49 protein-coding genes (1 of these 49 cut by a window edge) are annotated in these 57,671 nt (G+C 66.2%); 23 read left to right on the forward strand and 26 right to left on the reverse strand.

Going from position 1 to position 57,671, the window contains the following annotated elements:
* Positions 1–619, reverse strand: the 5' portion of a protein-coding gene (gene pyk / locus HWX31_RS29825) for a pyruvate kinase (RefSeq protein ID WP_174963562.1). The gene continues 815 nt to the left of window position 1, outside the view; the window shows 619 of its 1,434 coding nt (coding positions 1–619); it begins with the start codon at positions 617–619; its stop codon lies beyond the left edge, outside the window.
* A gap of 349 nt (positions 620–968) precedes the next feature.
* On the opposite strand from pyk, the gene HWX31_RS29830 reads away from it, so the two are divergent.
* From HWX31_RS29830 to HWX31_RS29845, 4 genes are read left to right on the forward strand one after another with little or no spacing between them, the layout of a single operon-like run.
* Entirely contained in the window at positions 969–1,811 is an 843-nt protein-coding gene (locus tag HWX31_RS29830) for a transporter substrate-binding domain-containing protein (RefSeq protein ID WP_244143884.1), read from the forward strand.
* A complete protein-coding gene (locus HWX31_RS29835) occupies positions 1,808–2,542 on the forward strand; it encodes an amino acid ABC transporter permease (RefSeq protein WP_174963558.1) in 735 nt (244 codons plus the stop codon). The genes HWX31_RS29830 and HWX31_RS29835 overlap by 4 nt, the downstream gene beginning before the upstream one ends.
* Entirely contained in the window at positions 2,532–3,335 is an 804-nt protein-coding gene (locus HWX31_RS29840) for an amino acid ABC transporter permease (protein ID WP_174963556.1), read from the forward strand. Before HWX31_RS29835 ends, HWX31_RS29840 begins: the two co-directional genes overlap by 11 nt.
* Positions 3,322–4,161, forward strand: coding sequence for an amino acid ABC transporter ATP-binding protein (locus tag HWX31_RS29845; RefSeq protein ID WP_059713536.1), 840 nt, complete (start codon positions 3,322–3,324; stop codon positions 4,159–4,161). Before HWX31_RS29840 ends, HWX31_RS29845 begins: the two co-directional genes overlap by 14 nt.
* Positions 4,162–4,174: 13 nt before the next feature.
* Here HWX31_RS29845 and HWX31_RS29850 read toward each other — a convergent pair whose 3' ends face one another.
* Complete coding sequence (locus HWX31_RS29850) at positions 4,175–5,506, reverse strand: LLM class flavin-dependent oxidoreductase (RefSeq protein WP_059656661.1); 1,332 nt, start codon at positions 5,504–5,506, stop codon at positions 4,175–4,177.
* On the reverse strand, positions 5,503–6,870 hold the full coding sequence (locus HWX31_RS29855; protein WP_174963553.1) for an MmgE/PrpD family protein: 1,368 nt from the start codon (positions 6,868–6,870) through the stop codon (positions 5,503–5,505). Before HWX31_RS29855 ends, HWX31_RS29850 begins: the two co-directional genes overlap by 4 nt.
* Before the next feature lie 553 nt (positions 6,871–7,423).
* Here HWX31_RS29855 and HWX31_RS29860 point away from each other — a divergent pair.
* A complete protein-coding gene (locus tag HWX31_RS29860) occupies positions 7,424–8,125 on the forward strand; it encodes a formylglycine-generating enzyme family protein (protein WP_174963551.1) in 702 nt (233 codons plus the stop codon).
* 150 nt (positions 8,126–8,275) lie between these two features.
* Here HWX31_RS29860 and HWX31_RS29865 read toward each other — a convergent pair whose 3' ends face one another.
* Positions 8,276–8,506, reverse strand: coding sequence for a hypothetical protein (locus tag HWX31_RS29865; RefSeq protein WP_010095929.1), 231 nt, complete (start codon positions 8,504–8,506; stop codon positions 8,276–8,278).
* A gap of 543 nt (positions 8,507–9,049) precedes the next feature.
* Here HWX31_RS29865 and HWX31_RS29870 point away from each other — a divergent pair.
* From HWX31_RS29870 to HWX31_RS29890, 5 genes are all read left to right on the forward strand, one after another.
* Positions 9,050–9,388 carry a hypothetical protein gene (locus HWX31_RS29870; RefSeq protein ID WP_174963549.1) on the forward strand — a complete coding sequence of 113 codons (339 nt, stop codon included), beginning with the start codon at positions 9,050–9,052 and terminating at the stop codon, positions 9,386–9,388.
* Positions 9,385–10,662, forward strand: coding sequence for a M48 family metalloprotease (locus tag HWX31_RS29875; protein WP_174963546.1), 1,278 nt, complete (start codon positions 9,385–9,387; stop codon positions 10,660–10,662). The genes HWX31_RS29870 and HWX31_RS29875 overlap by 4 nt, the downstream gene beginning before the upstream one ends.
* A gap of 303 nt (positions 10,663–10,965) precedes the next feature.
* Positions 10,966–11,760 carry a DinB family protein gene (locus HWX31_RS29880; RefSeq protein WP_174963607.1) on the forward strand — a complete coding sequence of 265 codons (795 nt, stop codon included), beginning with the start codon at positions 10,966–10,968 and terminating at the stop codon, positions 11,758–11,760.
* Entirely contained in the window at positions 11,757–12,482 is a 726-nt protein-coding gene (locus HWX31_RS29885) for an alpha/beta fold hydrolase (RefSeq protein WP_174963544.1), read from the forward strand. The genes HWX31_RS29880 and HWX31_RS29885 overlap by 4 nt, the downstream gene beginning before the upstream one ends.
* A 124-nt stretch (positions 12,483–12,606) precedes the next feature.
* On the forward strand, positions 12,607–13,509 hold the full coding sequence (locus HWX31_RS29890; RefSeq protein ID WP_174963542.1) for an alpha/beta hydrolase: 903 nt from the start codon (positions 12,607–12,609) through the stop codon (positions 13,507–13,509).
* Positions 13,510–13,633: 124 nt separating this feature from the next.
* Here the strand turns inward: HWX31_RS29890 and HWX31_RS29895 are convergent, their stop codons facing one another.
* Positions 13,634–13,864, reverse strand: coding sequence for a hypothetical protein (locus HWX31_RS29895; RefSeq protein ID WP_042588508.1), 231 nt, complete (start codon positions 13,862–13,864; stop codon positions 13,634–13,636).
* A gap of 265 nt (positions 13,865–14,129) precedes the next feature.
* Positions 14,130–15,035: a hypothetical protein gene (locus tag HWX31_RS29900; protein WP_174963540.1), complete on the reverse strand. Its 906-nt coding sequence runs from the start codon at positions 15,033–15,035 to the stop codon at positions 14,130–14,132.
* Positions 15,036–15,114: 79 nt separating this feature from the next.
* On the opposite strand from HWX31_RS29900, the gene HWX31_RS29905 reads away from it, so the two are divergent.
* Entirely contained in the window at positions 15,115–15,453 is a 339-nt protein-coding gene (locus HWX31_RS29905; RefSeq protein ID WP_059534972.1) for a helix-turn-helix domain-containing protein, read from the forward strand.
* Between the two features lie 177 nt (positions 15,454–15,630).
* Here HWX31_RS29905 and HWX31_RS29910 read toward each other — a convergent pair whose 3' ends face one another.
* From HWX31_RS29910 to HWX31_RS29950, 9 genes are all read right to left on the reverse strand, one after another.
* Positions 15,631–16,068 carry an ExbD/TolR family protein gene (locus tag HWX31_RS29910; RefSeq protein ID WP_174963605.1) on the reverse strand — a complete coding sequence of 146 codons (438 nt, stop codon included), beginning with the start codon at positions 16,066–16,068 and terminating at the stop codon, positions 15,631–15,633.
* On the reverse strand, positions 16,065–16,808 hold the full coding sequence (locus tag HWX31_RS29915; RefSeq protein ID WP_244143885.1) for a MotA/TolQ/ExbB proton channel family protein: 744 nt from the start codon (positions 16,806–16,808) through the stop codon (positions 16,065–16,067). Before HWX31_RS29915 ends, HWX31_RS29910 begins: the two co-directional genes overlap by 4 nt.
* Positions 16,809–16,821: 13 nt before the next feature.
* Complete coding sequence (locus HWX31_RS29920) at positions 16,822–17,562, reverse strand: energy transducer TonB (RefSeq protein WP_174963538.1); 741 nt, start codon at positions 17,560–17,562, stop codon at positions 16,822–16,824.
* Positions 17,563–17,610: 48 nt separating this feature from the next.
* Positions 17,611–18,747, reverse strand: a complete 1,137-nt coding sequence (gene pqqE / locus HWX31_RS29925) for a pyrroloquinoline quinone biosynthesis protein PqqE (RefSeq protein WP_174963535.1) — start codon at positions 18,745–18,747, stop codon at positions 17,611–17,613.
* Position 18,748: 1 nt separating this feature from the next.
* Positions 18,749–19,030: a pyrroloquinoline quinone biosynthesis peptide chaperone PqqD gene (pqqD, locus tag HWX31_RS29930; protein WP_010093544.1), complete on the reverse strand. Its 282-nt coding sequence runs from the start codon at positions 19,028–19,030 to the stop codon at positions 18,749–18,751.
* A complete protein-coding gene (gene pqqC / locus HWX31_RS29935; protein WP_174963533.1) occupies positions 19,027–19,746 on the reverse strand; it encodes a pyrroloquinoline-quinone synthase PqqC in 720 nt (239 codons plus the stop codon). The genes pqqD and pqqC overlap by 4 nt, the downstream gene beginning before the upstream one ends.
* A gap of 2 nt (positions 19,747–19,748) precedes the next feature.
* Positions 19,749–20,672, reverse strand: a complete 924-nt coding sequence (pqqB, locus tag HWX31_RS29940) for a pyrroloquinoline quinone biosynthesis protein PqqB (RefSeq protein WP_174963531.1) — start codon at positions 20,670–20,672, stop codon at positions 19,749–19,751.
* Between the two features lie 64 nt (positions 20,673–20,736).
* The gene (gene pqqA / locus HWX31_RS29945; protein ID WP_006485436.1) at positions 20,737–20,811 is read right to left on the reverse strand and encodes a pyrroloquinoline quinone precursor peptide PqqA; all 75 of its coding nucleotides are present in this window, start codon (positions 20,809–20,811) and stop codon (positions 20,737–20,739) included.
* Between the two features lie 306 nt (positions 20,812–21,117).
* On the reverse strand, positions 21,118–23,133 hold the full coding sequence (locus HWX31_RS29950) for a sigma-54-dependent Fis family transcriptional regulator (protein ID WP_174963529.1): 2,016 nt from the start codon (positions 23,131–23,133) through the stop codon (positions 21,118–21,120).
* A 364-nt stretch (positions 23,134–23,497) separates the two neighbouring features.
* Between HWX31_RS29950 and HWX31_RS29955 the strand changes: the two genes are divergently transcribed.
* Positions 23,498–24,457, forward strand: coding sequence for an alpha/beta fold hydrolase (locus HWX31_RS29955; protein WP_174963603.1), 960 nt, complete (start codon positions 23,498–23,500; stop codon positions 24,455–24,457).
* Positions 24,458–24,521: 64 nt separating this feature from the next.
* Here HWX31_RS29955 and HWX31_RS29960 read toward each other — a convergent pair whose 3' ends face one another.
* A complete protein-coding gene (locus HWX31_RS29960) occupies positions 24,522–26,852 on the reverse strand; it encodes a TonB-dependent receptor (RefSeq protein WP_174963527.1) in 2,331 nt (776 codons plus the stop codon).
* Between the two features lie 373 nt (positions 26,853–27,225).
* On the opposite strand from HWX31_RS29960, the gene HWX31_RS29965 reads away from it, so the two are divergent.
* The 7 genes from HWX31_RS29965 to HWX31_RS29995 all read left to right on the forward strand — a co-directional run bounded on the left by HWX31_RS29965 (position 27,226) and on the right by HWX31_RS29995 (position 36,896).
* Positions 27,226–28,947, forward strand: a complete 1,722-nt coding sequence (locus HWX31_RS29965) for a methanol/ethanol family PQQ-dependent dehydrogenase (RefSeq protein ID WP_174963525.1) — start codon at positions 27,226–27,228, stop codon at positions 28,945–28,947.
* A gap of 75 nt (positions 28,948–29,022) precedes the next feature.
* Positions 29,023–30,231, forward strand: a complete 1,209-nt coding sequence (locus HWX31_RS29970; protein WP_174963523.1) for a c-type cytochrome — start codon at positions 29,023–29,025, stop codon at positions 30,229–30,231.
* Positions 30,232–30,320: 89 nt separating this feature from the next.
* A complete protein-coding gene (locus HWX31_RS29975; RefSeq protein WP_174963521.1) occupies positions 30,321–30,635 on the forward strand; it encodes a high-potential iron-sulfur protein in 315 nt (104 codons plus the stop codon).
* A complete protein-coding gene (locus HWX31_RS29980; protein WP_174963601.1) occupies positions 30,619–32,538 on the forward strand; it encodes a sigma-70 family RNA polymerase sigma factor in 1,920 nt (639 codons plus the stop codon). The genes HWX31_RS29975 and HWX31_RS29980 overlap by 17 nt, the downstream gene beginning before the upstream one ends.
* Positions 32,539–32,804: 266 nt before the next feature.
* Positions 32,805–34,799, forward strand: a complete 1,995-nt coding sequence (gene acs, locus HWX31_RS29985; protein ID WP_425129534.1) for an acetate--CoA ligase — start codon at positions 32,805–32,807, stop codon at positions 34,797–34,799.
* Between the two features lie 144 nt (positions 34,800–34,943).
* Positions 34,944–36,014 (forward strand): porin, encoded by a 1,071-nt coding sequence (locus HWX31_RS29990; protein ID WP_174963517.1) that lies wholly within the window; start codon positions 34,944–34,946, stop codon positions 36,012–36,014.
* A 243-nt stretch (positions 36,015–36,257) separates the two neighbouring features.
* On the forward strand, positions 36,258–36,896 hold the full coding sequence (locus HWX31_RS29995; protein ID WP_059609752.1) for a hydrolase: 639 nt from the start codon (positions 36,258–36,260) through the stop codon (positions 36,894–36,896).
* 144 nt (positions 36,897–37,040) lie between these two features.
* Here HWX31_RS29995 and HWX31_RS30000 read toward each other — a convergent pair whose 3' ends face one another.
* The 4 genes from HWX31_RS30000 to HWX31_RS30015 form a co-directional block, all read right to left on the reverse strand.
* Positions 37,041–38,711: an outer membrane protein assembly factor BamB family protein gene (locus tag HWX31_RS30000; protein WP_174963515.1), complete on the reverse strand. Its 1,671-nt coding sequence runs from the start codon at positions 38,709–38,711 to the stop codon at positions 37,041–37,043.
* A gap of 171 nt (positions 38,712–38,882) precedes the next feature.
* Positions 38,883–39,959 (reverse strand): porin, encoded by a 1,077-nt coding sequence (locus HWX31_RS30005; protein ID WP_174963513.1) that lies wholly within the window; start codon positions 39,957–39,959, stop codon positions 38,883–38,885.
* A gap of 209 nt (positions 39,960–40,168) precedes the next feature.
* Positions 40,169–41,266, reverse strand: coding sequence for a porin (locus HWX31_RS30010; RefSeq protein WP_174963511.1), 1,098 nt, complete (start codon positions 41,264–41,266; stop codon positions 40,169–40,171).
* A gap of 445 nt (positions 41,267–41,711) precedes the next feature.
* Positions 41,712–42,617: a LysR family transcriptional regulator gene (locus HWX31_RS30015; RefSeq protein WP_174963509.1), complete on the reverse strand. Its 906-nt coding sequence runs from the start codon at positions 42,615–42,617 to the stop codon at positions 41,712–41,714.
* 187 nt (positions 42,618–42,804) lie between these two features.
* On the opposite strand from HWX31_RS30015, the gene HWX31_RS30020 reads away from it, so the two are divergent.
* The 4 genes from HWX31_RS30020 (at position 42,805) to HWX31_RS30035 (ending at position 45,619) form a co-directional block, all read left to right on the forward strand.
* Complete coding sequence (locus HWX31_RS30020; RefSeq protein WP_174963507.1) at positions 42,805–43,767, forward strand: LysR family transcriptional regulator; 963 nt, start codon at positions 42,805–42,807, stop codon at positions 43,765–43,767.
* A 236-nt stretch (positions 43,768–44,003) separates the two neighbouring features.
* Positions 44,004–44,207 (forward strand): hypothetical protein, encoded by a 204-nt coding sequence (locus tag HWX31_RS30025; RefSeq protein WP_059753379.1) that lies wholly within the window; start codon positions 44,004–44,006, stop codon positions 44,205–44,207.
* Positions 44,208–44,259: 52 nt separating this feature from the next.
* The gene (locus tag HWX31_RS30030) at positions 44,260–44,661 is read left to right on the forward strand and encodes an OsmC family protein (protein WP_174963505.1); all 402 of its coding nucleotides are present in this window, start codon (positions 44,260–44,262) and stop codon (positions 44,659–44,661) included.
* Positions 44,662–44,689: 28 nt separating this feature from the next.
* On the forward strand, positions 44,690–45,619 hold the full coding sequence (locus HWX31_RS30035; protein ID WP_174963503.1) for a pirin family protein: 930 nt from the start codon (positions 44,690–44,692) through the stop codon (positions 45,617–45,619).
* Positions 45,620–45,637: 18 nt separating this feature from the next.
* On the opposite strand, the gene pbpC is transcribed toward HWX31_RS30035, so the two are convergent.
* From pbpC to HWX31_RS30065, 6 genes are all read right to left on the reverse strand, one after another.
* Positions 45,638–48,055, reverse strand: a complete 2,418-nt coding sequence (gene pbpC / locus HWX31_RS30040) for a penicillin-binding protein 1C (RefSeq protein ID WP_174963501.1) — start codon at positions 48,053–48,055, stop codon at positions 45,638–45,640.
* A 54-nt stretch (positions 48,056–48,109) separates the two neighbouring features.
* The gene (locus tag HWX31_RS30045; RefSeq protein ID WP_174963499.1) at positions 48,110–54,121 is read right to left on the reverse strand and encodes an MG2 domain-containing protein; all 6,012 of its coding nucleotides are present in this window, start codon (positions 54,119–54,121) and stop codon (positions 48,110–48,112) included.
* A 247-nt stretch (positions 54,122–54,368) separates the two neighbouring features.
* Positions 54,369–55,028: a DUF6708 domain-containing protein gene (locus HWX31_RS30050; RefSeq protein ID WP_174963496.1), complete on the reverse strand. Its 660-nt coding sequence runs from the start codon at positions 55,026–55,028 to the stop codon at positions 54,369–54,371.
* Positions 55,010–55,261 (reverse strand): hypothetical protein, encoded by a 252-nt coding sequence (locus HWX31_RS30055; protein ID WP_174963494.1) that lies wholly within the window; start codon positions 55,259–55,261, stop codon positions 55,010–55,012. The genes HWX31_RS30050 and HWX31_RS30055 overlap by 19 nt, the downstream gene beginning before the upstream one ends.
* 355 nt (positions 55,262–55,616) lie before the next feature.
* Positions 55,617–56,510: a DUF6708 domain-containing protein gene (locus HWX31_RS30060; protein ID WP_174963492.1), complete on the reverse strand. Its 894-nt coding sequence runs from the start codon at positions 56,508–56,510 to the stop codon at positions 55,617–55,619.
* 352 nt (positions 56,511–56,862) lie between these two features.
* On the reverse strand, positions 56,863–57,609 hold the full coding sequence (locus HWX31_RS30065) for a DUF6708 domain-containing protein (protein ID WP_174963490.1): 747 nt from the start codon (positions 57,607–57,609) through the stop codon (positions 56,863–56,865).
* Between the last annotated feature and the right edge of the window lie 62 nt (positions 57,610–57,671).

Consider the following 57,671-nt stretch of genomic DNA (forward strand, 5'->3'; position numbering starts at 1 on the left):
TGCGTGGCGACGGCGCGTCGATCAATTCCCGAATCGCCGCCACGTGTGCCGCCGATTCGACGAAGCTGATGCCGACGAAGTCGACGCCCGCGTGCTTCGCGAACGCGACCATTTCCCGATCGCGGGACGTGACGAGTTGCTGCCCGAGATCGACCTCGGGCACGTTGATGCCCTTCCGACTCTTCAACGTGCCGGCTGTCTCGGCGACGACGTGGACGTCTTGTCCGTGCACCGCCTCGACGACGAACGACAGCGTGCCGTCGTCCGCATAAATGCGCACCCCGGCGCGCAACTGCAGATGAAACCGGTCGTAGTTGACCGGCACCTTGCTGCTGCCGTCGTGTGACAGATCCGTGGTGAGCACGAGCCGATTGCCGGCTTGGAACGACGGTTCCGTGCGCAGTTGCACGGTACGGATCTTTCGCCCGGGAATATCGAGCAGGATCGGGAGATCCGGCAAGGTCCGCCGCATCAGCTCGATGGTCGCCCGATGCCAGTCGAGCGACCCATGCGAACCGTTCAGGCGCGCGACGGTCATCCCCGCACGGTGCAGCGCGAGCAGCATTTCAGTGGTATTCGACGCCGGCCCGATCGTCGCGATGATGGTGGTCTTTGACATTTTTCTCGTCCGATGAATTCGGTGCACAGAAATATGACAGAACCGTGAAATTGCGATAAAGAATAAAAAGTGTGAAACCTAGATCAAAAGGTGATTTAGAAAACCGTTGGGTGGATGGTCGGAGGATGGCTCGAGGGGCGGCGCGCGCAATACGCTGGCGGAAGCCCTCCGCCACATCGCCATTCCGGCCGTGCGAGCGTCGTGTTCCTCTGCGTAAATCTGACGACCAGATAACGGTATGAGAATTTCTTGGTTCTTGGATGCGTTCCACATCCCGAAAATATGGGCTCCTGACAACCAGGCACGCCATGCGCTGCCCCGCTTCGCTCAAACAACGGCCCTCTTTCCCATGTTCAGCAGATCGTTTCGCACTACGTCGGGCCACGCGCTGTTCCTCGCCGCCCTCCTTTCCGCTTTTTCCGGTGTCGCTCGCGCGGACAGCACGCTCGATCGCATCCATCAACGTCACAAGATCACGATCGGCGTGATCCTGTCGGGCCCGCCGTTCGGCTCGCTCGATCCCGCGACGCAAAGACCGGTCGGCTTCAACGTCGATCTGGCGAACGACGTCGCGAAACGGCTCGGTGTCGACGTCGAGCTGACGCCCGTGCAGCCGTCGAACCGCGTGCAATTCCTGCAGCAGGGCAAGGTCGACGCGCTGATCGCCAACATGGAGCTGACGACGGAGCGCGCGGAGATCCTGTCGTATGCGCCGACGCCGTTCGAATCCATCGGCGGTGCGCTGATCGCGCGCAAGGACAGCGGCATCAAGTCCTGGGACGACGTGCGCGGCAAGCCCGTTTGCGTGTCGCAAGGCAGCAACTACACGAAGCCGCTCGCGTCGGAATACGGCGCGCAGGTGAAGGCATTCCGCGGCCAGCCCGAGTCGCTGCTCGCGCTGCGCGGCAACAACTGCGTGGCCGCCGTGCACGTCGCGCCGACGCTGCGCATGCTGGTCGCGCGCAATCCGGATTGGAAGGACTATGCGACGCCGCTGCCGACCGACCTGATTCCGTCGCCGGCGGTGATCTGGGTCCGCAAGGGCGAGACCGATACGCAGGCCGCGCTCGACCGGATCATCCAGGACTGGCATCGCAGCGGCTGGCTGCTCGACGTCGAGCGCAAGAACGGGATGACGCCGTCGCAAGCGGTGCTCGACCTGCACGCGAAGCTCAAGGCGCAGCGCACATGACGGCAGCCGCCGCCGTCGATGCGCTCCGCAAGCTCGGCCTCGATTACAGCTTCGTGCTCGCCCCGGACGAACGCGCGTCGTTCGTGCACGGGATGGGCGTGACGCTCGAACTGTCGATCGCGACCGCGCTCGGCAGCCTCGCCTGCGGCGTCGTGCTCGCCGCGTTGCTGGTGTCGCCGAGCGCGGCGCTCGCGCGCCCTGCGCGTGCCTTCGTCGAGGTCACCCGCAACACACCGACGCTCGTGCAATTGTTCTGCGCATTCCTCGTCGTCAACATGCTGATCAGCGCCGCACTGCGCGACTTGGGCGGCAATCCGCTGACGCCGTTCATCTGGAGCGTAATCGTGATCTCGCTGCACAAGGGCGCGTTCCATGCGGAAGCGCTGCGCGCCGGCCTCGAAGCGGTGCCGCGCGCAACGCTCGAAGCAGCGCAGTCGCTCGGCTACAGCCGCCGCCAGCGGCTCTGGCACGTGCAGCTGCCGCTCGCGGTGCGCTTCGCGCTGCCCGCGCTCGTCAACAACCTGGTCGACCTCGTGAAGATGACGACGGTCGCATCGGCGATCGCGGTCGGCGACGTCACCTATGCGTCGATCATGATCTGGACGCAGCGCGACAACGTGCTCGAACTGATGATCCTGATCCTGCTCTTCTTCGGCACGCTCACGTTCGCGGTCAACCTCGCGGGGCGCTGGCTCGAACACCGCCTGAGGATACCCGGCTATGGCCATTGACACGCTCGCGCCGCCCGCGCGCACCGTGCAGCGGCCCGCCGTCGCGGTGGCGCTCGCGGCGCTGGTCGTGCTGGCCGTGCTGGCCGTCATCGCGCTGGCCGTCGCGGGCCGCCATCATCCGACGCTCGTCGCGCTCGCCACGTGGCTGCCCGCGCTCGGCCGCGCGATGCTCGTCAACATCGGCATCAGCGCGCTCGCGATCGCGATCGGCACGCTCGCCGGCCTCGCGCTCGGTCCGCTGACGCTGTCGCGGCTCGGCATCGCACGTGTCGCGGCGCGCGCATACGTGCAGTTGTTCCGCAACGCGCCGCTCCTCGTGCTGATCTATTTCTCGACCTACGTATTTCCGTTCGAAGTGAGGCTCGGCCACGCGTCGCTGCCGTTTCCGGACTGGTTCAAGGTGACGCTCGGCCTCGCGCTGCCCGCGAGCGCGAACTTCGCGGAAATCTTCCGCGGCGCGATCCAGTCGATTCCGCACGCGCAATGGGACGCCGCTCGCTCGCTCGCGTTCAGCCGCGCGCAGGTGTTCCGCTGGATCATCCTGCCGCAATGCGTGCGCCGCATGCTGCCGCCGTGGATGAACCTGTACGCGAGCATCACGATGGCCACCGCGCTCGCGTCGCTCGTCGGCGTGCACGACCTGCTCGACACCGCGCAGGTCGCGAGCAACACCGTCGCGCGTGCCGACTTCACCGTCGTCGTCTATTTCACGGTACTCGGACTGTTTTTCGCGTACTGCTACCCGATCGCCCGTTTCACCCGCCTTCTCGAAAGACGTCATGCATTCCACTGAAACTCCGCGCGGCGCGGACGCGCCGCTCGTCCGCCTGCGCGACGTGCATCTGTCGTACGGCACGACGCCCGTGCTGCGCGGCATCGACCTCGACGTGCACCGCGGCCAGGCCGTGTCGATCATCGGCCCGTCCGGTTCCGGCAAGTCGACGATCCTGCGCTGCATCACGGGGCTGTTGCGGCCGCAGCGCGGCCTGATCGACGTCGACGGCACGCGCGTCGACCGGCTCGCGTCGGAGCGCGACGAAATCGCGCTGCGCAAGCGCGTCGGCTTCGTGTTCCAGCAATACAACCTGTTTCCGCACCTGAGCGTGCTCGACAACCTCGTCGTCGCCCCGGTCCGGATTCTCGGCCGCGACCGCACCGACGCAGTACGCACCGCGCATGCGCTGCTCGAACGCGTGCGCCTCGCCGACAAGGCGCACGCGTACCCCGGCGAGCTGTCCGGCGGCCAGCAGCAGCGCGTCGCGATCGCGCGTGCGCTCGCGATGCAGCCCGACCTGATCCTGTTCGACGAGGTGACGTCCGCGCTCGATCCGGAAACCGTCGGCGACGTGCTGTCGGTGATTCGCGATCTCGTGCGCGACGGCATGACCTGCGTGCTCGTCACGCACGAGATGCGGTTCGCCGAGGAGATCAGCGACGTCGTCTACTTCACCGAGGCGGGGGTGATCGTCGAACACGGGCCGGCCACGCAACTGTTCCGCGCGCCGCGAAGCACGCGCACGCGTGCGTTCCTCGCGCATGCGCTCGGGCCGGCCGGCAACCCGCACGCGAGCCGCGACAGCGCGCCGGTCGCACTCGACCTGACGCGCTTCGCGGTCTGACTCAACGCGCCGCTCAACGCGCCGCGTAGCGGCTCGCCGGACGCGCGAGCCCGAGATGGTCGCGCAGCGTCGTGCCCTCGTATTCGGTGCGGAACAGGCCGCGCCGTTGCAGTTCCGGCACGACATGCCCGACGAAATCGTCGAGTCCGCCCGGGAAATATGGCGGCATGATGTTGAAGCCGTCCGCGGCGCCACCATCGAACCATTCCTCCAGCGCGTCCGCGACCTGCGTCGGCGTGCCCCACACGATCCGGTGCCCGCGCGCGCCGGCGACGAGATAGTAGAGTTCGCGCAGCGTGAGGTTCTCGCGGCGCGCGAGATCGGTCAGCAGCTTCGCGCGGCTCTTCAACTGATCGGATTCGGGCAGGTCGGGCAGCGGGCCGTCGAGCGGATACTTCGACACGTCGTGGCCGAGACGGTCGGACAGCAGCGTCAGCGCGCCCGACGTATCTGTCCATTGCTGGAGCTGCGCATACTTGTCCTTGGCCTCCTGCTCGGTGCGGCCGATCACCGGAAATACGCCCGGCATCACGGCAAGTGCGTCCCAGGCGCGGCCGTATGCCGCGAGCCGCCCCTTCAGGTCGCGATAGAAGGCCTGCGCTTCCTCGAGCGTCTGCTGCGCGGTGAACACGACTTCCGCGGTGCGCGCGGCGAGATCCTGGCCGGGGCCCGAAGAGCCGGCCTGAATCACGACCGGATGGCCCTGCGGCGGGCGTGACGCGTTGAGCGGCCCCCTCACGTTGAAGAAGCGTCCAGCGTGATCGAGCGTGTGCACCTTCGCCGGGTCGAAATACACGCCGCGCGCCTTGTCCCTGACGACCGCGTCGTCGTCCCAGCTGTCCCACAGCCCCTTCACGACGTCGACGAATTCGCCGGCCATCTCGTAGCGCTGCGCGTGATCGGGATGGTTGCCGCGTGTGAAGTTCGCGGCGGTGCGGTCGTACGAGGTCGTCACGACGTTCCATGCGGCGCGCCCGCCGCTCAGATGGTCGAGCGACGCGAACACGCGCGCGATGTGGTACGGCTCGCTGTACGTCGTCGATGCGGTCGCCGCGAGGCCGATGTGCCGCGTATGCATCGCGAGCGCCGACAGCAGGCTCAGCGGCTCGAAGCGCATTGCCATCGACGGATGCGCGTCGGGGCCGCTCGTCAAGCCGTCGGCCAGGAAGACCATGTCGAACTTCGCGCGCTCGGCGGTCTGCACGACGCGGCGCAGCAGATCGAAGTTCTCGCTGCCGGATTCGGCGTCGGGATGGCGCCAGCCGGCGACGTGGTGTCCAGCGCCCTGGAGGAACAACCCGAGGCGCATCTGGCGGCGGGAAGGTGTGCTGCGATCTGTGCTCATGATTGAAGCGACGTAAAGGTGTGGAAAAGCCGGGCGAGATCGGCCGTGCTTCGCATCGTATCGATCAGTTCCGGGACGAACGCGAGTGCGGGATCGTGGGCGGTCGCGTCCGCGAACTTCGCGGCAAGGTCGTCGGCACCGACGAGGCGTTCGGTGCGTTGCTGCAGCGTTTCGCCGTCGCGCAGCGCAATCTCGACCACCGAGAAACGCGTCGCGGGATCGGTCGACGCGCGCGGCGCGGCGGCATCGTGGCGCCGCGTCACGCGTGCGGCGAGCGCGATCAGGTCGTCGCGCACGGGCACGTCGGCGAACGTCGCGACGCCGGGCGGGCCGTCCGCCAATGCGGCGGCCACCGCGTATTCGACGCTGAAGCGCGCCTCGAGGCCGGTTGCCGGCAGTCGGTTCGACAGCGGCGTGTCTCCGCCTGGCGGGAACGTGACCGCGATGCCGTCGATGTCCGCCGGCGCGATGCGGTGGCGGGCGCGCAGATCGAGCGCGGCCTGCACGGCGTAATGGGTTGCCGTGCAGCACGGCCACGGCTTGAAGTACAGGCCGGGCGACACGATCTGCCACGGCGCGCCCCAGTCGGCCAGCACGCGCGCCGGCTGCGCCGCGCCGCCGCCGAACACGGCGAAGAATCCTTCCGGGCCGTCGAGTGCGCCCGGCGCGCCGGCCAGTCCGGCCTCGGCGAGCTCCACGGCGAGCAGCCCCGCGCGCGCCGCGAGACCCGCGTGCAACGGCTTCACCTCGCTGCCGAATTGCAGCCGCAGCCCGGCCGATTGAGTCGCGGCGATGCCGAGTGCGTTTTCGGTGGCCGCCGCATCGAGCCCGAGCAGGCGCGCCGCGGCGGCAGCCGCGCCCAGCGTGCCGAGCGTCGCCGTGTTGTGAAAGCCGAGTTCGTAGTGGCGGCTGCCGAGCGCGAGGCCGAGCCGCGCCATCGCCTCGACGCCGACGACGTACGCGTCGAGCAGCTCGAGCGCGCTGCGTGCGCGCACCTGCGCGAGCGCGAGCAGTGCCGGCAGCAGCACGGTGCCTGGATGGCCGCGCACGCTGCTGTGCACGTCGTCGTAGTCGAGCGCGTGGCCGGCATAGCCGTTGAGCAGCGCCGCATGCTGCGGCGACGCCGGTGTCGCACTGCCGATCACCGCTGCTGCGCCGGCCGAATCGCGACCGCACACCGCCAGCAGCTTGCGGTAACCGTTGTCGCGAGCGCCGGCGAACGCGGCGGCAAGGAAGTCGAGCAGGCCGCGCCGCGCGGCAGCGATGGTGGACGGATCATGCGCGGGCTCGGTGCACGCAATCGCAGCGGCCAGCCGGCGCGTGACGCCGTCGGCCGCGCCGTCGGGAATCAAATGGGGAGACATGTCGGCAGTTGGAAAGTCGCGAAATGCCGCAACGGGCGGCGCAGCCGGAACCTTCCGGTTCCCGCTCGGATGGGAGCGTTGGATACTAGCGAAGCATCCGTGCGTGCCCAACCAAGTATTCGAGCTTTCTATATCGCGTATTCGGCGTTGCTTGAACCGTGGACAAAAATAAAGTCGTCGCCGTTTGCGAAGTAAATCTATGGTCCCTCCCGGTCGTCGTCGACCGGCAGATGCGAAACCCTCATGAATTCATGAAATTGCGCGCCGCGCAAAAAAGTTGTCGCTGGGCGAGCGTCGCGAAGACGCTAGACTTCGATACACCGGCTGAACGATTTCATCAATTCGTTGCATCGACGGGTTGAATCCGCAACATACAACAGTCGCTCGCGCGACGTCAGCTTCGTCCGGCTATCGAACGCGCGCGCTTTTGATCCAACGCATCCTTCGTTTTGATGCACCTCGCTACCCACTCATGCTGCTTCCGATAACGCTAGGTAAGCCCTGTGAGATACTGCATTGGAGGCCTTTGCCGCTGTAAGCAGCTTCTATTGTCATGAAGAAAATGGAACATCTGTCTGAAACACTCGATATACAAACGATACGCGTTCCCGCAGGAACGATTGCATTGAGGGACGACCGAATTGGCCGTAGATGGTCTGTCGACCTACCGCACTTTTTGATCGGCCGCTATCCCGTCACTCAGGCGCAATATGCTGCGGTAACCGGACAATGGCCATCGTCATATGTCGCCGCGCAATGTCCAGTAGTCAACGTATCCTGGATTGATGCCGCCCAGTTCTGCAACATGCTTTCAAAGGCGGCCGGCCTTCTCGACTGTTATGAATTTCATGGCGATGGAACGGGGGCTTCTCTTGTCCCAGAAAGCAACGGCTATCGCCTGCCCACCGAAGCTGAATGGGAGTACGCTTGCCGCGCCGGAACAAATGGTCCGAGATACGGCAAACTCGGCGATATAGCCTGGTATAGAGAAAACTCGGGGGGGCACACGCATGAGGTGGGTCAAAAGCAAGCAAATGACTGGGGGCTTTTCGACACGCTAGGAAACGTTTGGGAGTGGTGCGCCGATATATACGACCCGGAAGTCTATGGTTCGTATCGCGTGTTTCGTGGCGGTGGTTGGGCGGATGCCGAACGAGGCTGCCTTGCTACGAATCGACGTCGTAGCCATCCGACATTTGCAATCGATGATCTTGGCTTTCGGGTTGCCCGATCGCTTGACGCTCGTGATGGGTAATCGCGAGCACATCCGGCTTTGTCGACCAGCAGTGTCGGACGAATCTGGGGCTTGCCCGACAGCGGGCTGTTGATAAAGAGAAGACGCGCGACCAGAACCGGTCACGCGTGCAAAGGCAGACGGGAATAAATAATCGCCGAAGAAAAAACGTTACGATCCACCGCCGGCCAGAACCTGCTCGACGGCCATCGAGCGTGCCGCTTCTTCGGCCTCTTCAGGGGTGTCGAACACGCTGTCCGACACGTGAACCTGATGCCATTCGGGTTTGTCGGAAGCGTCGCGGAAAATGCGGAAGCGCGCGCAATAGCCGCGCGGCGTGACCGGGACCACGTCGATTTCGACGGATGCGCCTTCGATCTGATGTCTGACGAAGCCGTCCATGCTGCCCTCCTGACGCCAGCGTTGAACGCAGAAATCCTAGCATGACGGGTTCGATGCGGCGGGTGCATTGCAGCATGCGGGAGTCACCTTCAGCGCCTTCCAGGACGACGCCAGACTGCGCAACACGTGCCGTCGGCACGGCACCGCCTGAATTTATTCGGTCGACTCGTCCTCGCCGACGGCTCTTCGCATCGCGCAACGTGGCGTCGGCGAGACGCCCCAGTGGCACATTCCGCGTGCTGCTGCAACCGGGACAGTGCGTCCCTCGCCCAACGCGGGGGTGGTGAATGGCCGCGGCTAGGCAGGCACGACCGGCTCTTGTCGACCCACTTCTGCCGTTGAATGCCTCGTCGAGCGAACGGCAGCTTGCAAGCTCCAAAGGTCATCCGTGAGTCCGCGCGGTTGCCGGCAAGTTCTGTTGCAGACATTTCAAGCTTGTAGACCTTGTGGCTTCCTCTATAGTTGTTTTCGATTACCGATAGAGCTACGTGAAGTAGTTACGTAGATAATTCTACAAGAACTTTCGTACTGGTACGCGCAACCATGAACATTCCGGGTCACTATCTAACCATGTCAGACGCCGAGTTGTATCTCGAGTTGGCGGGCGCGCTATCCGGAGGACATGCAGCTCCTCTCGATCCCGAGGAGGCGGAGCGCGCGGGATTTAACTATTTTCAGAGCATTTTGCCTCAAATTCGCGTTGCTGTTTGCGGCTCGCCACTCGTGAAATCGTTCGTCAAAAAAGATGATGTGTTCGCTGTAGCAAGCGCAATTGCAGAACTGATCTCTGCCCATTTCGCCCTCCCGAGGGCAGCAGCAACTATTTCGGTTTTGGCAGCGAGAATGGGGTTGAAGAATTTGTGTCCAATGGTCGAACCATGAACGAATCTTTCTTATCGCAACTCCAGACGCAACCGGACGCATTTCGTGGTGTCTTGAGTGATGAGACGCTCAGGCTGCGCAGCGCGAAAAGCAAATGGCAATTTGGTTCAGATACAATTTCAATTGCCGGTCAATATTTTCTCCAAACGGGATCTCTTGATGCTCGGATAGAGATCGGTTTAGTGAATGATCCGTCGCTAACGTCCACATGGTACAAGGTACCGAGCCGTGAGGACGCGTACGCAATCGGAATTAATGTCGGGCTTATTAAATCACTATGGCTCATTGCAGCCGATGTTTTTGGGTATGGCGACGAGAGCGAGGAGGAGCCCGTACTTTTAGGAGAGTTTAGCAAAGCGGCCGCAGACCGAGTTAGTGAACGAGTAGCGGCATTCCTCGAAATTGGGTTTCCGTTGGGCAATGCGAGCACCCCCTCCGCTCGACGAATGCCATTTGTTAATGCGCTCGTCGAAGACGCGATGCAATTCCTAGTGCTGCATGAGTTCGCGCATATCCTGCTAGGTCACGATAGAGGTGAAGTGCGGCTTCTACGTAACCGAATGGTCGATTTGCAAATCGCAACGTTTTCAATCGGCCAAGAGCATCAAGCTGACAGATTAGCTGCTAGGCTGCATGCTTCCATGCGGCGAACCTCAGCAGAAGGTTATCCCGGAATGGAGTTCGCCGGACCAACGCTTCTCTTTGGACTGCTGGGACTATTTGAGAGATACACGCGATTTCAAGCGGCTTTTGACTCTCCTCATTCGCATCCGAACGCGTATGAGCGGCTATACCGTCTTCGCGTCGAACTCGCGACCGGGGGCCAGGATATGTACTGGTCTATACCGGAAGGAAAAGAATTTAGGCTTGCGCGGCTGAACCTTGACGCTAATCCGGAAGCGGTTAAGTTCGCAGACGCGGTAGCAAAGTCACTCTTAAACGTCTTAGAGCAAATAGAGAGTATCGACGCGCTACCGTCGCCGTTCAATGACATCTTTAATCGATATTCCGCCCGTGAAATTCGCGATGATGATAAGCATCAGTTCTGGAAGGAGATTGCACGATGGTTGTTTCTAGGTAGCCCGAAGCGAGTGTTGGGACACCTCGCAGAAGCCCAGACGAGCGCCATCGAAGCTCTTCGTCAACCGCAGTCCGAGGCGGATCAAATCTTCCTTTCAAGATCGATGGTTTTGATCGAAGACGTGCTCACAAGGATTAGAGGTCTGCAAGATTATTCGGTGCAGAAGGCATTACGCCAATGCAACCTGGCGTGAATGACGGCTGAGGCCCGCGAGGCGACTGGGATAATGGACCGCATACGATGTGACCGGTATCTGGGGCAGAGCCGACGTTCGAACGTCCGCATTGACGCGTGGGCCAACGTCTGTAACTGGCCGACGACGGACAACATCGCCTCATCCATGAACCCGTCGAATAGCTCGCGGCGGCATTTGCGATTCGCTGAAATTGGTGATCCGACTCACGCGACCGGCTGTGCCGCCCATACCGGCAGATTGACACGGCGCCTCCTCGTAACGTATCGTTTTGATACGTTATTAGCCAAAAAGCACCCCTCGATGCACTCCCGCTTCGACCGCTTCCGCACCACTCCACTCGGCGCACAGCTCGAAGCGCTGATCGAGCAACCGGACCGCTACCTCGAATTCGCCGCCCTCTCCCGCGTCGGCGTTGCCGCGATCGGCGCGATCCAGGACGAAATCGCCCAAAAATTCCCCGAAATCTCGACCGACACCACCGCGCGCCAGTTCTGCGGCGCGATGGTCGCCGACGTGATGCGCCGCCGCGGCCACGACGTCGTTCAGGCGCGCGGCCGCCTCGGCGGCGTGCTGTTCAGCTACGGCGCCGTATTCAGCCCGTACCCGCAATTGCCGCCTTTTGCCGACATCGTCAGCGAACTCGCGCGCATGCCCGACACATTCGCCGCACTCATCGCAGGCGTACCCACAGCGCAGAGAACCCAACGCCCGGACGGCACCGGCTTCTCGCTCGTCGAACACGCGTGCCACCTGCGCGACCTCGACGCGATCTTCACCGCGCGCATCGACGCAGTGCGCGCCGCCGACCTGCCGGTGATCGCGTCGGTCGACGGCACCGCACTCGCCGAACAGCGCGACTACGTGCATCAGGATCTCGACGAAGCACTTAATGCGTTCCGCGCCATGCGGCAACAACTGTGCACAACCCTCACGACGCTCTCGCCAGCCGAACTGACGCGCTGCGGCCTGCGCGACAACATCCGGCGCATGTCGCTCGACGAACTCGTGCGCGAGTTGCTCGACCACGACCGCACCCATGCTCTCGAACTCGACGAACTGCTCGCCGAACTGAACCCGTCCCCGCGCCCCGCATGAACCTCCACACCCCCGTCGTCTTCATCCACGGCTTCATCGGTACGTTCGACGTGCCTGCCTGGCCCGGCCCGCACCTCGCGCCCGACCTGCTCGGATACGGCGCGCATCGCACAGCATCGCCGGACAGCATCACGCTCGCCGCACAGGTCGAACACCTGCGGCAAACGATCGACACGCACTTCGGCGACGCACCGGTCGACATCGTCGGGCACTCGGTCGGCGGCGCGATCGCGATGCTGTTCGCGCACGCACATCCCGCGCGCGTGCGCCGGATCGTCAACGTCGAGGGAAATTTCACGCTGGACGACGCATTCTGGTCGGCGTCGGTCGGACGCATGTCCCCCGCCGAAGCCGACGCGATGCTCGACGCATTGCGCGCCGATCCGCTCGCCTGGCTGCGCGGCGCCATCGCCGATCCGGCTCCGGAGCTGGCCGCCACGGCCACCCGCTGGCTCGCGCATCAGCCGGCATCGACGCTGCGTGCGATGGGCCGCTCGGTCGTCGCGACGACCGGCGACGCCGGCTACCTGAACGCGCTCGCGCAGGTGTTCGAACGCCATCCGGTCTACCTGATCGCGGGCGAACGTTCGCGCGACGGCTGGCGTGTGCCGGACTGGGCGCTGGCGCGCAGCGCCGGCATCGAGATCATCGGCGGCGGGCACCTGATGACGACGGAACAGCCCGAAGCCTTCCGCGCATCGATCGAGCGCTGCCTGACGTAAAGCGACTGCCACGCCAACCTGACAAACCCGTAGGCGCCACCGAAATTTGAATGAAAGGCCCCGTTGCTACAGTCATTCCACATAGGGTTTCCGGGCATGCCCGACCATTTGGCGGACACGACGAATGCGACGATCGACGAACCTGGCGCGCGCCCTCCAGCTATTCCTGCTGCTTGCCATCGCAAGCCCCGTCTGGGCGTTCCAGACGCGCGTAGTCACGATTCCCAGCGCAACGATGCGTCAATCGTTCGCGGCGACCGTCGTGCTGCCCAACGCTTACACGCACAGTACCCGCGCCGACCGCTTCCCCGCCGTCTACGTGCTGCACGGCTCGGGCGGCGACCATACCGACTGGACCGCGAACACGCGGATCGGCGAGCTGGCCGACCGCTATCACGTGATTCTCGTGATGCCCGACGGCGGCCGCGAAAGCTGGTACATGGACAGCCCGTTCGATTCGGGCAGCCGCTACGAAACCTTCGTCGGCAAGGAAGTGGTGTCGTACATCGACACGCATTTCCGCACGATCGCGACGAAGCACGCCCGCGCGATCACCGGCCTCAGCATGGGCGGGTTCGGCGCGCTGCGCATCGCGCTCGACCGGCCGGACGCGTTCGGCGCGGCCGGCAGCATCAGCGGCGCGGTCGATCCGCGCAAATGCGGGGACGAGCCGGGCATCGATCACGTGTTCGGCGATCCGGGGCGGCATCCGTCATTCTGGAGCCGCAATGCGATCGTCGAGAGCGCCCGCGCATTCGCGCACTTGCACATGGACCTGACGATCGACTGCGGGTCCGACGACTCCCTCGTCGGCGCGAACCGCACACTGCACGAACGGCTGAACGCGCTCGGCGTGCCGCACGACTACGCGGAGCGGCCCGGCGGCCATACGTGGGACTACTGGGCAAACGCGATCCGCTACCAGGTGCTGTTCTTCGCGTCGTCGTTCCAGCGCAGCGGCTACGCATTCCACCGGCACACCGACGTCGCGGGCCACGCGACCGCCGCCACGTCGCGCGCCGGCTGACGCCCGCCGCTACGCGTCACGCCTAAGCAAAGCTATTTGGTGCGCGGCCATCAGCGCCGCATACGGATGTAGATGAACGCGTCGATCATTGCGATCGACGCCATGCAAACGGGAATCGGGGAATCTAGTTGCGCTCGCGCGCGTCGGCGCTCACGACCCGGTCGAAGAATTCCTGCGCGCGCGCCAGCTCGTCGAGCGCGCGATCCAGTCGGGACATCGCCATCGCATATTCGACCGACGACACGTCGTCGTCGGCTTCGCCGCGCACCGCGCGGAACGCCTGATCGACGTTGCGCGTTGCTTCGACGAAGCGTTGTGCGGCCCGGGCTTCTCGCGAACAGATGTGGGTGGACATCGACACTTCTCCCTCAGGTTGCCTGTGTGAAGCATGCCGACGCTCAGTGTGCGTGGTGCGCATGGCGACTGCATGAACAACTGCCAACTGCCGGTCAACGCATCGGCCGCCGCGCCGCGCGCGTCAGCCGATTGTCCCTCTGCGCTCGCCGGTCCGCCACGACGAGATTGCAACAATTTCTGCGTGAAGCGGAACGTCCGCCGCACGCGCATCCATCGCGCTGCCCTTCCTGAAACGCTCCCGCCCTGTTCAACCGCCGCTTACGTTATGCGCGGCCGACGCGCGGATGCGTCAGCCCGCCGAACGGCGCGGATTCGCCCGGCGACAAGTCGAACAGATCGCGCGTGAAACCGCGCGCATCCTCCGCTACCGGACGGCTGCGCAGGCGCGTGGCATGCGCCGGCGCAACATACGCCGACGCCGTTTCGATCAGCGGCACGTCGAACAGGTCGCGCGTGAAGCCGCGCACGTCCTCCGTCGACGAGCGGCCGCGCAAGCGCGTGACCAGTTCGACGAAACGATCGAAATCGCCGTCGCGCGTCGCCTTGTTCACCGCCGCGAGATCGCGCGCCTTCAGCACGCTCGGCTGCGTGAGGCGCACGAAATACGGCGCTTCGAGCTCGACCGACAGCGCGAGCGGATAGCTTTTGCCGCCCTGCTCCGCGGGCCGGCCGAGCGAGTCGACGACCACCGCGCCTTGCGCCGCGCCGAGCGCCCTGCCGGTGCTCACGTTGCGCAGCTGGTCCGGATACACGCGCAGGCGCGTGCCGATCGTGAGCGCGGTGGACGACGCGCACACGAGCGCGTAGTGATGCTCGCGCGGCCGGCCGGACGGCAGCTTCGCGCGGCTCGTGATGAACGTGTGCGGCGGCAGCTGCCGCACCTGGCCGCCCGCATCGACCCACGCATTCCACAACAGCACGTTGCCGCGCCCGCGCTCGGCCGCGCGCGTGCGCGCCGCGACCGGCGAGAACAGCGCGAGCAGCGAGCCCGTGCGATGCGCGGCAACCTGCGCGCTGTTGCCGAGCGGCTGGTTGATCCCCCACAGAAACCGCCCGCCCCCCAGCCGGCGCTCCCATTCCTTGCGGAGCACCACGGTGGCCAGTTCTTCGCCGGACTCGGCGCCGATCTTGGTCCAGCAAAACGTACGAGGGAGGTGTTTCAGTGTCATCAACTTTCTCAGGGCGCAGCCGCTTGCCAGCTTCAGCAAATCATTCAACAACCGTAACTGTATAGGTATAATGCATGACATGGAAGCCCCGGACGATGATTTTCCCATTGATGACCTGTTGCGCCGCCTGTCGGCAGATACCCGCTCGTCCAGCGAAATAGCGCGGCTTTCCGGAGTCAGCCAGCCGACCGTGTCGCGCCTTCGGCAGTCGAACGGCCGGCGCCTGCGTCGCAGCACCCCATTCAATAAGCTATGCAGTTTCTATGGCGTCGACGTGCATCCGTCGCGGCGCCGCTATAACGAATTGCTGCGCGACGCGATCGTCGACGCGTGGGACGGCTCCGACGAGCACGGGCGCGCGCTGCTGGTCGTGATCAAGGGTTTGAAGGATTTGCAGGCCAAGGCCGACGACGGATGACGGCCTGGGGCAGGCGCGAAGCAACATCACCGCGGGCGGTGACGATCGAGTGTCGTCACCGCCCGCGTTGCATGTCGGCGACGTCAATGTGCGTGTCGCTGCTGACGCGCGCGGCGGCGTCGATGGCGGGTCAGGCTGATTGCAGGTTTGCGCTGACTGCCGGAAGAACTATTCAGGTCAGGGAAGCGTGCGTGAACGGGCAGGTGCGGGATCGGTCATGAAACCGATCTTCGTGAGGCCGGCTGCCTGCGCCGCCGACAGCAGTTTCGCGACGCCGTCGTAGCGCGCCGCGCGATCGGCCGACAGGCGCAGCTCCGGTTGCGGCGCCGCGCGGGCCGCGGCGGCCAGGTGCGCCATCAGTTCGGCGTCGGACACCACGTGCGCATCCCAGCTCACGCGGCCGCTCGCATCGATCGCGACGTCCACGTGCGGCGCGCGCAGCGCGTCGGGCCGGCTGCTCGCTTGCGGCAGCGCGATGCGCGCCGCGTGGTGCAGCACCGGCAACGTCACCATGAACACCACCAGCAGCACGAGCATCACGTCGATCAGCGGCGTCATGTTGATTTCGGCCGCGAGCGCCATCCCGTCGTCGCGGTCGCTCGGCATCGCACTCATGCGCGTGCTCCACCGGCAGCCGGCCGCGCGACGGCTTCCTCGTCCGGTTGCGATTCCGGCGGCGCGACCGTCACGGGCCCGCTGCCCGTCAGCAGCAGCAGATGCAGGCCGTGCGCGAAACGCTCGAGCCGCACGACGATATCGCGCGACAGGCGCGCCAGCGTGTTGTAGCCCAGCACGGCGGGAATCGCGACGCACAGGCCGAACGCCGTCATCACCAGCGCCTCGCCGACCGGCCCGGCCACCCGGTCGAGACTCGCGTCGCCGCTCGCGCCGAGCGACAGCAGCGCGTGATAGATCCCCCACACCGTGCCCAGCAGGCCGACGAACGGCGCGGTGCTGCCGATCGACGCGAGCAGGCCGAGCCCGCGCTGCAACCGCGCGGCCGATTCGTCGACCGACGTCTTCAGGCTGCGCGACAGCCAGTCGCCCGGATCGATCCGGTCGTGCAGCCGCTGCCGGTGCGCCTCGTGACGGGCCAGCGCCGTTTGCCCGGCATGCGCGAGGTCGAAGAACGGCATCCCCGGCCCGCCGAACGCGCGCATGCCGCTGCCCATGCCGCCGGCGTCCCAGAACCGCGCTTCCGCACGCACGGCGCGCCGCCGGATGCCGCCGAGCTCGATCGCCTTGAGCGCGATCACCGTCCATGACGCGATCGACATCGCGACGAGCGACAGCGCGACCGCGCGCGTCATCGGGTCGCCCTGCGCCCACACGTGACCGATTCCATAGGCTGTCATGAGAAGTCTCCTGTCACTCGTCGAGATTGAACGTGACGGGCGCATGCGCCCGCGTCGGCGTCGCGACGCCTTCTTCCAGATGCGGCGCGCAGCGGCTCGCAAGGACCGCTTCGCGCGCCGCCGCGTCGAGGCGCAGGTAGCCGCTGCCGGTCACGACGCGCGCCGCGACGACCCGGCCCGTTGCGTCGGTTTCCAGTTCGACGATCACGGTGCCGTGCTCACCCATGCGCAGCGATTGCGGCGGGTAGTCCGGCTTGACCAGCGCACAGGCGGGATGCGCGACGAAGCGCGGGGTCTGCGTCTGCGTCTGCGCCGCATTGGACACCGCATCACTCGACGGCACACTGCGACGTTCATCCGCCGAGGCGACCGGAGCTTGCCGCGACCCATCCGGCACGGGTACGTCGTGCGCCGGCGCCCGAGGGTACGCGGACGCCGGCGGCCGCGAGGTCGCCGGCTCCCTGCGCGCCGCCGGCTTGGGCGCCGGCCCTGCCTGCCGCATCGCACGCGGCATGGCGACTGCCGCCGCCGCGGTGGCAGCCGTCGACGCAATCAGCGTCGCGATCATCACCTGCCGGCGCACGGGCACGCTGTGCAAGGCTCCATCGCGCAAGACCAGCGCAAGAAGCCCCGCATGCAGCATGCACACGCCCACGACAATCGATACGATCCGCTTCACGCCGCGACCGGCGCGCTCGCATGCGCCTTCGTCCGGCCGGGTCGCATCGCGCACATCGACGACGGCTGTGCTCATCGCTTTGCCTCGCTCGTCCTCATCGTCGTGGCCGCCCGGCGCCTTCGCTCAATCGCGCGCGGCCGCGCAGCGCGCCAGCGAATTTTCCTTGCTGCGATAGACCAGCGGCTGTTCGTCGCGGCGCGCGGGTTCCCGCGCGAATCGCACCGCCTGCTCGACCTGCCCGTGATGCGCCGACTTCGCACAGACCGGATCGGCGTTCGCCGGATCGCCCGTCAGCAGGTACGCCTGGCATCGGCAGCCGCCGTGATCGGCGTGACGCTCGTCACAGGTGCGGCACGGCTCGCGCATCCAGCCGTCGCCGCGAAACGCGTTGAACGCGTCGCTGTCGTACCAGATCTCCTTCAACGACCGGTCGCGCACGTTCGGCAGCGCGAGCCCCGGCAGCGAACGCGCGGCATGACACGGCAGCGCGGTGCCGTCCGGCGCGACGCCGACGAACACCGAGCCCCAGCCGTTCATGCAGGCCTTCGGCCGCTGCTCGAAATAATCGGGCACGACGAACAGGATCCGGCAACGCTCGCCGATGAGCTTGCGATAGCGGTTGACCGTATCCTCGGCGTCGCGCAGCTGCTCGGCGGTCGGCATCAGCTGGTCGCGATTGAGCAACGCCCATCCGTAGTACTGAGTATTCGCCAGCTCCAGGTAATCGGCGCCGAGATCGAGCGCCATCTCGATGATCTGGCCCACGTGCGGCAGGTTGTAGCGATGCAGCACGCAGTTGAGCACCATCGGATAGCCGTGCGCCTTGACGAGCCGCGCGACGCCGCGCTTCAGCTCGAACGTGCGGGTGCTGGTCAGGAAATCGTTCAGCTCGCGCGTCGAATCCTGCAGCGACACCTGGATATGATCGAGCCCCGCGGACTTGAGCCGCTCGATGCGCGCCGCGTTCAAGCCGATGCCCGACGTGATCAGGTTCGTATAGAAGCCGAGCCCGCGCGCGTGCGCGACGAGCGTCTCGAGGTCGCCGCGCTGCAGCGGCTCGCCGCCCGAGAAGCCGATCTGCGCGGCGCCGAGCGCGCGCGCGTCGTTGATCACCGTGCGCCACGCATCGGTGTCGAGCTCCGGGCCGTGCGTCGCGAAGTCGATCGGGTTGTAGCAGAACGCGCAATGCAGCGGGCAGCGGTACGTGAGCTCCGCGAGCAGCCACAGCGGCGCGGACGGACGGGAAGTGTCGGGCGTCATGTCAGTCGAGCCAGCCGCGCAGCCGCGCATGATCGAGGAAGCGGTACACGTCGGCGGCGAGGTCGGACTGGCTGAACAACTGCTCGAGTTCGCCGATGATGTCGTCCAGCTCGCGCGTGCCGTCGCAGCGCGCGAGGATCTCGCCCGCGCTCGGGTTGAGCTTGACCATCCCTTCCGGATAGAGGAGCACGTAGGCATCCTGGGCCACCTCCCACTGCAGGCGGTACATGCCCCTCAGGCAGGGGCGCAGCGGCACGCCGCTGGCGGCATCGATGGCGTTCATAGGGGGTAGGCCTTTTCGACGGCGTCGAGGATCGACCAGAGAATGTCCAGCTTGAACTGCAGGATGCCGAGCGCGCGCTGTTGCGCATCCGGCGTCGTGAAATGCTGCAGCGTGACCGCGAGCCCGTGCTCGACGTCGCGCTGCGCGAGCGGCACGCGGCTGCGGAAGTAATGCAGCCCGTCCGGCTCGATCCACGGGTAATGCGACGGCCAGCCCGCGAGCCGGTCGAGATGGATCTGCGGCGCGAACATCTCCGTCAGCGACGAGCACACGGCTTCCTGCCACGGCGCGCGCCGCGCGAAATTCACGTACGCGTCGACCGCGAAGCGCACGCCGGGCACCACGTGCTCGAGCGACCACAGCTCGGCGCGATCGAGTCCGCACGCCTCGCCGAGCCGCACCCACGCCTCGATGCCGCCTTCGTTGTCGCCGTTGCCGTCGTGGTCGATCAGCCGCTGGATCCACCGGCGCCGCGTGTCGCGGTCGGGGCAATTCGACAGGATCGCCGCGTCCTTGAGCGGGATGTTGATCTGGTAGTAGAAGCGGTTCGCGACCCAGCCGCGAATCTGCGCGGGCGAGCACGCGCCGCTGTTGAGCAGCCGGTTGAACGGATGATGAATGTGATAGCGCGATTCGAGCGCGCGCAGCCGCGATTCGAATTCGGTCGCGGTCCAGGGCGTCGCGTGCAACGCCGTAGCGGAGATCGGTGCGTTCATCGTCATACCTGGAATTGCATGCCGTCGTGCGCGACGTCGATGCCATGCGCGCGCAGGCGTGCGTGCTCGGCGGAATGCGGGTCGAGAATCGGGTTCGTGTTGTTGATGTGCGTGAGCACCTTGCGCGTGCGCGCGGGCAGCGCGTCGAGCCAGTCGATCATGCCGGGCTGCCCGCGTTCCGCGCACTGCGCGAGATGCCCCATGTCGGCCGCGTGCTTGCTCGACAGGCCGAGATCGATCATCTCGGTGCCGGTCCAGAACGTGCCGTCCACCAGCACGAGGTCGGCATCGCGCATCGCCGCGCGCACGTCGTCGGTGACGGCCGCGAGCCCCGGCGCGTAGAACGCGCGCCGGCCGCTCGCGACGTCTTCGATCGACAGCGCGACGTTGTCGCCGGGTGCGGCCGACGCGCGCCTCGGCGAATAAGGCGGCGCCTTGCTGTCGACGGGAATCGCGGTAAAGCGGATGCCGCCGGCCGCGGGCACCGAGAACGGCTCGCCGAGCGCGATCGTGTGCACATCGACGCCGCAGTAATGGCCGAGCAGCGGCACGAGCGGCAACCCGGTCGACAGGTCGTCGAGCACCGGCGCGGTCGCGTAAAGCGGCAGCGGCGTCGAACGCTCGCGCAGCATCACGAGGCCCGTCACGTGGTCGATCTGCGCATCGCACAGCACGACGGCGGCAATGCCGCTGTCGCGGATCGCGCGCGCCGGCTGCAGGTCCGGATTCGCGCGCAACTGGGAAAGGAGGTCGGGCGACGCGTTGACGAGGATCCAGTCGATGCCGTCGTCGCTGACCGCGATCGACGACTGCGTGCGCGGCAGCACGTCGCCCGCGCCGTTGCGCGCGCGGCGGCAGTTCGCGCAGTTGCAGTTCCATTGCGGCAGGCCGCCGCCGGCTCCCGAGCCGAGTATCTTGATCTTCATGGGCGTCTTCTCCCGAGGCTGCCCGCGCCGCGCACGGCGGCGCGGGCAGCGCATCGCGCGGCGATCAGCGGTTGGCGATGTACATCGTGATTTCGAAGCCGAAGCGCAAGTCGGTGTAAGACGGGGTCGTCCACTGCATGATGTGTCTCCTTGTTTCAGTTGATGAATCGAAGCACCGCGCCAATCGAGCGGCCGATTCCTCTTCAGCAAGGAGCGTGCCGAAGCCGCGCAAGGCGCGCGCGAACGCTGCGTGCACCCGCCGCCCGGGCATCCGGACGAAATCCTGACGAATTGCCGAAACGATCCGCGCGCATGTGCACCTCCATCGCGGCGGTACGACGCGCGGGGACGAGGACGAGTGTTCAATCGTGGAGCACCGGTGTTGCAACCTGACACACCGGGTGTGACAGATCGCACGCCCGGCGGCAGCCGGGCGGCCTGCGCGTCAGCTTTCGTCGGACGGCTGGCGGCCCGCGTCGGCCGCGGGCATCTTGCGGTAGATCGTGTTGCGCGACACGCCGAGCGCGCGCGCCGCCGCCGACACGTTGCCGCCATGCCGCGCCAGTGCGGCGGCGATCGCGGACGCCGCGACGTCCTGCAGGCGCGCGTCGGCGGCCGGGAGCGTGTCCGCGGCGCATGGCGCGGCGCACGGTGCGGCAAGCGCGTCGGGCGCCGCCTGCGCGTCGCCGCCGCGCAGGTCGTCGAAGAAGTCGTCCGGCAGATGCTCGCGCCGGATCTCGCCGTCGTCGTCGACCATCGCCGCCGCCGTGCGCAGCAGGTTGGCGAGCTGGCGGAAATTGCCGGGCCACGTGCAGCGCACGAACAGCGCCATCACGTCCGGCGCGACGGTGAGCGGCGCTTGCCCGGCGCCCGCGATCGCTTCCCGCTGCAGCATCTTCTGCACGACGACCGCGAGATCCGTGCGGTCGCGCAGCGGCGGCAGGCGCACCACGAGGCCGTTCAGCCGGTAATAGAGATCCTCGCGGAAGCGGTTCTGCGCGATCATGTCGCGCAGGTCGCGGTGCGTCGCGCAGATGATCGAGATGTCGACGGCGATCGTCTTCGTCGAGCCGAGCGGGTTGACGAGGCGCTCCTGCAGCACGCGCAGCAGCCGCACCTGCAGCGGATACGGCATGTCGCCGATCTCGTCGAGGAACAGCGTGCCGCCGTTCGCCTGCAGCAGCTTGCCGACCGCGCCCTTGCGGCGCGCGCCGGTGAACGCGCCCTCCTCGTAGCCGAACAGCTCGGATTCGATCAGCGTCTCCGGAATCGATGCGCAGTTGACCGCGACGAACGGGCCGTCGCGCCGCGGCGAATCGTTGTGGATCGCCTGCGCGAGCAGTTCCTTGCCGGTGCCGGTCTCGCCGGTGATCAGGATCGGAATGTCCTTGCCGATCACCTTGCGCACCTTCGCGATCACCGACGCGACCTGCGGATCGCCGGTGTCGAGATAGCCGAGCCGCGACAGGCCCGCCGGGTTGCCCGCCGCCGGCGCGGTGCATGCGCGCGCGGCCGGCGCGCCCGCGTCATGGACGTCGGTCGGCCGGCTGCCCTCGGCCAGCGTCGCGCGCCGGAAGTGCACGCGCGCGCATACCACCGCGCCGTTGACGAGATTCAGCATCAGGCGCTGGTCGGGGCTCGCGCGCATGCGGTCGATCAGTTGCGCGGGCGTGATGTCGAACAGCGACGACAGCGTGTGCGCGCGCAGCGCGGCGAGCGGCATCCCGAGCTGGAACTGCGCGCTGCGGTTCGCGGACAGGAAGCGGCCGTCGGCCGTGAACGCGACGATCCCCTCCATCAGCGTGCCGAGAAACTCGGGGCGGCCATGGAACGACACCTGCAGCGTCTCCTGAAACGTCGTCGTAAACAGGTGATTCTCGATCATCTGCACCGACATCTTCGCGAGCGCCATCGTGTGCTGGTGATAGCTGCGGTGGTCGCCCGTCACGTCGAGCACGCCGATCGCGTCGCCGTACGGGTCGAGGATCGGCACGCTCGAACAGGTCAGGAAGCGGTTCGCGGCCAGGAAATGCTGGTCGCCGTGGACGACCATCGGGCACAGCTCGGCGAGCGCCGTGCCGATCGCGTTGGTGCCCTGCCGGTTCTCCGCCCAGTTCGCGCCCGGGCGCAGCGCGACCTTTTCCGCGCGGCGCAGGAAGTCGTCGTCGCCGATCGAATGCAGGATCAGCCCTTGCGCGTCGGTCAGCACGATCATGCTCTGCGTGTTCACGATCTGCTCGTGCAGCGTCTCCATCACCGGCATCGCGTGCACGCACAGCACGCGGTTCTGCTCGCGCTTCAGCACGAGCGCCGCATTCGACAGCACGTCGTAATCGGGGCGGGCCGACACCTGCAGACCGAACGTCTCGGACCGCTCGTGGGCTTTCTGGATCGACGGCGCGGGCCAGCCAGCGGGACGCGCGGCCGGTGACCCGGCCGCCTGAGGTACGTCATCGCGCATTGTCTCCTCCGGGGATCCTTCCGGTCATCTGCCGGACTCTATGCCGTCATGCAAGCAAGCATCGGGCCACGCGATCGTCGCGGTGCAGACGGACGTCCTGCGCCGGGTTCGCGGCCACGCCTGAAAGACGGATGTAAGACATGACCCGGGGAGTCGCGCCCGCCGAGCCGCCGGATGGGTGAGATTTCCTGATACCGCGATCGCGACGCTGCCGCTACTCGTACTAATCCCGATCTTCGATACTGGCGCGTTTCTGGCTTTGCTTCATTCCGTTCATGCGACCATCGCCCGACACCCGCTCCCGAGCCGAACCGACATGCCGCCTGCCCCGCGCCGCCCCGCACCGCCGACCGCATCGCCCGCCATGCCCGTCGCGCATGCGGCGCCCGACCGCCGGCGCATCCGCCGCGACGCGCAGTCGGTCGCGTTTGCCGTGGCCGGCGATCCGCGCGGCCATCCGGTCGTCGTGCTGCACGGCGGGCCCGGCAGCGGCAGCCAGCCCGGCATCCTGCGCCTGTTCGACCTGACGCGCGTGCGCGTCGTGCTCGTCGACCAGCGCGGCGCCGGCGCGTCGTCGCCGCGCGGCGGCACGCGCCACAACAGCACGGCGCGGCTGATCGGCGATCTGGAAGCGATTCGCGAACGGCTCGGCATCGCGCGCTGGGGCGTCGTCGGCGGATCGTGGGGCGCGGCGCTTGCGCTCGCGTACGCAGGCCGGCATCCGGAGCGCGTGACCGGCGTCGTGATGCGCGGCCTGTTCCTGACGTCGCCGCGCGAAGTGCGCGGCCTGTTCACGACGTCGCGCACGCGCGCGCCGCGCGAATGGCGGCGCCTGTGCGCGTCGGCCGGCTGCCGCGATCCGCTGCGCGTGCTGTCGTGCTGCGCGCGGCGGCTGCGTCCCGGCGCGGGCGCGGCCGGACAGCGCGCGGTCGCGCTCGCGTGGCGCGCGTACGAGGACGCGATCCTCGCGTCGCCGCAATCGCGCCGTCCGCGTGCGCGCACGATCCGCTCGCACCCTGACGTCCTGCGGTTGATCGACAAGTACCGGGTCCAGGCGCATTACCTGCAGCACGGCTGCTGGCTCGGCGAACGCCGGCTGCTCGCGCTCGCACGCCGCGCGGCAGATGCAGGCGTGCCGCTGTTCGCCGCGCACGGCATGCGCGATCCCGTCTGCCCGGCCGGCAACGTCGCGCGGCTCGGGCGCGCCGTGCCCGCCGCGAGGATCGAGCGCGTGCCGGCCGGGCATCTGGCGGGCGACCCGGCATTGGCCCGCAGCGTCGCGCGCGCCATTCATGCGATGTTCGCGGCGATGCCGTGCGCGTGACCGCGCGTGCCGCGCGCAGCCCGGCACCGGTTCATGCCGGCTGCGGGGTTCCGCCGCGCGGCACTCAGTCCCATGCATAGCGCACGCCGACCCACGCACCGCGCGGCGCGCCCGGCCCGACGAACTGTTCGTTGACCGGATGCGCGCCGTCGAACGTGTGATTCGGCCCGTTGAAGAAATTCTGGCCGAGCACGCCGAAGCTCGCGTAGCGCTTGTCGAACAGGTTCGTCACGCTCGCGAAGACCTCGAACCGCTTCGTGACCCGGTAACGCATGTCGAGATCGACGAGCACGTAGCCCGCGATCCTGCCGTTCGCGTCCTGGTTGTTCTCGTCGCCGCGCGCCTGGACGCCGCTGCGCCACGTGACGTTCGCGCCGATGTCCCACGCGGGCGTCGCCGCGTAGTCGAGCCGCAGCTTCACCGTGTGCGCGGGAATGCCCGGGATGCGGTCGCCCGCCTTGACCGTCACGTTGCCGTTCGCATCGGCAGCCGAGTTCGCCGGGCTGTGTTCGGTCCACGACGAACGGTAGGTCGCGTCGACGTGGCTGTATGAAAGCCCGACGCCGAGCCGGCCGAGCTGCGTGCGGCCCGCGAGCTCGATGCCCTGGCGCCGCGTGTCGCCGACGTTGCGGAAGTAGCCCTGCGCGCTCGCCGGACTGCTGATGAACTGGATGTCGTCCGTCAGCGTCGTGCGGTAGGCGGCGGCGCTCCAGGTCGTCGCCGCGCCGATGCGGCCGCGCGCGCCGACTTCGAACGTCTTCGAGATCACCGGCTTGAGCGCCGGGTCGGCGATGAAGTCGTTCGGCAGTGAACACGGCGCGGCCGGGTCCGCGCACGCGAGCTCGATCGCGGTCGGCGAGCGCATCCCTTCGTTGTAGGTCGCATAAGCGGTGAAGCCCGGGACCGGATTCCAGTTGACGCCGACCGCCGGGTTGAAGCGCGAGAACGTGTGATTGCCGTCGAGCAGCGGCTGCTTGCCGCTCTCGTCGCCGATCTGCGCTTTCGACCAGTCGTAGCGGCCCGACAGCGTCAGCGTCCAGTGCGGCGTCAGCGACAACGCATCGCTCAGGTACACGCCGACGTTCGTGTTGCGCGTCTTCGCATTCGTCTGCTGAACGAAATCGCCGATGCCGATCGCCGCGCGCGAGTCGGTGAAAACCGCATCCTGCGACGACGCGACGTAGCGCGAGTTCGCAAAATCGGCCGCGACGCCCGCGATCAGCTGGTTCGACATTCCACCGAGCTTGCCGAGCAGCGTGAGCTGCAGGCTGCCGCCGTAGCTGTCGGTGACGATCGTCGATTGCGCGTTGGTGCCCTGTACCGTGTCGACCGTGCCGTCCGCGCCGACCGATCCGAAGCCGGTGTTGTTGTTGCTGCTCGTGTTGGCGTTGCGCAGGTGCCGATAGTACGCGTTACCGCTCACTTCCACATGCTCGCCGACGAAGCGGTCGCCCGACAGCGTCACGTACGCGGCGCTGTTGCGGTTCAGGTCCGGATACGTGTATACCTGCTTCAGGTTGTCGAGGAACGAGCGCGGAATCGTCTGGCTGCCGTACAGCGCATTGTCCGCGCCGCCCGCGGCGATCGACAGCGTGGTGTCCGCGTCGGTGTAGCGCAGCTTGCCGAAAGCCTGCCGCACGCGGCTCGCGTTGTGGTCGGCCCAGCCGCCGTCGTTCGCGACGTTCGCGGTCGCGTAGTAGTCGAGGTTCGAGCCGATCGTGCCGCCCTGCTCGATACTGGCGGTCTTGCGGCCCCACGAGCCGCCCGACACTTCCGCTTCGCCGCCCGGGTTCGACTTGCCGTTTTTTGTCGTGATCGCGAGCGCGCCGCCCAGCGTATTGCGTCCGTATACCGGATTGGAGCCGGGTATCAGCTGCATCCGGTCGATCGCCTGCGTCGGCAGGATGTCCCAGTTCACGACGTCGCCGAACGGCTCGTTCACGCGCACGCCGTCGACGAACACCGACAGCCCCTGCGGCGTGCCGAGCAGCGGCGACGCCGTGAAGCCGCGATAGTTGACGTCGGCCTGGTACGGGTTGCCTTGCGCATCCGAGATCGTCACGCTCTGCAGGTTCGCCGCGAAGAAACCGGCGAGCGTCGCGCGGTGCTGCGCGTCGAGGTCCGCCGCGCGCACGGTCTGCACGTTCGCCGGCACCTTCGACAGCGGCGTGCCGATCCCGAGCAGCGGCGTCGTGCCGACGACGACCACCGCGGGCAGCATGTCGGCCGCCGCCTGCGGCACGGCGATGGCGGACGACGCGTTGGCCGGCGCGTTATCGCCCGCACTCTGCTGTGCGTGGACGACGGCCGTCGACAGGCCGAACAGCACGATCGCAACGAGCGTCGCGCCAGGATTCGCGCCGTCATGACCCGCTGCCTTTGGTCTCCTTAGCATTTCCCTCTGTCTCCTGTTCGCGCTCTGCCGCACGTCAACGCCTCTGCGCGAAGCAGGACAGCGAGAACCATGCCAGTGCCGCACGGCGCGCATCGGGCCAGCGGCACGTTGTCACGGCCGGGCCGCCGCCTGTCATGTTTGGCAACACCTTGTGCACCGCGGTGTACCTGAATGCAACACCTGCGCCGCCGCCGCCGCACGGTGCCGTCGACGTCGCGCAGCGCGCGATGCGCCCGTATGCCGCACCGCGCGGGCTTCGCGGCGCAATGGCATGCGACTTGCGTGAAGGGCAGCGCACTCGGCCCGGAACCCCACCGTGCCGGCGCGACGAACCGTTCGCGGCGGTGCGGCCACAATGACTCAGGAGACAACCATGAAGAAACTCTCGGCTTCGGCAAGCCGACTGGCGACGATCGGCATCGCGGCGGCAGCCGCCGTCGCGCTGAATCCCCGCCTCGTCGAAGCGGCCGCGGACTACCCGGCCGTGACCTACCAGCGGCTGACCGATGCGCAGGGCGATCCGGGCTGGCTGACCTACTACCGCACCTACAACGGCCGGTCGCACTCGCCGCTCAAGCAGATCGACCCGTCGAATGCGAAGGACCTCAAGCAGGTGTGGGCCTACAAGTTCCCCGCCGACCTCAAGCAGGGCTTCGAAGCCACGCCGATCGTCAACGGCAATTACCTGTTCGTGACGACGCCGAAGGACAACGTCTACGCCTTCGACGCGAAGACGGGCAAGCAGCTGTGGAAATACGAGCCGAAGCTCAGCCCGTCGTCGTTCAAGACCGCGTGCTGCGACGTCGTCAACCGCGGCGTCGCGCTGTACGGCAAGAACGTCTACGTCGCGATGCTGGGCGGCGAGGTCGCCGCACTCGACGCGCAAACCGGCAATCTCGTCTGGAAGAAGCGGCTGTTCGATCCGGGCCTCGGCTACTCGTTCTCGCTCGCGCCGCTCGCGCTCGACGGCGCGATCGTGGTCGGCACGTCCGGCGGCGAATACGGGATTCGCGGCTACATCATGGCCTTGAATCCGGACGACGGCTCGGAGGTCTGGAAGCGCTACACGATCCCGGCTTCCGGCGAAAAAGGCGCGGAGACCTGGCCCGACGGCATGCAGTCTCACGGCGGCGGCGCCGCGTGGCTGACCGGCACCTACGACGCCGCGTCACGCACGCTGTACTGGGGTGTCGGCAACCCCGGCCCGTGGCTCGCGGCGCTGCGCCCCGGCGACAACCTGTATTCCGACTCGCTGCTCGCGCTCGATGCGAAGAACGGCAACCTGAAGTGGCACTACCAGTACACGAACAACGACACGTGGGACTACGACGGCGTGAACGCGGCGGTCCTCGCCGACATCACGTACAAGGGCAAGGACTACGACGCGATCATCCACGCGGACCGCAACGGCTTCTTCCACGCGATCGACCGCACGACCGGCAAGCTGATCTATGCGACGCCGTTCGTAAAGGCGACCTCGGTCACCGGCTATACGGCCGACGGCAAGCCGATCCAGGACGAATCGAAGTTCCCGAAGGCCGGCACGACGATCGAAACCTGCCCGAGCTTCCTCGGCGGCAAGAACTGGTGGTCGATCTCGTACGACCAGGAACGCAACATCGCGGTCGTGCCGGCGCTGCACGCGTGCATGAGCCTGACCGGCAAGTCGGTCAGCTACATGGAAGGGCTGCCGTATCTCGGCGAAGGCTTCGAGATCAAGCCCGAGCCGGGCAGCCAGGGCTACGGCGAACTGACGGCAATCGACGTGAACACCGGCAAGAAGCTGTGGAGCCACTGGTCGAAGAAGCCGTGGAACGGCGGCGTCGCGACCACCGCGAGCGGCCTCGCGTTCAGCGGCTCGCTCGACGGCCACCTGTACGCGTTCGACACGGCGACCGGCAAGGTGCTCTGGGAGAGCCCGCAGCTCGCGAGCGGCATCATTTCGCAACCCTCGGTGTATGAGGTCGACGGCAAGGAATACGTCGCGGTGCTCGCCGGCTACGGCGGCGCGAACCCGATCTGGGGCGGCCCGATGGCCGACATCGCGAAGGACGTCCCGCGCGGCGGCACGCTCTACGTCTTCGCGCTCGACTGATCGGGCTCGAACCCCGCGCCCGCATGCGCCCGATGCGGGCGCGACGCCCCAACGGCTTCAACCGGAAACACGATCATGAATACTCGCCTCACTCCCCTTGCCCTCGCCAGTCTGCTCGCCGTGGGCGTGGCGCTGACACCGGCATCCGCGTCGGCCGGCGTGCGCATCTGCACGCTGCCCGGCAGCCCGACGACGGCGCTCGACAAAGCCGTTGCGCGCGAAGTGTTCCGCACCGCCGGCATCGCCGCATCGTTCAACAAGCGCGGCGTCGACGACGACGGCGGCGACGACGGCATCTCCGCCGGCGAACTGAAGAAATCGCTCGAACACGACTGCGACGTGATCGCCGGCTTCCCGCGCTCGGAGATCGCCGATGCGTCGGGGTCCAGAATGACGTTCTCGCAGGGTTATCTGCACTCGGGCTACGTCAGCGTCTCGCTGCGCGACGCGCAGGCTTCGTCCGGCGCGAAGGAAACGATCGCGGCCACGTACGGCAGCCCTTCGCAATTGATCGCCGCGCAGCAGACGAACGCCCGCTTCGTTCTGGAAAACACCAGCGAGCAAACGATCGGCGCGCTCGCGGCCGGTCGCGCACAGCGCGCGATCGTCTGGTATCCGAGCGTCGTCGCGTATGAGCACGCGCACCCGCAACAGCGGTTCCAGGTTGCGGCCACGTCGTCGCCGTACTCCGACTGGCAGTTGTCGTTCGCGTTCGGGCCGGGAAAGGAGGCGCTGCAGACGCGGATCGACGCGGCGTTGTCGCGGATGAACGGCAACGGCCGTCTCGCCGCGCTCACGCGCGGCTGGGCACTTCCGGAAACGGTCGCGCAGGCGGCGGGTGCGCGTGCGCCCGGCCGGTTTCTCGACGGCGCGGTCGCATCCGCCCGGCAGCAGTCGGCGAAGAGCGGCTTCATCAAGGTCTCCGCCAGCGAAGGCAGCGACGTGCCGTCGTTCGACCAGGCGCAGGTGCAGCACGGCAAGAAGATCTATGTGGACGCCTGTGCGAAATGCCACGGCGACCAGCTCGAGGGCAATACGGCCCCCGCACTGAGCGGGGAAGCCTTCGCTCCCGAAGGCAAGTCGCATATCACCATCAGCGGCGTGTACCAGTACATGTCGAACAACATGCCGGCCGATCGCCCCGGCAAGATGACGGAACAGGAATATTCGGATCTGATGGCATTCCTGCTTTACTCGAACGGCTATGACGCGTCGAAGGCCAAGCTGACCGCCGAGATTGCCAACGCGTCGAAGGCGCCGCTCGTCGCCGGGCCGCGCAAGTAACGTCCCCCTTCGTTTCGGCAGACCCGCCGTGCCGGGAAGCATTCCCGGCGCGCGGGGCATCATTTTTTTACTTCATTCAGGAATACGACATGATCTCCCGCCATCGCAGAACCTTCGTCATTCAGACGGCCGGCCTGTGCGCCGCGCTCGCAACCGGAACCCGTGCATTCGCGTCCGCGCCGCTCGTCGACGAAAACGACGCAACCGCGAAGACGCTCGGCTACCGCGCGAAGGCGACGACCGTCGACGCGGGCAAGTTCCCGAAGTATCAGGCCGGCCAGACCTGCGAGAACTGCCGCTTCTACAAGGCCGTCGCGGGCGAATCGTCCGGCACGTGCCCGATGTTCGCAGGCAAGGCGGTTGCCGCCGAAGGCTGGTGCAACGTCTATGCGAAGCGTGCTTGATCGTGGGCGCGAGCGCGGGAACATGAGCGAGCCGCGCTGCGGCACGGATGCCGAACGCGCGGCGCATCTGCATGCGCTGATCGCGCTCGGCATCGAGCGCGGCTACGTGACGCACGGCGAAATCGTCGACGCGTTGCCCGAAGACGCGGCCGAAGGCGCGGATTTCGATGCAGCCGCGTCGACGCTCCGCGAACTCTGCATCGAGGTGCGCGAGCATGCCGACTCACGCACCGCGTGGACGCTCGATCGTCACTTCGCGCAAGCGACGGAAGTGACGTCGCCGCACGCCGACGCACCGGCGCCGCTCGCGGCCGCCGATCTGCTCGCGGGCCGCACGAATGATCCTGTCCGGATCTATCTGCGGGAAATGAGCGCAACACCGCTGCTCGAGCGCGAAGAGGAGATCGCGCTCGCGCTTCAACTGGAAAGCGGCCGCGCAGCATGCATCGACGCGTTGAGCCGCGATCCGGCCGCGCTCGACGCCATCGCGTCGATTGCCGGCGACATCCGTTCGGGCAAGGCTGCGGCTTCGGTTTACGTGACGGGGTTCGTCGGCGACGCCGAATCGCTTGCGGAATCGCTTGCGGAACCGCTTGCGGAACCGCTTGCTGGTTCGCCCGGGAGCGAAACGGCTCCCGAACCGGATGCGGAATCACCGGCGCTGGAACGCGAAGCCGGCCTCTCGCCGGACAGTCCGGCGTGGCGCGATGCCGTCGCCGAATCGCTCGGCCGCGCTGGTGCGCTTGCCTCGGCGATGCATCGGGCGTTGCGCGCCGACGGCTTCGCTTCGGCCGCTTACCGTTCGCTGATGCGCGAGGCCGCCGCGCTGACCGGTGCGATCCGCTTCACCGCGCGGGCGATCGAACGTATCGGCGGCGCGATTGGCGAACGCGCGACGCACGCGCGCGAGCTCGAGAAGCGCATCGTGGAAACGTTGACCGAATCGGGCATACGAACCGGCACGCCGCGCCGCGACTTGTTCACGCCGTGCGACGACGTGCGCGCGTGGCTCGACGAATGCATCGCCGCGCAACCCGGATGCGCCGCCGCCCTCGCCCGCCGCGCGCCGGCGCTGATCGAAGCACGAACCGCGCTCGCGCATCTCGCCGGCCAGTCGAACCTGCCGCTCGACATCGCGATCGCAATCGACGCGCGCCTGTCGCGCATCGAACGCGCGATGCAGCCCGCGAGAAAGAAGCTGTTCCAGGGCAATCTGCGGCTCGTCGTGTCGATCGCCAAACGGTATCCCGATCGCGGGCTGCAGCTTCTCGACCTGATCCAGGAAGGCAATATCGGCCTGATGAAGGCTGTCGATCGCTACGACCACCGGCGCGGCTACAAATTCGCGACGTATGCGACGTGGTGGGTCCGGCAGGCCATCACGCATGCGATCGCCGATCAGGGCCGCACGATACGCGTGCCCGCGCATACGGTCGACGCGGTCAACAAGCTGTCCCGGCTCGCGCGAGCGCATGCGCAACGGACCGGCGCGGCCGCCGACGCGCCGGCGCTCGCCACGCAGATGCGGCTGCCCGTCGACAAGGTGCGCGAACTGATGAGCATCGTGCGCGAGCCGGTCTCGGCCGACATGCCCGTTTCGTCCGAGCACGACCTCACATTGAGCGACGTCGCGATCGATCACGATGCGCCGACGCCTGAAGAGCACGCGAGCGCCCGCCAGCTCCGCAACGCGGTCGCGGCGCTGATCGACCGTCTGCCGGCTCGCGAAGCGTGGATTCTTCGCCTGCGGTACGGCGTCGACGTCGAAAGCGAATATTCGCTTCGAGAAATCGGCCGCCAGCTGAACCTGTCGGCCGAACGGGTTCGCCAGATCGAGGCGGCGGCGCTCGAACGGATCAGGCAATTCGAGCACGCGCCGGCGCTTCGGGCGTTGATCGCCTGACGCAGCCGTGCGCGCCGTCGTCCGAACGCGACCCGCGTCGGTCGACCGCCGGTCCTCGCTGCCCCACCCCGGCTGTTGAGGGCTGCAACAGCGTGTGCTGCATTTCTGAACGATGTTTCGCATCGCTACTCAATCCGCGGCACCGTTCGCGCGATCCGGTCGGTCGAATCGGACGCTGCCGCGGCGACTTCCGCCGAACGTGCGCAGCGATCACCGATCGCTGGCATGCATGTTGCGTTTTATTTCGTAAACGCAGTTCCACAGATATGGAGACATCCTTGTCCACGATTGAATCGGTTCTTCACGAAAGCCGCCAGTTCGAGCCGCCCCAGGCGCTCGTGAAGGCGGCGGCCATTTCCGGCATGCAAGCCTATCGTGCGCTGGCCGACGAGGCCGAGCGTGATTACGAAGGCTTCTGGGCACGCCAGGCCCGCGACACGCTCGCGTGGCACACGCCGTTCACGAACGTGCTCGACGAGTCCGATGCGCCGTTCTACAAGTGGTTCGACGACGGCGAGCTCAACGCGTCGTACAACTGCCTCGACCGCCACGTCGCGGCCGGCAACGGCGCGCGCGTCGCGGTGATCTTCGAAGCCGACGACGGCGCCGTCACCCGCGTCACCTATGCCGACCTGCTCGCGCGCGTGTCGCGCTTCGCGAACGCGCTGAAGCAGCGCGGCATCGGCCGCGGCGACCGCGTCGTCATCTACATGCCGATGTCGGTCGAGGCGATCGTCGCGATGCAGGCCTGCGCGCGCATCGGCGCGACGCACTCGGTCGTGTTCGGTGGCTTCTCCGCGAAGTCGCTCAACGAACGGCTCGTCGACGTCGGCGCGAGCGCGCTCGTCACCGCCGACGAGCAGCTGCGCGGCGGCAAGACGCTGCCGCTCAAGAGCATCGCCGACGAAGCGCTCGCGATGGGCGGCTGCGACGCCGTGAAAAGCGTGATCGTCTATCGCCGCACCGGCGGCAAGATCGACTGGCATGCGGACCGCGACCGGTGGATGCACGAGTTGACCGCAGGCGTTGCCGATACGTGCGAGCCGGAATGGGTCGGCGCCGAGCATCCGCTGTTCATCCTGTATACGTCGGGCTCGACCGGCAAGCCCAAGGGCGTGCAGCACAGCACCGGCGGCTACCTGCTGTGGGCCGCGCTGACGATGAAATGGGCGTTCGACTGGAAGCCGGAAGACGTGTTCTGGTGCACCGCCGACATCGGCTGGATCACCGGCCACACGTACATCACGTACGGCCCGCTCGCGTGCGGCGCGACGCAGGTCGTGTTCGAGGGCGTGCCGACCTATCCGGACGCCGGCCGCTTCTGGAAGATGATCGCGGATCACCACGTCAGCGTGTTCTACACCGCGCCGACCGCGATCCGTTCGCTGATCAAGGCGGCCGACGCCGACGACAAGGTCCATCCGAAGAGCTACGACCTGTCGAGCCTGCGCATCATCGGCACGGTCGGCGAGCCGATCAACCCGGAAGCGTGGATGTGGTATCACAAGCACGTCGGCCAGGAGCGCTGCCCGATCGTCGACACGTGGTGGCAGACCGAGACGGGCGGCCACATGATCTCGCCGCTGCCGGGCGCGACGCCCACCGTGCCGGGTTCGTGCACGCTGCCGCTGCCGGGCATCATGGCCGCCGTCGTCGACGAGACGGGGCAGGACGTGCCGAACGGGCAGGGCGGGATTCTGGTCGTCAAGCGCCCGTGGCCGTCGATGATCCGCACGATCTGGGGCGACCCGGAGCGTTTCAAGAAAAGCTACTACCCCGACGAGCTCGGCGGCCGGCTCTATCTTGCCGGTGACGGCACCGTGCGCGACAAGGGCACCGGCTACTTCACGATCATGGGCCGGATCGACGACGTGCTGAACGTGTCGGGCCACCGGCTCGGCACGATGGAGATCGAGTCGGCGCTGGTCGCGCACGAGCTCGTCGCGGAGGCGGCCGTGGTCGGGCGTCCGGACGAGACGACGGGCGAGGCGGTGGTCGCGTTCGTCGTGCTCAAGCGCGCGCGTCCGGAAGGCGAAGAGGCCGCGAAGCTCGCGAAGGAGCTGCGCGACTGGGTCGGCAAGCAGATCGGGCCGATCGCGAAGCCGAAGGACATCCGCTTCGGCGACAACCTGCCGAAGACGCGCTCCGGCAAGATCATGCGCCGCCTGCTGCGCTCGCTCGCGAAGGGCGAGACGATCACGCAGGACACGTCGACGCTCGAGAACCCCGCGATCCTCGATCAGCTGAACCGGTCGATGTAGCCCCTCCCGCTCCCGCTTCGGCACGCACGAGGCAGCACCCTGCCTCGCGCTGCGGCATCGCATTCAGGCATCTAACCTCGATGCCGCCTCATCTGAATTGATTAGTCATACAGATTACAACACCCAACGACACGGAGACAGACGATGAAGAGCAGGACACGGACGATCTGCGCGGCGCTGCTTGGCGCAGCGGCGAGCACGAGCAGCTTCGCGCAAAGCAGCGTGACACTGTACGGCGACCTCGACGGCGGATTGCTTTACACGAGCCGGTCGCTGAACCCGAAAACGGGCGGCAACGCCGGGCGCCAGTTCGCGATGATCGACACGGGCATGACGCCGACCAACTTCGGCATGACGGGAACCGAGGATCTCGGCGGCGGACTGCGGGCAAGGTTCAAGCTCGAGAGCGGCTTCAACATTACGGACGGCGCCTTCGGCCATTCGAACGGCAACTTCTTCGGACGTCAGGCCTGGGTCGGGCTCGACGGCGGATTCGGCGAAGCGAAGCTCGGCCTGCAATTCTCGCCGTTCGTGCTCGCGGTGCTCGGATCCGACCCGCGCAACATTTCGCACTTCGGCGCCGCGCTGATCCCGTACGTCGACAACGTGCTCGTCACGGGCCTCTTCAACCAGAACGCGATTTCGTACACGAGCCCGACGATCGCCGGCGTGACGGGCAGCGCGATGTTCGGGTTCGGCGGCAAAGCCGGGGACTTCCAGGCGGGACGCCAGTATTCCGGCAGCCTCACGTACACGAACGGCGGCTTCATGCTCAACGCGGCGCTTTACGACGGCAACGGCGGCACGTCGCCGACGCCGATTCCGAGCACGGTCGCGTTCGTCGGCCGCACGATCGGTACCGCGTATACGTTCGGGCCCGTGACGGGGAAGGCGTCGTACACGAGCTACAAGGTCTCCGGCTCGTTCAGCAACAACGTGTATAGCGCGGGGCTCGACTATCGCGTCACGCCGGCCTTCGACCTGAACGGCGGTGCCTGGTACACGACCGATCGCAACGATTCGCACAATCATTCGCTGCTCGCCGCGGTCGGCGCCGATTACAGCCTGTCGAAGCGGACGGGCCTTTATGCGCAGGTCGGCGTCGTGAACAACCACGGCGCAATGAACACGGGCCTCGGCATCAGCGGGGGCGCGTTGTTCGGGCTGCCCGGGACGACGGTCGGCGCGAACGTCGGCATCCATCACGTGTTCTGACGCAGCGCATGCGGACGAGCCGTTCGCTGAACGAGAACACAGAGTTCTGCCGCCACCGGCTACGCAGCGCGCGGGCATTCGCCTAATCTGACTGGGCTCGCCGGCGGTCTCGCATCCATCGGGCCGCCGGCAACGGCATTCGTATCGAGCCTCTCCCGATCGCAGCGCGCCGCGGCCTGTCGACAGGCACGGCAGCGCGATCGGGCGGCCCGTTTCCAAGCGTTACCCCACCAGGAGAGAGCCATGGCAAGCGAACCGATTCGCGACCCCGCAAACGACCATCTGCTCACGCCGCAGAACGCCACGTTCATCGTCATCGACTACCAGCCGGTTCAGGTGAACTCGATCGCGTCGATGGACCGCCAGCTGCTGATCAACAACATCGTCGGCGCGTCGAAGGCCGCGATCACGTACAAGCTGCCGATCGTGCACTCGACCGTGAACGTGAAGACGGGCCTGAACAAGCCGCCGATCCCGCAGCTGCGCGCGGTGCTCGGCGACTATCCGACCTATGACCGCACGTCGATCAACTCGTGGGAAGACGTCGAGTTCCGCAAGGCGGTCGAGGCAACCGGCCGCAAGAAGCTGATCATGACCGCGCTCTGGACGGAAGCGTGCCTGACGTTCCCGGCGCTCGACGCGCTGAAGGCCGGCTACGAGGTGTACGTGGTCGTCGACGCGGTCGGCGGCACGTCGGTCGCCGCGCACGAAGCCGCGCTGCGCCGCATCGAACAGGCCGGCGGCCAGCTGATCAGCGTCGCGCAGCTTTTCTGCGAACTGCAGCGCGACTGGGCGCGCAGCGAAACCGTGCCCGCGTTCATGAACCTGTTCGTCGAGACGGGCGGCACGGCCGGCATCCAGTTCTCGTACGACAAGAGCTGACGCGTTCCGCGTGCCGCGCATCCGCTGCGCGGCGTTCGCCCGAGGTCCGGCGCCGCGGCGCCGGACCTCCCGTAGAGATCGCGTCTTCCCCGGTCACGACACATCGTGAACGACTACCTCCCGTTCGCAGGACCACCGCCCGGCTCACTGTTTCGCTATGGCAAACGCATAAAGCTTGTGGCTGTCGCCGGCATAAGGCAGCCCGAGGACCTTCGTGTGATAGCCGGTCCCCCAGTACACCGTGCCGTCGACGATCGCCGCGCCGGACACGACCGCGCCGCCGCTCTCGAAGCTCCACTTGATTTCGCCGGTCGCCGCATCGAGCGCATACATGTTCGCGCCGCTGCCGGCGAGCGAACCGGCATAGACCACGCCGTTCGCCGCGGACATCGCGACGGTGTCCATCATCTGCTGCGGATCGGCAGTGCGCCACAACACCTTGCCCGTCGCCGCATCGACCGCCGCCCAGATCCCGCCCGTGGTCGTCGTCTTGCCCTTCGGCGAATCGACGGGGATCGGCTCGTGATTGAGGTTGCCGATCGACACGTAGATCCGCTTGCCGTCGGCGGCGGTTCCCCACAGCATGCCGCCGAGCAGGCTGCCGGGGCCGACCTGCGTATGCCAGACGACCTTGCCCGTCCTGGGCTCGAGCGCCCAATAGACGCCGCTCTTCTGGCCGGCCCCGAGCAGGGTCCGCTCATGCCCGCCGATCGTCGTCGTGAACAGGTTGGGACCCGAACCGAAGTCGTAATCCGGACCATCGTTGTGGTCATAGTTCGTCGACATGTCGGCAGGCAGCGTGCGGGTGGCCCACGCGATCTTTCCGGTCTTCAGGTTGAGCGCGACGAAGCTGTCGATGTGGTTGGCCGCCGCCGTCGGCTTGCATTTCTTTTGCGTCGGATACCGGCAGACGCCGGTCGGGACGGTGAAATTGTTGCCGGTGGTGACATACAGAAGGCCGTTCTGGCGGTCGACAACCGGCGTATTGCCCCAGACCGAGCCACCTGTATAGCCCTCGGGAACCATGTACGTCTTCCAGAGCAGCTTGCCGGTCTTCGCGTCGAGCGCCGCGACGCTGCCCCGGTACTTGGCAACATCCTTGAGCGCTTCGGCCCGCGACGAAACCCCGACGTAAACGACGCCATCGTCGATGACGGGCGAACTGGTGATGATGGCGGTCGGTTCGGTCTCGACCTGCGTGCGCCACAGCGGCGCCCCGTCCGCGGCCTTGATGCCCAGCACGTAGGCGCCGGTCGGATTGACGGCGATCTGCGTGCCCTGTCCGATCACCAGCGTGCCGTTCCAATACGCCGGGCTGGTGCGCGACGCGTCGTTCGGAATCCCCGTATAGTCGCTGACCTTCTTGCGCCACTTCACCTGTCCGCTCGCGGCATCGACGGCCCACAACGTACCGCCGAAGTCGGGAACGTAGACGACTCCGTCGACCACCGTCGGCGTAGCGGAGACATTGCCGTCCGTGTCGAGCGTCCAGCGCGGCGCCAGTTTCGCGACGCTGTCCACCCCGATCGCGTGCTCGCCCGGCGCGCTGCGGGTGTTATGGACGTTCTGCCCCGCCATCGGCCAATCCCCTGCGCTTTGTGCTGCAGCATGACCGGCGGCCGCGACGCCGCCCGCCAGCACCACAGCGGCGAGATTCCGCCAGCGCGACGACGGCCGACAAGCGCTTTGTCTGCTGAACTCTTCTAGCATTTTCCCTCTCCATGAGATGGTTGATTGCCTGGCCGGCCCCGGCCGGCCTCCCGAAGACAAAGCCCCGCCCGGCCGTTCTTTCGACGGACAGTGGATGCCCGGCATCCGCCCTTCACGGCGTCGACGGCGAGTTCGATGCAGAGAGGAATTTCGGTAAAAGCATAGGGAGCGCCTTGTCCAATTACAAGGATCGCAAAACGATGCGCGGCAACGCCCGCGGTAACACCGTTGACGCGACGCGGAATGCGACGCCTCGACGCGTATCGATCGTCCTGCCTAGAAGCGGTCGATCAAGCCGAGCTGCACGCCGCGCACCGGCGCGCCGGGCCACGTGGGCGGCAGTCCCGTCACATTGACGCCGCGCAGCGTGAACGTCGCCTGGTTGCGATTGCGCAGCCAGCCCGCACTTGCGTAGAGCTGCAGCGTCCTGGAGAAGCTGTACTCGCACATCGCGCTGAACTGATCGGCATTGTTTCGCCCCGACGAGCGGTCGCGCACATACGCATAGCCGAGCGACGCATCGACATTCAGCAGGAACGCATAGCGCAGCGATACGGCGATGCCGTCGTCGCGATAGGCCGGCTTGCCGCCGCCCGAGCCATTGAACCAGTCCGCAAACAACGTTGCCTTGCCAACTTCATACGATACGCCGCCGAGGTTCGCGCGCAGCGCGCCGCTGCCGTGCGTCTGCTGGTGCGCGTATGCGATCCGGAACGGCCCGTACCGGTACGACACCGTCTCGAAGTTGCCGGCGAGCCCGTTGCCGTCCTTGTCGTCCGGCGCGCGCAGCGCCATCATCACGGTTGCGTCGAATCCCGAGATCGTCGGCGACAGATACGTCATCGCATTGCTCACGTACGGCGTGATCTTCGACAGGTTGTTCAGCCCGGACGCGATCGTGCCTGCGCCAAACGCGTCGATCATTCCTTTGAACGGGATATAGATCGGCGAATACTGCCGCCCCACCCGCACTTCGCCCCATGGGCCGCCCATGCCGATCCACGCCTGGCGGCTGAACAGCGCGCCCGCCGTCGACAGCGTGCCGTCGGCCGTGCTGAAACCGCTCTCGAGCGCAAACAGGATGCTCGTGCCGCCGCCGATCGGCTCGCGGCCCCGCAGGCCCACCCGCGATCCGCGATAGGCGCCGGAATCCATCCTCGGCACCCACCCGCCACCCGGATTCGTAACCTCGATACTGGTGTCGAGCAGACCGTACAGCGTCACCGAACCCTGCGCCCACGCGCATGGCGCCGCAACGAGCAATGCGCCCAGCACACCATACGCGCGCACCAACGGCGCCCTACCCGCTCGGGCATCGCCACGCCACCGACCGTGCCGCCCATTGTCGATCATCGGGGATCTTTTCCGTGATGTGCCTGACGATCTCGGACGATCGTTGCCCTGAAGGTTGTCGTGTCTTCCTGGCGCCTCGCGGGCAGTCTGGCGAGATTCCAGACCCAACGTCGCGCAGTATATCGACCACGAACTATCGCCAATATCGGGTCATTCCCGCTTCAGGCATCGTATCCGGCACCACTCCGTTCCCCGTCTCGCGGAGACGATCAGAAAATCGTATGAATGCCGATGCGGGCAATCGCCTGGTTCATGCCGGAGGACGCACCGTCCGGGTCCATCACGCCGTTGATCTGCGCGCGCGCGCCGCTGCTCGCGCGCTGCCACACGCCACTTGCGTACACCATCGTCCGCTTCGACAACGAATACTGGAGTGTCGCGGTGACCTGGTGCGCATGGTTGTCGTCGAGCACCGCGTTACCCTTCATGTACATGTAGTCGGCGCCGATCCGGATCGGGCCGGCCAATTGCCAGACGCCGCCGAGTTCGCTCATCCATGCCGCACCGCCGTTCGCGGCGTTGCGCACCGTCGTGACAAGCGCACTCACTTTCACCTGGCCGAGCTGGTAGTGCGCGCCCGCGCCCCAGTTGCGCACACTCGTCGCAGCCGACCCCGGCTGCGCGCCATATTTCTGGTTGGTATACGCTGCGGCAGCGCCAAACGGCCCGGCCTCGTAGTCGAGACTCAGGCTCACCGTATTGCCGGCGCCGATGGACCCCGGGACGCCGCCGAACGCATAAAGCGCGCCCGCCTTCAGTCCACCAACCACGGGGCTCACGTACTTGACGGAATTCGCGACGCGCTGGCTACCCGCCATCCGGTCCCAGTCGAACGCGCCGGTCGGATTGCCGGGCAGCGCGAGCTTCTGGAACGGCCCGTTGCGCAGGTTGTAAAGCCCGCCTATGTCCCCGGCGGCGTCGATGCCGCTGAAGAACAGCGTGTCGGCCATGAACTCGTACTGGTTGCCGAGCGTCAACGTGCCGAACCGGTCGTTCTGCACGCCGACGTAAGCGGTTCGCGCAAAGAGCCCGTTGCCGATGATCGCCCCGTTGCCGAACGCGAACTGGTTCACCAGCTGGAAAATGACCCGCGTTCCGCCGCCGATGTCCTCGCTGCCGCGCAAGCCGACCATGCTTGGCGTATAGATGCCGTCGTCGAACTTCGCATTTCCATGTCCGCCTTCGTTGCTGACGTAGCTCACGCCTGCGTCGAGCAGACCGAACAACGTGATGCTGCTTTGCGCCTGCGCGACTGGCACGCATAACGACGCCAGCGCGGTAACCGCACAACTCTGCCAAATGTTCATGCCTATCCTGTTGGCGTTACGAATCGCTTGACCGGGATGACCACCTTCTTACGAGGGATCGATCGGCCTGTCCTGATCGCACGCTGCTGCGCGACGCTTGTCGCGCACGATGTCACGGACGAATCCTGTCGGCCGCGACATTTCCGAAATTGCCTTTGAGAATTGATTAGTTTTACCAACAAATCAACGCGCGTATCAGTCGATATTGTTACTCGTCCGCCGTTCGCCCGGCGAGAACACAATGTTCGATGCGCGCCGGCTACGCAATCCGTCGCGAAACGCATAAGCTGACGCGTCAGGCCGCCGGTCATCGGGATCCCGTTCCACGTCCTGCTCTGTCTTGGAAAGAATCATGTCATCGGCGGCTTCATGATCCTGATCGTGGCCGGCCCCGGGTGCCTCGCCCTCCATTTCTCGCACAACGCTTCGACGCAATCGCGGAAAGCTAGACCTCCTCGACCTCCGCAAAGCGCTCGGCGAGAAAATCCAGCAACGATCGCACCGACGGCAGCAGCCCGCGGCGGGACGGAAACACCGCGTGGATGACCCCGCTCTTCGGCGACCAGCCCGGCAACACCCGCACGAGCTCACCGCTTCGCAGTTCGTCGGTCATCATCATCACGGGCAACTGAACGACGCCCGCGCCGGCAACCGCCGCCTGGCGCAACGCGGTCATGTCGTCGGTGACGAACCGCGGCGTATGGCGGACCGTCAGTTGCACGCCGTCCGGCCCGTCGAGCGTCCACGCGTGCTGCGGCTGCGCCGGCCCGAAATCGAGGCTCGGCCACGCCGCGAGGTCGGCCGGCGTCGCGGCTTCGCCGTGCTGCCGCACGAGCGACGGACTCGCGACCAGACACCACGCGCGCTCGCCGAGCACGCGCATCACGAGGTCGCTGTCCTTCAGCGGCGGCGGCCGCACCCGGATCGCGACATCGATGCCTTCGCCTACCACGTCGACGACGCGATTGGTCGCCTCCAGGTGAATCGTCACGCGCGGCGTGCGGGCCAGGTACGCCGCGAGCATCGCGCCGACGCGCGCATGCAGGATCGCGACCGGACACGTGAGCCGGACCACGCCCTGCGGCTCCGCGCGCATCTGGTCGATCGCCTGCTGCGCGGCCTCGGCCTCGACGAGCATCGCCTTGCAGTGCGTGTAGTAGCGCTGGCCGATTTCGGTGATCGAGAACTGCCGCGTGGACCGGTGCACGAGGCGCACGCCGAGCTGCTTCTCGAGCGTGGCGATCCGCCGGCTCAACGTCGACTTCGGCACGCCGAGCACCCTGCCGGCCGGCGCAAACCCGTTGTATTCAACCACTTGCACAAAGAAATAGAGATCGTTGAGATCCTGCATCGACGCCGTTCATCGTTCCATGAATGAGACACTGAGCATAGCCTGCGCGGTCTACCGGCGCAAAAGGGGTTGCCCTAGACTTGCGCCATCGTCGCTCGTGCTCATGCGTGGGGCGCAATAAATCGTCTCGACAAACCGCGCAAGCGCCCTAGTCTGAAACAACCGCTCCCCCAAGCGAGACCGCATCATGAAATCCCTGAACAACGACGAGATCCAGGCCTTCCTGCTCGCCGTCGAGCGACAGAGCATCACCGAATCGGCGCGGCGGCTCGGCCTGTCCAAATCGGTCGTCAGCAAGCGCATCAGCGATCTCGAGCGAACCCTCGGCGTGCAGCTGCTGATGCGCTCCACGCGCAACGTCGTGCCGACCGATGCCGGCATGATCTTTTATGAAGCCGCATCGGAATCGATGCGGCGCCTCATCGACGTCGCGGAGGAGATCGCCGAGCAATCGCATGGCCTGTGCGGCGAGCTGCGCATCACGGCGCCGGTCAGCCTCACGCGGCTATGGCTCGGCCCCGCGATCGCGCAGTTCGCCGCCGCCCATCCGCACCTGCGCGTCACGCTCGAGACGGACGACCGCATCGTCAACATCGAGGCCGAGCGCTTCGACGTCGCGATCCGCTCGGCCCGCCTGTCGGACAGCACGCTGATCGCGCGCCGGATCGCCGCGTGCGAGCGCGTCGTCGTGTGCAGCCCCGGCTATCTCGAACACCACGGCCGCCCGGATGCCATCGACCAGTTGCTCGAACACCGTTGCCTGAACTACACGCATGCGTCGCCGTCGCAGACGTGGTCGTTCGAATCGCCGAACGGGCCGGCCAAGCCGCAGACGATCTGTCCGGCCGGCGCGTTCCTAGCGAACAACAGCGAAACCCTGCGCGATGCCGCGCTGCAAGGGATCGGCATCGCGATGCTGCCCGCCTACGTCGCCGCCCCTGCGTTGCGCGACGGCCGGCTCGTGCGGCTGCTGCCGGACGAGACGCCGCAGGAAGAAGTGATCTATGCGGTCTATCCGCGCAATCCGTTCGCGAGCAACAAGCTGAAGGCGTTCATCGAACATGTGCGGATCGCGCTGCTCGACCGGCCGTGGGCCACGCTCGCGGACAATGCGCAGCCGGCGGAGGCGCTGCAGGCGGCCTCCGCATGACGGGAACACGCGCACCGCGTTTCCCGCGATCGAACCGGGCGTTTCGCGTCCCGGCACGACCGCGAGCGTACAGGCAGGCGTCCGCGTCTGCGCTTTGTTGCCCGGCGGGATACAGTGCGTTCCGCGCGCACGGGCTTCCGTGCGCCGCCAGGCCGATATAAGGTTACGACCAGTTGCGCGGCGCGCCGGTCGTGCACGCAGGCAGACTGACATTCGTATTCGATCGGGAGCACATCATGGAATTTCTGCTCGACCACGCCATCGATGGCGCAGCGGCACAAGACATCGCGCATCAGATCCGGACCGTCGACCCGGACGCCAAGGTTCAGGTCGACCCGGCGAGCCGGATGGTCCAGGTCGATTCGTGGCTGTTCGCCGAGGAGTTCTTCGTCGCGTTCGACGATGCCGGCTACGCCGTCGTCCGGATCAACGACCGCTGACCCGCGGCATCCGGCCGGCCCTTTCCCCCTTTCTCGTTCATCAGGATTTCCCATGGCAAATTCGACCGTCGTCGCCCATCTCGGCGCGATCCGCTACCAGGTCACGCTGACGTCCGGCGCCCACGAATGGCGCAGCGACGTGCCGGCCCGTCTCGGCGGCGGCGACACCGGCCCCGATCCGCACGACCTGCTGCTGTCCGCGCTCGGCTCGTGCACCGCGATCACCGTCGCGATGTATGCGCAGCGCAAGGAATTGCCGCTCGACGGCATCGACGTGCGGCTCACGATCACCGACGAGCAGCCCGGATCGCCGACGAAGATCGCGCGCGACATCACGCTGAGCGGCAACCTGACGGCCGAACAGCGCAACCGCCTGCTGGAAATCGCCAACGCGTGCCCGATTCACCGGCTGCTCACCGGCGACGTCGAGATCGACAGCCGCCTGAGCGCCTGACGCGACACGACTACAGGAGATTCACGACATGGACACGCGCATCGAAACCCCATCGACCTCCACCGAACCCGGCCCGCAGGCCGCCGAACGCTACCCGGCGCGCGCCGCCGAAGTGGGCGCGCTGCCGATCCACCGCGCGTTGCCCAATCGTCAGCGGAAAACCGTCGGCGCGTGGTGCTTCCTCGACCACGCGGGCCCGGTCGCGCTGTCCGGCGACACCGGCATGCACGTCGGCCCGCATCCGCATATCGGCCTGCAGACGTTCACGTGGATGATCGAAGGCTCCGTGCTGCATCGCGACAGCCTCGGCTACGAGCAGGTGATCCGGCCCGGCGAGGTCAACCTGATGACCGCCGGCCGCGGCATCGCGCACACGGAGGACACCGAGGACGCCTTGTTGCCCGGCGGGCGCTTTCATGCGGTCCAGCTGTGGATCGCGCTGCCCGACGCGCATCGCGATCGCGCACCCGCATTCGAAAACTACCGGAACCTGCCCGTTCACCGCGACGGCGGATTCACGATCACGGTGCTGGCCGGCGCCGCGTTCGATCGCGTGTCGCCGGCGCAGGTGTATTCGCCGCTGGTCGGGCTGGACTTCGCGTCGGACGGCGCCGCCCGTCTCGCGATGCCGCTCGATCCCGCCTTCGAATACGCGGTCTTCGCGCTGACGGGCGACGTGGCCGTCGACGGCGCGGCACTCGAACCGAACGTGCTGCTCTATCTGGGCACCGGGCACGACCGGCTCGAACTGACGACGGAGGCCGCCGCGCGCTTCATCGTGCTCGGCGGCGCCCCGTTCGAGGAAGACCTGCTGATCTGGTGGAACTTCGTCGCGCGCAGCCCGGCGGAGATGGTCGCCGCGGCCGATGCGTGGAACGCGCGGCGCGGCTTCGGCGACGTGCACGGCGAGACGGCTCCGCGCCTGGAGGCGCCCGCGCTGCCGCCGGCGTGGAAGTGAGCGCCGGCGCCGCGCCGGCTACTGCTCGAGCCCGACCGCCAGCGGCCGCTGGTCGCTGCGGCCGTGGTCGTCGACCACCCGCACCGTAAAGCTGCCCGCCGTTGCCGGTTGCCAGAACAGCGCGTCGCCCGGCGCGCTGCGGCCGACGTATGCATCGTTGACGAACCAGTAGAGCGCATGCGCGCTCGCATCGGCGGTCGCGTTGAACGCGATGCGCGTGCCGCCCGCGTCCTTCACGCGCATCGCATACGTGCTGCCGCGCAGCGGCGACGTGATGCGCGGCGGATCGCCGTCGACCTGCCCGGCGTTGCCGCAGTCGGGATTCTGCGGCGGGCGCCGGCGCGGAATGCCCGCCTGTGCGAACACCTGCTGCAGGTCCGACGGCCAGAACTCGAAGACTTCGGTGTGCGTGCGCTTGCCGTCATAAGGCGGGCACGCGGCGCGGCCGGTCGCGTCGTCGATCACGACGGGCCGGTGCACGGTGCTCACGCGGATCGGCGACGTGCCCGGGATGAACCACGTCCAGCCCTGCTGCGGACACCACTCGTTCGGCAGGTCGCCGCTCGCGAGACAGATCCGCACGCGCTTCACGCGCGGCGGCGCCGGCCGCGCCGGCTCGGCAAGCGCGCGCTCGGCGTTCAGCGCATCGACGATCTGGAAGAACAGCGGCGCGGCCGCGTCGACGCCGACGAACGCCGTGTTGCTCGAATTGTCGAAATTGCCGACCCACACGACCAGCACGTACGGCCCGAACACGCCGGCCGTCCACGCATCGCGGAACGACCACGACGTGCCGGTCTTCCAGTACACGGGCAGCCGCCCGGGCTGCGCGCCGCTCGTCTCGTCGGGGCGCAGGTGCTCGCGCAGCATGTTCATCGTCATGAAGCTCGCTTCCGCGCTCAGCAGGCGCCGGCCCGGCGCGACCGGCTCGTCGTCGCGCAGCCGCAGCGGCCGCAGCACGCCGCCGTTCGCGAGCATCGCGTACAGGCGCGCCAGATCCTGCATCGTGACCTCGCCGCCGCCGAGCACGAGTGCGAGCCCATAGTGCTGTGCGCTCGCGAGCCGGCGCACGCCGGCTTCCTTCAGGAACCCGTAGAGATCGGGCTGCCTGAGCTGCGACGCGACCCACACGGCGGGCACGTTGCGGCTGCGGTTCAGCGCATCGGTCGCGGTGATCGGCCCGAGGAAGCGGCCGTCGAAGTTCTCCGGCGCGTAAGGGCCGAACGACGTCGGCACGTCGCGCAGCACCGTCTGCGGATGCAGCACGCCCTGGTCGAAGCCGAGCGCATAGATGAACGGCTTGAGCGTCGAGCCCGGCGAGCGCCGCGCGAGCGTGCCGTTCACCTGCCCCTGGATCGCGCGGTCGAAGAAGTTCGCGGACCCGACGAGCGCCTTCACGCCCATGTCGCGCGTGTCGACGAGGATCGCCGCCGCATTGCGGATGCCCTGCGTGTCGTTGCGCGCGACGTAGCGGCCGACCTGCCGTTCGAGCGCACGTTGCAGTGCGAGATCGAGCGACGTGACGACGCGCGCGTCGTCGCGTTCTTCATCGTCGCCGACACCCGCGCGGGCGCGCCACGCAACGCGCTCGGCCAGCGCCTGGTCGACCGCGTGCGGCGCATCGAACGGCAGCGCCGCGAGCGGGCGCATCGCGAGCGGCAGCGCGAACAGCGGCCTCGATGCCGCATCGCGCGGATGACGGGTGAGCCAGCGCGCGTACAGCCGGTTGCGGGACGCGGCGAGCGCGCGGTTGATCTCGTCCTGCCCCGCGCCGCCGCGCACGCGCCGCGCCGGGTCCTGCGGGATCACCGCGAGCGCGAGCGCCTCGGGCAGCGTCAGCGCATCGGCCTGCCGGTCGAAATACACGAGGCTCGCGGTGCCCGCGCCTTCGACGTTGCGGCCGTACGGCGCATCGTTCAGGTAGGCCTCGAGGATCTGCCGCTTCGAATAAAACAGCTCGAGCTGCAGCGCGCGGCCGACCTGTTCCAGCTTGCCGAGCGGCGTGCGCGTGTTGAGCCGCCACAGCGAGCGCGCGAGCTGCATCGTCAGCGTCGAGCCGCCCTGCGGATTGCCGCCGCGCACGTAGGTAACCCACGCGCCGCGCGCCAGGCCGTAAGGATTGAAGCCCGGATGCCACCAGAACCAGCGGTCCTCGTGCAGCAGCACCGCTTCGACGAGCTGCGGCGACATCCGTTCGAGCGGCACCCACAGCCGGTAACGGTCGTCCTTCGCGAGCGTGAGCCGCAGCAGCCGCCCGTGCGCGTCGAACACGGCGGTCGACGACGGCTTCCAGTCGCGCAGCGACGGATGCGGCCACAGCCGGAAACCGGCCAGCACCGCCAAAACGAGCAGCCCGCCCGCGATCCAGTTCTGCCAGCGATGCAGCCAGCGGCCGGCGCGATGCCGCGCCCGGCGGATTGCGGACGCGTCAGCCATGCACGCGTCCGCCTTCCGCCGAACGCGGCGCACGCAACACACGTGATGCCGCGATCATCGCGCGCGCCCGACCGTGAGGGTCGCGCCGCCCGGCGACTGCGCCTGCACGCGCCGGTCGTACATCGACTCGCCATATGCGGGCGGCACGACGAAGCGGCCCGCGTTGCTCGCCTTGATCCGGTACACGAACTCGCGCACGTCGGTCGTCGCGGTGCCGTAGATCACCACGCGGTCCTCGCGCACGTCCGCGTATTCCGGCTGCCAGGTCGAGCCGGCGACGCCGATCGGCGAGCGCCACGGCGCATTCGCGGCGCTTGCCGCATCCGCGCCGTCGGCATCGCCGCTGCCGCCGCCGTCCTGCGCGTCGGTCGCGGGCGGCGGCGCGATCACCGGATCGAAGCCGCCCGGCAGCAGGTCGACGATCGCGACGTTGCCGACGCTCGCCGAGCCCGTCGCGCGGATCTTCAGGTGCACGTCGATTTCCTGGCCGAGCGTCACCTTGTCGAGCGGCTTGCCGCTCGTATCGGTGTACTCGCGCACGATCTCGAGGCCGTTCCTGATCGCCTTCGCCGACGTGCCCCGGTCGTAGCCCGACTGGCTCGCGATCCACCACGCGGGCAGCGCGCTGCCGTTCACGAAGTCGACCCGCGACGCGCCCGCGCCCCAGGTGCCCGAGCGCACGAGGTTCGCCTGCACCGACGACACGTCCTTCGGCGCGCCGCCCGCGCGCACCTCGTCGATCGCGAGCTTGTCGAGACCGCCCGCGTTCGCGCCCGCGTACGCGTCGAGCGCGAGGATCGTCATCGCCGACGACAGCGTGTTGTAGCGGTTGCGTTCGAGCGGCGCCGCGACGTTCTCCATCACGCGCGGCGACAGCTTGCGCACGCGCTCGGGGAAGTGCTTCGCGAGCAGGTACAGCACGCTCGCATCGCGCGTCAGCGGATCGATGTAGTAGCCGGCTTCGTACGGCTCGTTGCGCGCCGCCTTGCGCTCGAGCAGCCCCTGCGGGCCGGCGATCAGCGCCGCCGCCTCCTTGTCCTGCTTCAGCAGCTGGTACGACGCGGCGAGCCACGCGGCCGCGAGATCGGTCTTCCAGTCGTTCGGGTACGCGTCCTGCAGGCGCTTCTGCACCGCCGCGAGGCTGTTGGTCGTCACGTTGCCCTCGCGCGTCAGCAGGTACACCGCATACGCGCGCTGCCGCAGCAGGTCGAGCGAGCCGAGCCGGTCGTTCGCCGCGAGCTGCTGCAGGTACGCGCTGCCCGCGTCGAGCATGTCCTTCGGCACGGCCGCGCCGCGCTCGCGCGCATCGATCAGCACGTGCATCGCATACGCGGACACGAACGGATCGGCATCCGGCGTCGCGCTCCACAGCCCGAATCCGCCCTGCCCGTTCTGCCGGCTGCGCAGCGCGCCGAAGAACTGCGCAGCCGCGTCCGCGGCGGCTTTCTCGGCCGATGCATTCGATGCGGCCTGCGGCTGCCGCGGGCTCGTCAGCGCGCGCACCGACAGCCACTTCGACGCGAACAGGCGCGGCACGATCGCGCTCACCATCTGCTCGCTGCAGTAGTGGTCGAAATTGACGAGATACGACGCCAGCCCCTCCGACAGCACGAGCGGCGCGGTCGAGATGCTCGCGTCGCGCGCCGCATACGCGTCGTACATGCTGCGCAGGTTCGGCACGCTCGCCTTCTTGCCCGCGTCGAGCCGCGCGAAGTCGAGCTGCGTGCGGAACGCGGCGGCCGGCCGCACCGACACGTCGACGCTCTGCTGCGCGGCCTTCGCGCCGTAGCGTGCACCGAACGACAGCGTGCCGGAGCCGAGCGTGTCGGTCGCCTTCACGCGGAACAGCGCGACGCCTTCGCGCATCGGCGCGAGCGTGACGTTCTGCGTCGCCGGGCCGACCACCTGCAGCTGCGGGCCCGTCTTCAGCGTGACCGCCACCGGCACCGGCGCGTTGCCGACGCCCGTCAGGTTGTTCGCGACGCCGACGCTCACCTCCGCTTCGTCGCCCGGCGCGAGCGTGGCCGGCACGTTCGGCGACAGCACGAAATCGCCGCGCACGGTCGTCGCGCCTTCGTAGGTACCGACCAGGTCCGGCGACACCGACACGGCCATCACGCGCAGCCGGCCGTTGAAGTAGTCCGGCACCGTGTAGCTGACGCGCGCGTCGCCGTTCACGTCGACGATCCCCGACCAGTAGACGACCGGCTTGTCGCGCTTGCGCTTGAACGGATTGAGCTGGCGGCCGAGCGCGTCGTCGGCGTCGCCGCCGGGTGCCGCCATCGACATCAGCTTCTCGAAGTCCGGCAGGATCAGGTCGAGGATCTGCGACGTGCCGACTTCGAGCATCCGCTTGCGGAAGAAGAACTTCAGCGGATCGCCGAGCTTGTAGCGCGCGACCTGCAGGATGCCCTCGTCGACCGCGAACACGACGACCTTCGCGGGCTTCGCCGAATGCACGGTGAAGGTCGCCGCGTCGCCCGGCTTCACGAGCGCGGGCGCGTCGACCGACAGCGCGTTGCGGCGCGCGTCCAGGTTCACCGAGAACGGCACGACGCCGTAGCTCAGCGGGCTCATGAAGATCTCGTCCGACGACGGATCGCGAATGTACTGCACGTTGATGTAGCCGTTGCCTTCGAAGCCGGCCGGCACCTTGATGTGCTGGATCGAGCTCGTCGTGTCCGCATGGAACCACGCGTGCGCGTACACCTTGTCGCGCTCGATCGTGATCAGGCCGCTTCCCGCGTAGGGCGCGCGGATCGCGATCTCGACCTGCTCGCCCGGCTTGTAGTCGTGCTTGGCCAGGCTCACCTGCAGCTCTGCGTTGCGGTCGAGCGAGCGCGTCACGTTCGCGTCGCCCGCGACCGTGTACTCGATGCGGTTCACCGCGACGCCGTCCGCGCGGCGGATCACCAGCGCATAGCTGCCGGGTTTGTCGGTGCGCAGCGCGAAGTCGCGGCCCGCGGCGGGAAGCGTCAGCGGCTGCTCGTCGACCGGCACTTCCTTCAGCCGCGAGTCGTATTTGTACGCGCCCGAATCCTGCTTCGTCAGCACCGACACGTAGCGCTGCTCGACGAGCTGCGCGCGCAGGTCCTTCAAGTCGATCGCCTTCGCGCGCGGATCGATCGCGACGAGCCGCACCGTGCGCGGGCTGCCGCGCTTCACGTAGCCGAGATCGTCGACCGACCGGTAGCCGACCAGCCAGTCGTTGTTCGACACGAGCGTCTGCGCGCTCGCGGCGACGCTGCGCCCGCCTTCCGCTTCATAAGTCTTTGCCTGGAAGTAGAGCTGGTAGGTCGCGTCCGCGTACTTGCCGAGGTCGAGATCGAATTCCGCATGGCCCTTGTCGTCGGTCTGGCCGTCCTGCAGCGTGGTCGTGTAGCCCTCCTGCGCGCGCCGCGCGTCGAAGAAGCGGTAACCCTGCCAGCTGCGGAACGACGGCCATGCCGGCCGCAGCGTCAGCGTCGCCGCGACGCGGCGCTTCTCCGCCGGCGTGCCGAACAGGTTCTGCGCATCGACGATCCCCTTCAGCCCGTCCGGCTTCACCCAGCCTTCGATGACCTGCTGCGACAGCTTCGCGTCGACCTTCATCCGGTCCGGCAGGAATTCCTTCACCTGCACCGTCGTGCTGCCGATCGGCTCCGCGCCCGGCTGGCCGTCCTTGACGATATACAGGTTGATGGTCCACGCGCCGGTCGGCGCGGTCTCGGCAGTCGTATAGCCGAGCTCGGTGAAACCGGTCGCGTCGACGGTCACCGGCCGGCGCTCGACCGTCATCCCGCGCGGATCGACGATCTCGGCCTGCAGCGGCACGCCGGCCGGGCTGCGCGCCCAGTTCGCCGCCCGCACGATCAGGCCGACATGGATCGGGTCGCCGGGCCGGTACAGCCCGCGATCCGAGAACAGGTAGGCGGACAGCTGCCCCTGGCCGGTGGCGTTGCGCTCGCCGCCGACGTCGAAGCGCGAGAAGTCGAGCTGGCGGTCTTGTCCGGACACGGGCAGGAACGACAGGTCGCCGTCCTTCTTCACGACGTAAAGCTGCGGACGCTTCTCGCGCTCGAGCCCCTTGAACGCGGGGAAGTGCACGACGCCGTCGGCTGCGGTCGTCTGCGTGAACAGCGCCTGGCCGTTCACCGCCAGCACCGACACGGTCGCGCCCGCGACCGGGCGGCCCGAGCGAATCGACTGGATGAACACGTCCTGGCTGCCGTCGAGCGCGCGCTTGACGAGCATCCCGAGGTCCGTCACGACGATCAGGCGCGTGTCGCCGAGCGAGCTGTCTTCGTCGCTGCCGTCGCCGCCCGAATCCGCGCTGTCGGCGTGGTCCGGGTCGCCGTTGCCGTCCGCCGCCGCATCGTCGCCCTGGGCGGCGTCCGCGTGCTTCTTCTCCGCGGCCGGATCGTACTTGGACAGGTGCAGCAGGAACACGCCGCGCTTGCCGCCCTTCAGGTACTGGCCGAGATCGACGCCCTCGTAGTGCGCCTTGCCCGGCTCGCCCGCCGGGAACGCGCGCTTCTGCACGAAGCGCTCGACGATGTGGTCCTCGCTGAACGAATACGACAGTTCCGGGCGCGCGTACGTGCCGTGGTTGAAGCTGACGAGGTGCTGGAGCTGGTCGGGCACCACGCGGCCGATCTCGACCTTCATCCCGGGCAGGTTGCGCGACACGACCGAGATCCGCTTGCTGCCGCTCATCGACAGCAGCGAGCCGTCGGCCATGAAGCGCAGCAGCTTCGGATAGTCGGGCACCGTGAACACGCGCGTCACGGCCTTGCCGAGCAGGTAGCCGCCGGCCGACTTCAGGCCGTCGTCGAAGCGCACGTAAATGCGCTCGCCCGGCGTTGCGTGGTACTTGAAGCTCTGCAGCGTCGCGTAGTCGTTCTCGGTCGGGACTGGCTCGAGCGGCAGCGGCTTCGCCTGCTTCAGCACCGCGTCGCCGACGTCCGCGACGTTCCATTGGTAGGGCGGGTCGTCATCCGCCTGGTCGACGCCCGGCTTGCGCTTCGGCAGCACCCACGCTTTCGCGCGCGCGGCGAGCTCCGCGCTGCGCACGCCGTCGGACGTTTCCGCGACGAGCACCTGCTCGGGCTCGTAGCGGTCGTTGTCGACCAGTGTCGGCGACACGCCGTCGATCGACAGGCTGTAGAGGCCCGGCACGCCGACCGACGCGTGCAGCGCGTCCTTCGTGCCGTTGCCGCCGCGCGCGCTCGTCACGCCCTTGTCGACGTCGAGCCGCACCGACAGCGGGTCGCGCGGAATTTCGAGCGGCTGCGACTGCACCCAGGCGCTCAGCTTGCTCGCGTCGTAGTTGACCGTGTAGCGCAGCGGCGTCGCGCCCTTGCCGTCGCGGCCGACGAGCACGAGCCCGATGCGCTTCTCGAACGCCGCCGGATCGACCGGGTAGTTGAAGCGGACCTGCAGCAGCGCCTGCTTTTGCGCGGGGTTTTCCGGGTCCTGGTAGAACTGGGTGCTGCCCGTCTGCGCGGTGAATGCCGGCACGTCGAACGCGAAATGGTCGTCGGCCATCGTCACCTGCGGCGCGAACGCTTCATGCACCGCGAAGCGCCCTTCGACGTGCGCGCCGACCGGCCAGTCGGCCGCCGGCGTGAAGCGCAGCGTCTTGTCGTCGACCCATTGCCATACGCCCTTCAGCGCGGGCGTGATCTCGATCCCGCGCTCGACCGGCTTGCCGACGCGATCGAGCGGCGCGGCCGAATGCGAGAACGTGATGTCGAGCGGATGGACCGTCACCTTCGGCTTGCCGCTCTCGTCGGTGTCGTAGCTCGTGACGGCAGGCGGCTTCACGGTGAAGCTGACCGTTTCCGGTTCGGGCGGCTTCGGGCGGTGCTTGTACCAGTGCCAGCCGCCCGCCAGCGCGACCCCGAGCAGCACGGCGCCGCCGGCATGCCACGGGCGGCGGCGCACCGTCGCGACGGTGAAGCCCACCCAGGCGGGTGCACGCCATGACACGTCGCCGACGAGCGGCCTCAGCACGAGGCCGAGCAGACGCCAGACGAAACCGATCGCGCGAAACGGCAAGCGCAGCAAAAAACGCAGCAAATCCATGTTGTTGTTTCCTTGTCAAGGACGTGCTGCCGGCCTCGGCGACGTACCCCGGATCGTTATCTTTGACGGCGCGGCCCAGTTGCGCCGTGGATGCTTGGTATGCGTGATGCAGGCCCCGCCGCGCGCGGTGCGCAGGCCGGATTCGGCTGAACGCCGGCCTGCCGCCCGAGGCGGGACGCTGAATTATCGCGGAACGCGTGGCGATCGCGCCAGGGTGTGTTCACGACAAGACTTGGGGCGGCGTCGATCAATGTTCTTGTTTGTCACGGCGTTTCGCCCGTGCAAGCATTGCGGCCCAAACCTTGTCGTCCTTGGCGAACTCGCCTGTGATCTTCGGTTCCGCCCACTGGTGGGGATCGTTCGGTTCGATGGCCGAAGTCGCCTCGATTTCGGCGGGCCAGACAGGATCCTTGCAGCTTTGCATGACGAGCCAGCGCATGCAGGTCACCAGTGCCGCCGCGACCCAGTTGACGAGCGGTATCGGCAGAAAAATGTCGCAATACGATTTGGCCCAGAGGAAACAGTTCGCCCAGCTTCGGCTGGTCGAGGTACCAATCACCATGTCCTTGGGTAGGGCTTGCGGGCCCTGCTCCATATAGACGACAAGAAATTTCCAGATCTGACGAACCGGCTGCTCATCGCGACCGAAGAAATGGCCGACGGCAAAGGTATCGATCACGTTATCGCCATCCATCACGTGGCCGCGAATATCGGTGAGGTCGCGGTTAACTTCACCTTGTCCGATATGAAAATACACTTGATCCCATGGTACAGATAGCACTCCATTCCGACCATTGTGACGAAACACATGGATCATTCTTGTTTTTCGATTGAATCGAACCGGAAAGTGAGTTAAGCTAAAAAACTCTTTTCGAAGAGCAGGTTTCGCTACGAAAAAATAATCCATGAAAGCGCACCAAGAGAAAGAATTGAGAATGCACCAATAAAATACCCCCCTCCGCCAATCAAATATGGAACTATCACCACCAACAAAAAAATAACCATCATAAAAATAATACCTGGAGCAAGCACAGCCATTAATATGGTATCCACTCCACCACGTATCGTATACCATCGATCGATCATATCCAGATACGTGGAATTGAGGCGAATTAGGCTAGCCCGATCATCGACATTCATGCCATTAAGTTTCCTCAAGTCTCTAACAAGCCCGTCGGCGCAGCGCTCGTATCGGGAATACTGCCTTGGCGCCTTAAATGGATAGTCAAATCCGCTCTTCATGAATCAACCATTTGCAGTTTTTTGAGCGCAACCTTTCGATAAAAAATTAGTAAAATCGTTCACCGGTCGAAAATTTTCCGCACCCCGACTAAGCCACTCATTGCCAAACAATACCCATTAAACTGACAAACATATAAATCAGCATAAATTAATGCCGCCCCACAACAAAACAAACTCCATCTAACATCAAAACAAAAATGACTGACCCAAATGCAACGTAAATTACCGCAACCCTAATTTGGATCGGCGTCGATCAATGCTCTTGTCTGTCACGGCGTTTCGCCCGTGCAAGCATTGCGGCCCAAACCTTGTCGTCCTTGGCGAACTCGCCTGTGAACCTCGGTTCCGCCCACTGGTAGGGATCATTCGGTTCGATGGCCGACGTTGCCTCGATTTCGGCGGGCCAGACAGGATCCTTGCAGCTTTGCATGATGAGCCAGCGCATGCAGGTCACCAGTGCCGCCGCGACCCAGTTGACGAGCGGTATCGGCAGAAAAATGTCGCAATACGATTTGGCCCAGAGGAAACAGTTCGCCCAGCTTCGGCTGGTCGAGGTACCAATCACCATGTCCTTGGGTAGGGCCTGCGGGCCCTGTTCCATGTAGGTGACGATGAACTTCCAGATCTGACGAACCGGTTGCTCATCGCGACCGAAGAAATGGCCGACAGCAAAGGTATCGATCACGTCATCGCCATCCATCACGTGGCCGCGAATATCAGTGAGGTCGCGGTTAACTTCACCTTTTCCGATATGAAAATAAACTTGATCCCACGGCACAGATAGCACTCCGTTCGGACCATTGTGACGAAACACATGAATCATTCTTGTTTTTCGATTGAATCGAATTGGAAAATAACTGAAGCTAAAAAACTCCTTACTAAGCGGCGGCTTTGCCACCAAAAAGACAAGCCATGCCACCACCCCAAAAAATACAACCAAAAACACATCAACTATATAATTATTCTCAACAATCAATACCGGCATTATATGCACAAAAAAAGCATACAGCATCGCAATAAATATTCCGGGCGCTATCATCGCCATCAAAATGGTGTCTATCCCGCCACGGATCGTATACCACCGGTCTATCATATCCAGATACGTGGAATTGAGGCGAATTAGGCTAGCCCGATCATCGACATTCATGCCATTAAGTTTCCTCAAGTCTCTAACAAGCCCGTCGGCGCAGCGCTCGTATCGGGAATATTGCTTAGGCGCCTTAAATGGATAATCGAATCCGCTTTTCATAAATCAACCATTTGCAATTTTTGAGCGCAACCTTTCGATAAAAATTAGTAAAATCGCTCACCGGCCGGAAATTTTCCACACCCTGACTGGACCACTTATTACCGAACAATGCCCCTTAAATTTTCAAACATATAATCAGCAGAAGTTAATTCCACCCCACAACAAAACAAACTCCAGCCAACATCAAGACGGAAATGACAGTCCCAAATGCAACGTAAGTTACCGCAGCCCTAATTTGGATCGGCGTCGGTCAATGCTCTTGTTTGTCACGGCGTTTCGCCCGTGCAAGCATTGCGGCCCAAACCTTGTCGTCCTTGGCAAACTCGCCTGTGAACCTCGGTTCCGCCCACTGGTAGGGATCGTTCGGTTCGATAGCCGACGTCGCCTCGATTTCGGCGGGCCAGACAGGCTCTTTGCAGCTTTGCATGACGAGCCAGCGCATGCAGGTCACCAGTGCCGTCGCGACCCAGGTAATCAACGGTATCGGCAGCCAGATGTTGCAATACGATTTGGCCCAAAGGAAGCAGTTCGTCCAGCTTCGGCTGGTCGAGGTCTGAATTACCATGTCCTTGGGTAACGCTTGCGGGCCCTGCTCCATGTAGACGACAAGAAATTTCCAGATCTGGCGAACCGGTTGCTCATCGCGGCCAAAAAAATGGCCAACAGCAAAGGTATCGATTATGTTATCGCCATCCATTACGTGACCGCGAATATCGGTGAGATCGCGCTCGACCTCACCTTTTCCGATATGAAAATACGCTTGATCCCATGGCACAGACAACACTCCATTAGGACCACCGTGACGAAACACATGAATCATTCGCGTTTTACGGTTAAAGCGAATTGGGAAATAAGAATACGAAAAAAATTCTCGCCCCAATGTCCGCTTGATCATTCGCACCATACCCCACGACATCAAAGAAAAAAAAGTAATTGCAAAGACATCAACCAAATAATTCTTATCAGAAAATAAGTCGACAACCAAAACCCAGGTCACCGACAAAACCATTACAAAAAATACTATTACTATCAAAACCCCCAAAATGGTCTGTATACCCC

This window comes from Burkholderia ubonensis (genome assembly GCF_902833085.1).
Lineage (GTDB): Bacteria > Pseudomonadota > Gammaproteobacteria > Burkholderiales > Burkholderiaceae > Burkholderia > Burkholderia ubonensis.

What these genes read in the sequence shown, in the direction of transcription:
- HWX31_RS29840 (WP_174963556.1), top strand. Translation starts at nt 2,532, where the DNA reads ATGGCCATTGACACGCTCGCGCCGCCCGCGCGCACCGTGCAGCGGCCC.
- HWX31_RS29920 (WP_174963538.1), bottom strand. Translation starts at nt 17,562, where the DNA reads ATGAGCACAGCCGTCGTCGATGTGCGCGATGCGACCCGGCCGGACGAA.
- HWX31_RS29830 (WP_244143884.1), top strand. Translation starts at nt 969, where the DNA reads ATGTTCAGCAGATCGTTTCGCACTACGTCGGGCCACGCGCTGTTCCTC.
- pqqD (WP_010093544.1), bottom strand. Translation starts at nt 19,030, where the DNA reads ATGAACGCCATCGATGCCGCCAGCGGCGTGCCGCTGCGCCCCTGCCTG.
- HWX31_RS30045 (WP_174963499.1), bottom strand. Translation starts at nt 54,121, where the DNA reads ATGGATTTGCTGCGTTTTTTGCTGCGCTTGCCGTTTCGCGCGATCGGT.
- HWX31_RS30050 (WP_174963496.1), bottom strand. Translation starts at nt 55,028, where the DNA reads ATGGATTATTTTTTCGTAGCGAAACCTGCTCTTCGAAAAGAGTTTTTT.
- HWX31_RS29900 (WP_174963540.1), bottom strand. Translation starts at nt 15,035, where the DNA reads ATGACACTGAAACACCTCCCTCGTACGTTTTGCTGGACCAAGATCGGC.
- pbpC (WP_174963501.1), bottom strand. Translation starts at nt 48,055, where the DNA reads ATGGCTGACGCGTCCGCAATCCGCCGGGCGCGGCATCGCGCCGGCCGC.
- HWX31_RS30060 (WP_174963492.1), bottom strand. Translation starts at nt 56,510, where the DNA reads ATGAATGTCGATGATCGGGCTAGCCTAATTCGCCTCAATTCCACGTAT.
- HWX31_RS29875 (WP_174963546.1), top strand. Translation starts at nt 9,385, where the DNA reads ATGAACGAATCTTTCTTATCGCAACTCCAGACGCAACCGGACGCATTT.
- HWX31_RS29905 (WP_059534972.1), top strand. Translation starts at nt 15,115, where the DNA reads ATGGAAGCCCCGGACGATGATTTTCCCATTGATGACCTGTTGCGCCGC.
- HWX31_RS29975 (WP_174963521.1), top strand. Translation starts at nt 30,321, where the DNA reads ATGATCTCCCGCCATCGCAGAACCTTCGTCATTCAGACGGCCGGCCTG.
- HWX31_RS30000 (WP_174963515.1), bottom strand. Translation starts at nt 38,711, where the DNA reads ATGCCGGGCATCCACTGTCCGTCGAAAGAACGGCCGGGCGGGGCTTTG.
- HWX31_RS30030 (WP_174963505.1), top strand. Translation starts at nt 44,260, where the DNA reads ATGGCAAATTCGACCGTCGTCGCCCATCTCGGCGCGATCCGCTACCAG.
- HWX31_RS29885 (WP_174963544.1), top strand. Translation starts at nt 11,757, where the DNA reads ATGAACCTCCACACCCCCGTCGTCTTCATCCACGGCTTCATCGGTACG.
- pqqC (WP_174963533.1), bottom strand. Translation starts at nt 19,746, where the DNA reads ATGAACGCACCGATCTCCGCTACGGCGTTGCACGCGACGCCCTGGACC.
- HWX31_RS30015 (WP_174963509.1), bottom strand. Translation starts at nt 42,617, where the DNA reads ATGCAGGATCTCAACGATCTCTATTTCTTTGTGCAAGTGGTTGAATAC.
- HWX31_RS29855 (WP_174963553.1), bottom strand. Translation starts at nt 6,870, where the DNA reads ATGTCTCCCCATTTGATTCCCGACGGCGCGGCCGACGGCGTCACGCGC.
- HWX31_RS29880 (WP_174963607.1), top strand. Translation starts at nt 10,966, where the DNA reads ATGCACTCCCGCTTCGACCGCTTCCGCACCACTCCACTCGGCGCACAG.
- HWX31_RS29915 (WP_244143885.1), bottom strand. Translation starts at nt 16,808, where the DNA reads ATGACAGCCTATGGAATCGGTCACGTGTGGGCGCAGGGCGACCCGATG.
- HWX31_RS29990 (WP_174963517.1), top strand. Translation starts at nt 34,944, where the DNA reads ATGAAGAGCAGGACACGGACGATCTGCGCGGCGCTGCTTGGCGCAGCG.
- HWX31_RS29995 (WP_059609752.1), top strand. Translation starts at nt 36,258, where the DNA reads ATGGCAAGCGAACCGATTCGCGACCCCGCAAACGACCATCTGCTCACG.
- HWX31_RS29980 (WP_174963601.1), top strand. Translation starts at nt 30,619, where the DNA reads ATGCGAAGCGTGCTTGATCGTGGGCGCGAGCGCGGGAACATGAGCGAG.
- HWX31_RS29850 (WP_059656661.1), bottom strand. Translation starts at nt 5,506, where the DNA reads ATGAGCACAGATCGCAGCACACCTTCCCGCCGCCAGATGCGCCTCGGG.
- HWX31_RS30055 (WP_174963494.1), bottom strand. Translation starts at nt 55,261, where the DNA reads ATGAATGTCGATGATCGGGCTAGCCTAATTCGCCTCAATTCCACGTAT.
- acs (WP_425129534.1), top strand. Translation starts at nt 32,805, where the DNA reads ATGGAGACATCCTTGTCCACGATTGAATCGGTTCTTCACGAAAGCCGC.
- HWX31_RS29960 (WP_174963527.1), bottom strand. Translation starts at nt 26,852, where the DNA reads ATGCTAAGGAGACCAAAGGCAGCGGGTCATGACGGCGCGAATCCTGGC.
- HWX31_RS29835 (WP_174963558.1), top strand. Translation starts at nt 1,808, where the DNA reads ATGACGGCAGCCGCCGCCGTCGATGCGCTCCGCAAGCTCGGCCTCGAT.
- pqqB (WP_174963531.1), bottom strand. Translation starts at nt 20,672, where the DNA reads ATGAAGATCAAGATACTCGGCTCGGGAGCCGGCGGCGGCCTGCCGCAA.
- HWX31_RS29955 (WP_174963603.1), top strand. Translation starts at nt 23,498, where the DNA reads ATGCCCGTCGCGCATGCGGCGCCCGACCGCCGGCGCATCCGCCGCGAC.
- HWX31_RS30035 (WP_174963503.1), top strand. Translation starts at nt 44,690, where the DNA reads ATGGACACGCGCATCGAAACCCCATCGACCTCCACCGAACCCGGCCCG.
- HWX31_RS30020 (WP_174963507.1), top strand. Translation starts at nt 42,805, where the DNA reads ATGAAATCCCTGAACAACGACGAGATCCAGGCCTTCCTGCTCGCCGTC.
- HWX31_RS29950 (WP_174963529.1), bottom strand. Translation starts at nt 23,133, where the DNA reads ATGCGCGATGACGTACCTCAGGCGGCCGGGTCACCGGCCGCGCGTCCC.
- HWX31_RS29860 (WP_174963551.1), top strand. Translation starts at nt 7,424, where the DNA reads ATGAAGAAAATGGAACATCTGTCTGAAACACTCGATATACAAACGATA.
- HWX31_RS29910 (WP_174963605.1), bottom strand. Translation starts at nt 16,068, where the DNA reads ATGAGTGCGATGCCGAGCGACCGCGACGACGGGATGGCGCTCGCGGCC.
- HWX31_RS30005 (WP_174963513.1), bottom strand. Translation starts at nt 39,959, where the DNA reads ATGATCGACAATGGGCGGCACGGTCGGTGGCGTGGCGATGCCCGAGCG.
- HWX31_RS29965 (WP_174963525.1), top strand. Translation starts at nt 27,226, where the DNA reads ATGAAGAAACTCTCGGCTTCGGCAAGCCGACTGGCGACGATCGGCATC.
- HWX31_RS29970 (WP_174963523.1), top strand. Translation starts at nt 29,023, where the DNA reads ATGAATACTCGCCTCACTCCCCTTGCCCTCGCCAGTCTGCTCGCCGTG.
- HWX31_RS30010 (WP_174963511.1), bottom strand. Translation starts at nt 41,266, where the DNA reads ATGAACATTTGGCAGAGTTGTGCGGTTACCGCGCTGGCGTCGTTATGC.
- pqqE (WP_174963535.1), bottom strand. Translation starts at nt 18,747, where the DNA reads ATGACGCCCGACACTTCCCGTCCGTCCGCGCCGCTGTGGCTGCTCGCG.
- HWX31_RS29845 (WP_059713536.1), top strand. Translation starts at nt 3,322, where the DNA reads ATGCATTCCACTGAAACTCCGCGCGGCGCGGACGCGCCGCTCGTCCGC.
- HWX31_RS29895 (WP_042588508.1), bottom strand. Translation starts at nt 13,864, where the DNA reads ATGTCCACCCACATCTGTTCGCGAGAAGCCCGGGCCGCACAACGCTTC.
- HWX31_RS29890 (WP_174963542.1), top strand. Translation starts at nt 12,607, where the DNA reads ATGCGACGATCGACGAACCTGGCGCGCGCCCTCCAGCTATTCCTGCTG.
- HWX31_RS30025 (WP_059753379.1), top strand. Translation starts at nt 44,004, where the DNA reads ATGGAATTTCTGCTCGACCACGCCATCGATGGCGCAGCGGCACAAGAC.
- HWX31_RS29865 (WP_010095929.1), bottom strand. Translation starts at nt 8,506, where the DNA reads ATGGACGGCTTCGTCAGACATCAGATCGAAGGCGCATCCGTCGAAATC.
- HWX31_RS29870 (WP_174963549.1), top strand. Translation starts at nt 9,050, where the DNA reads ATGAACATTCCGGGTCACTATCTAACCATGTCAGACGCCGAGTTGTAT.